We start from the raw sequence: 54,039 nt of genomic DNA on the forward strand, positions 1-54,039 counted from the left end.
CCCCGAGCGCCACCCGCTGCTCCAGGTGCTGCGCCATGTCCGGTACGGAGCTGATGCGGCGGCTGTACATGGCGTGGACGCGCACCCCGCGACCGCTGAGGACGCGGTCGCGCGCCAGCTCGGCGGCCAGGTCCTCGCGCCGTACCGATCCCGTGTGCATGGAGTGCACGGAGGTGCGGACGGCGTCGGTGAGCGCGGCCAGTTCCTGGCGTACGCGCGCGGGGTCGGCGACGACCTCGACGTCGATCTCGGAGCGGGGCGCCGCACCGGCGCGCGCCGCCCGAAGGAACGGTCCCGCCAGGGTCGCGAGGGTGGCCTGCGCCCGGCTCGTCTCGGCGAGCCGGTGTTCGAGCCGGTCGCGCTCGTGCTGGAGGAGACGGACGAGGGCGATGTCGGGCTCGACGACGGCCTGGGAGGAGGACTGCGTGGTCCCTGGAGCCGGCGGGGCGTCCGGGGCGTCCGGGGCAGACGGGGCGTCAGGGGCGTCCGGGGCGGGGTCGATCAGGCCGAGGGTGGCGAGCTCGGCGCGGCAGCGCAGCCGGTCGTCGGCGGAGAGCCCGAGGCCGTCCGCCACGTCGTCGAACGCGGTGGCGGAGGCGGGCCGGGCACGGAGTTCGAGGTAGACCGCGAGAGCCTGTTCGCTTTCCGTACGCGTCCCGGTGGCGTGTTTGGACACTGAGCAGCAGACTCCCCCCGGACCCGTACGGGTCCCGTTGAATCGCCCCGCTAGACCCTGCCACAAAATCGAACGCCACGCACGGTGTTCAACCGCCCGCGCAGTCGGGGCACAGCCCCTTGAAGACGATCTCGGCGTCGCTCGCACGCCAGCCGGGCAGGGCGCCGCGCGGTGGCTCGGGGGCGGGGGCGTCGACGTTCTCCACGCGGCCGCACCGGACACAGAGCGCGTGTTGGTGCGGAGTCCCCGACACCTCGAAGACGGCGGGAAGCCCGGGCCGGTCGAACTTGGTGACCAGGCCGGTCTCCTGGAAGTGCCGCAGCATCTCGTACACGGCCTGGCTGGTGAGCGTGCCGAGGCGCTCGCGGGCGGCGGCGGCGATCGCCTCCACGTCGAGATGGCCGGCCGAGGCGAGCACCGTGAGCACCTCCAGGCGGGGTCCCGTGACCCGCAGGCCGACGTCGCGCAGGCGCTGGATCACCGCCTCGCGGCCCGTGAGTTCTTCCACGCCTGCCATCTTCTCCGCCCGCTCGCCCGCTCCGCCCGCCACCCGTGACCTGGTCGGCCCAAACTTTTGCGGGCATCGTACCTCTTGCCGTCCCTCGCTGTCAGTGCTCAGACCCCCGGGCGGCCCGGCAGACGAGCAGCACGCTCTCGGTCCGTTCGTCGATGCGGTGCCGCCGCCGGCCCTCGATGTGGAGGCCCGCGGAGCGCAGCTCGGCCGCGAGGCGCTCGGGGTCGACGATCCACTTGTCGGTGGTGAGCACGGCCCGCTCGGTGGAGAGCTTGCCGGTCCTGGCCGTGTAGTAGGTGATCCGCTCGCTCATCGTCGGCAGGTCGAAGACCTGCCGGGCGACCACCCACTCGTCGACCCCGTCGAACCGGGGGACCTGGAACGCCCAGGTGCGCCGCGGCTCGGCCATCAGGCCGTGGCGCAGGTGGGAGGTGTAGTCGAGGGCGAGGGCGCCGCCGGTGTCCAGGTGGGTGGCGATCTCGCGCAGCAGGGCGGGGCGGGAGCCGGGCGGTACGGCGGAGACCATGGCGCCGGCCAGGAGCGCGAGCCGGTACCTGCGGTGCAGGCGGAGTTCGGTGAGGTCGGCGCGGGTGGTGACGACGAGCTCGGCGACCTGCGGGCCGATGCGGCGCGCCCAGGCGTCGAGCCGGGCCAGGGCGCCGGGGTCCCGGTCGACGGCCTCGACGGCGAAGCCGTGCCGGGCGAACGGGACGGCGAGCCGTCCGGCACCCGAGCCGAGGTCGAGGACGGGGGCGGGGGCGGACTCGCGAGCGCGGTCGGGGCCGCGCCCGTCGGCTTCCCCGTGGCGGTGGCCGTCGCGGTGGCCGTCGCGGTGGCCGTGGTCACCGGTGGCGCGGGCGAGGTCGAGGTAGCGGACGATGTCGGCGCTGTGGGCGCCGAGGAGGGCGTCGTACAGCCAGACGGCGTCCTCGCCCCAGGCGTCGACGGACTCGAGACCGGGCAGGGCGTCGGTGTGGGCGTCGTATCGGGACGGCAGGACCGGCGCGAGCGCGGCGCCGCTCGGTGTCTGCATCGCTCCTCCAGGGGCTCGCTCGGTCCATGCCGTCCGCGACCGGTCCCCCGTGCCGCCGGGCGACCGCGTCGCGCGTCCATGGTGCCGGGGGAGACCCCACCGCTTCCATGCTCCGCGACGGCGTGAACACGCGATGGCGTTCATCTGCCACAGCCCCCGCTGTCCCCTGTCAGCCCCTTGGCATCCCCTTGGCATCCCCACAACGGGGAGGCGGGCTACACCGGGCGGCCGAGGCGTGTCGTCGTCAGAGGCGTGAAGCCCCGTGCCGCGTAGAAGGGGAGGGACGGGTCCGCGTCCGCGTCCGCGGGGAGCGTCACGCGCTGCGCCGCCGCCCCGAACCCCCGCATCCGCTCCGTCGCCGCCCCGAGGAGCGCCGACCCCACGCCCCGCCGTCGCGAGGACTCCGCCACGCACAGCGCGTACAACTCGCCCTCGCCCGGCACCGGGACCCCGCCCGCCGCCGCGCCGACGATCGTGCCGTCCTCGCCGGTGGCCACGAGCCAGCCGAGCCAGCCGGGCGCGCCGCCCGGAATTTCAATTTCCGCGCGGATACGCGGAAGTGCACATTGAGTGGAGACAAGACGGCGCACCGGGATTTCCCCGAGGATTTCGTGGTAACTGCCCCGAATGACATCCGCCAGCAGCCTGGATATCGTTGCCGCGTCGGCGGCCGCCGCCGCCCGCACGTCAGCCAGCTGCATTGGTTCGTACCCTTCGACGTGCCGAGCCCCAGCGTCAACATACCCACACTAGCCGGGAATTCAGGGCCGCGTGACAGATGTTGACCGATGTGAAATCTACGAATTCACTTAGTAATGAGCTGCTGGAACGAGTCGATTATCCGGGTACGGAACAACACGCGACGATCAACGGAGCCATCGCCCCGGCCGCCGTCGAGATCGCGAGCATGCCGCGCAGCACGGGATGCCCCGCGCTGTACGGAGTGAGAATGCGCCGCATCCGCAGCGCCGCCGAAGGGCCGCCCGCCGCGAACGCCTCGCGCGGCGCCTGCCCCGCCGCCAGCGCGTACAGCGCCGTCGCGAGCGCGTCCCGCGAGCAGCGGCGCAACGCCCGGTCGTCGGCGGCCATTTCGAGCAGCAGCGGTACGGAGGTCCCGCCGTGGCGCGCGAGGGGGAGGCGGGGGAACACGGTTGCGAAGGCCTCCGCCGCCGCGACGAGCAGGTGGTGCCGGCCGGCGATGTGCGCGCGCTCGTGCGCGAGCGCCGCCGCCAACTGGGGCGCGGTGAGGGTGTCCAGGGCCCCGGAGGAGACGACGACCCGGCGGGAACGGCCGGGCAGGCAGTAGACGGCGGGCCGTGCGTGGTCGAGCACGGTCGCCCGCAGATCGGGGTCGTACCGCCCGACCAGGCGCAGGACCCCCGCGTGCCGCAGCCGGGTGCGGCGGGCGCGCAGCAACTCCCTTACGAAACCGGTGGCGGGCAGCGCGAGGACGGCGAGGGCCAGGGCGGACGCCGTGTACTGGCGGGCCGTCAGGTCGAGCAGGTCGGCGGGGGAGGGGAGGTCGAGCGTGACGACCCTGTCGGTCAGGCCGTGGCTGCTGTCCCCGTCGAGGACGAGCTGGGCGGGCAGGAGGGCGGCGGAGCCGGCGAACACGGCGCCGATGACCGCCCACACGGCGAGCCCGAGGCGCGGCACCTGCTGCGCCCAGCGCGCCCGGACGAGGAGCCAGGGGATCAGGACCCCGGAGACGAGAGCGAGCCCGAGCGGCAGCAGGACGTGGTGACTCACACGCCACCACCGGGCACGCCGTCGCGGGGTATGCCACCACTGGGCGCGCCCCCGCCAGGCACCCCCCCGGCTCCCGCCCGGTCCTCGTCCCGTCCCTCCCGTCCCTCCCGTCCCCCGCGTTCCCCGCGTGCCGTCCGCAGTGCCGCGTCCAGGGCGCGCATGTCCTCGGGGGAGATGGTCTCCACGAAGCGGAGCAGCGCGGCCGGGCGGTCGGCGCTGTCGCCGAGGGCGTCCTGCATCAGGGCCGCGGTGTACTCCTCGCGGCTGCGGACCGGTTCGTACAGCCAGGCCCGGCCGGCCTTCTCGCGGCGGAGCCAGCCCTTGCGGTGGAGTATGTCCGCCACCGTCATCACCGTCGTGTAGGCGACCCGGCGCCCCAGATTGATGTCGTCGACGATCTCGCGGACCGTGGCGGGCCGTTGCCAGGCCCACAGTCGGTCCATGATCTCCGCCTCGAGCTCTCCCAGCCTGCGCACGCGCATCCCCTCCCTCGCGGGCGGCCCATCGTACGGGCCGTCAGCCCGCCGCAGACAGCCCAGGCATACCCCCTAGGGGTACAATGACCGGATGTCGACCCTCACGAAGAACCGCCCCTGCGCGAAGGTCTGCGGCCCCGGTCCGCCCGGTTCGGTGGAGCTGGTGCTCCTCCGGGCGGTGCTCGGGCTCTGTCTCCGCCTGAGCGTCACCCTGACCTCCGACTGCCCTTCGCACAAGGGCGGTTGATCTCCGCGGATGGCCCGCGGTCACGTCCTGATCAGACGGGCGATGGCCTTGGACGCCTCGCCCACCTTCTCCTTCGCCTGGTCCCCGCCCTGGGCGATCGCCTCGGTGACACAGCAGCTGAGGTGTTCGTCCAGGAGGGCCACGGCGCAGGACTGCAGCGCCGCGTTGATGGCGGAGACCTGGGTCAGGACGTCGATGCAGTACACGTCCTCGTCCACCATCCGCTGCACCCCCCTCACCTGCCCCTCGATCCGCCTCAGTCGTCTGATGATGTCTTCCTTGTGCTGTCCGTACCCGGCCATGGAAGGCTCCTCATTGGTCGGCGGCCTGGAAGCCGCGCAGGCGGAGGCTGTTGCCGACGACGAAGACCGAGGAGAAGGCCATCGCGGCGCCCGCGATCATCGGGTTGAGCAGGCCGGCCGCGGCGAGCGGCAGAGCGGCCACGTTGTAGGCGAAGGCCCAGAACAGGTTCGAGCGGATCGTGCCGAGCGTGCGCCGCGAGAGCCGGATCGCGTCGGCCGCGGCCCGCAGGTCTCCCCGTACGAGCGTCAGGTCGCCGGCCTCGATCGCGGCGTCGGTGCCGGTGCCCATCGCCAGGCCCAGGTCGGCCTGGGCGAGCGCGGCGGCGTCGTTGACGCCGTCGCCGACCATGGCGACCGAACGCCCCTCGTCCTGCAGTCGCTTGACGACGTCGACCTTGTCCTGCGGCATCACCTCGGCGATGACCTCGTCGATGCCGACCTCGGCGGCGACGGCCTCGGCGACCGCCTTGTTGTCGCCGGTGAGCAGGATCGGGGTCAGACCCAGGCCGCGCAGCCGCCGGATCGCCTCCGCGCTGGTCTCCTTGACGGCGTCGGCGACCTCCAGGACCGCGCGGGCCTCGCCGTCCCAGGCGACCACGATCGCGGTCTTCCCGGCCGACTCGGCCGCTTCCTTGGCGGACTTCAGCGAGGCCGGCAGCTCCATCGCCCTCCCCCATAGCCCTTCGGGCATGGGAGGTGCCCCCACCGTGAGCAGCTTCTCGCGGCCGACGAGGACCGCGTGGCCCTCGACGACGCCCTGGACGCCGAGACCGGGGAGGTTGGCGAAGTCCTCGGGGGTGGGGAGCGTACCGACCTTGGCGGCGGCGCCGGTGGCGACGGCCTGCGCGATGGGGTGCTCGGAGGAGTGCTCCAGGGCGCCCGCGAGGCGCAGCACGTCGGTCTCGTCCGTACCGGCGGCGGTGTGGACCTTGATGAGGGTCATCCGGCCGGTGGTGACCGTACCGGTCTTGTCGAGGACGATCGTGTCGACCTTGCGCGTGGTCTCCAGGACCTCGGGGCCCTTGATGAGGATGCCGAGCTGCGCGCCGCGGCCGGTGCCGACCATGAGCGCGGTCGGCGTGGCCAGGCCCAGGGCGCAGGGGCAGGCGATGATCAGTACGGCGACGGCGGCGGTGAAGGCGGCCGTCAGGCCGGAGCCGGTGCCGAGCCAGAAGCCGAGGGTGCCGAGCGCGAGCGCGATGACTACGGGTACGAAGACGGCCGAGATCTTGTCGGCGAGGCGCTGGGCGGCGGCCTTGCCGTTCTGGGCGTCCTCCACCAGCTTGGCCATGCGGGCCAGTTGGGTGTCGGCGCCGACGCGGGTGGCCTCGACGACGAGCCGGCCGCCGGCGTTCAGGGTGGCGCCTGTGACGGAGTCGCCGACACCGACCTCCACCGGTACGGACTCGCCGGTGAGCATGGAGGCGTCGACTGCGGAGGAGCCCTCGACGACGGTTCCGTCGGTGGCGATCTTCTCGCCGGGCCGGACCAGGAACCGCATCCCGACCTGCAGTTCGGCGGTGGGCACGGTCACCTCGCGGCCGTCGCGGAGGACGGTGACCTCCTTGGCGCCGAGCTGCATGAGCGCCTTGAGGGCCGCGCCCGCCTTGCGCTTGGAGCGGGCCTCGAAGTACCGGCCGGCCAGGATGAAGGCGGTGACGCCTGCGGCGGCCTCCAGGTAGATGTTCCCGGCGCCGTCGGTGCGGGCGATCGTGAACTCGAAGGGGTGGGTCATGCCCGGCGTACCGGCGGTTCCGAAGAACAGCGCCCACAGGGACCACAGGAACGCGGCGATCGTGCCGACCGAGATCAGGGTGTCCATGGTCGCCGCGCCGTGCCGGGCGTTGGTCCAGGCGGCCTTGTGGAAGGGCCAGGCGGCGTAGACGACGACGGGCGCGGCGAGGGTGAGGCTGAGCCACTGCCAGTACTCGATCTGGAGCGCCGGGACCATCGCCATCGCGATGACGGGGACGGCGAGGGCGGCCGCGGTGATCAGGCGCTGCTTGAGGGGGCGGAGCTCCTCGTCGGCCTTCTCCTCGTCGGTGGGGCCCTCGGAGGCGGGGGTCTCGCTCTTCGGGGGAGCGGGCTCGGCGGCGGTGTAGCCGGTGGCCTCGACGGTGGCGATGAGGTCGTCTACGGAGATGTCGGCGTCGGCGGCGAAGGTGACCTTCGCCTTCTCGGTGGTGTAGTTGACGGTGGCCTCGACCCCGTCCATGCGGTTGAGCTTCTTCTCGATACGGGCGGCGCACGAGGCGCAGGTCATGCCGCCGATGGCGAGCTCGACCTGGGCGGCGCCTGGGGTGGTGGTGGTCATTTCCTGCTCCTCGGTACAGCGGGGTGCGGGGGCCGGGGCCCATGGGCGGACGGGCCCCGGCGGCCGGGATGTGGCGTGGGCCGGGCGGTCAGGCGCGGCCGGTGAGGTCGTAGCCGGCGTCGTCGACGGCGGCGGCGATCGCGGCGTCGTCGGGCGCTCCGCCGGTGGTCACGGTCACCAGGCCGCCCGCGATGTCGACGTCGACGGAGATGACGCCGTCGAGCGCGGAGACGGAGGTGGTGATCGCGGTCCTGCAGTGTCCGCAGGTCATGCCGGACACGGCGTAGACGGTGGCGGTGCTTTCGGCGACGGCGGTGGCGGTGGCCGTGGTGGCCGCATCGGCGTTGGTGGAGCAGCTGCCGTCAGGAGTACAGCAGGAAGACATGGGTTCCTCCTCGGTGGTGGCGATACCCTGTGGGGGTATCCGGAACTGAATCCATGTATACCCCCCAGTGGTATCCGACGCAAGGGCGGACCCGGCTTGACTTGATACCCCCTAGGGGTATGGTGAAATGCATCGAAGCACGCACTCGCAGACTCACGTACGTACGGGAGAGCAGCCATGAACACCGGAGTGAAGATCACCGCCTTCGCCGCAGCGCTCGCCGCGACCTTCGGGACGGCGTACGGCGTGGGCAAGGGCGTAGGGCCCGTGGATGAACCGGCTCAGGCGGGCCACGGGGAACACGCGCCCGCGGAACCGGGGACGGGTTCGGGGACGGATTCGGGGTCGGCGAACGCACTGGCGGCTGGGGGCCTCCAGGTCTCCGAGGGCGGCTACACGCTGGCCCTGGAGACGCCGACCCCGGCGCAGGGCCGGAGCGTCCTGAAGTTCTCGGTCAAGGACGCGGGAGGCGAGAAGGTCACGGCGTACACGACCGAGCACGGCAAGGAGCTGCACTTCATCGTGGCCTCGCGCGACCTCACGGTCTACCGCCACCTGCACCCCGTGCGGGCGGCCGACGGGACGTGGTCGACACCGGTCGACCTGCCGGCCGCCGGTGGCTACAAGGCTTTCGCGGACTTCAAGCCGGCGGGAAAGAACGCGAAGGGCATCACGCTCGGCGCGGACCTCGCGGTCCCGGGCACGTACGCACCGCAGCCGATGCCGACGCCCGCGCGGACAGCGACGGTCGACGGCTACGAGGTGAAGCTGGGCGGCGCGCTCACCCCGGGCCGGGCGGGCGAGCTGAAGCTCACGGTCGGCAAGGGCGGGAAGCCGGTCACGGACCTGGAGCCGTACCTCGGGGCGTACGGCCACCTCGTCGCCCTGCGCGGCGGCGACCTCGCCTACCTCCACGTCCACCCCAACGAGGGCGGCCCCGGCCCGGACGTCTCCTTCACGGCGACGGCGCCGAGCGCGGGAACGTACCGCCTCTTCCTGGACTTCCAGCACGGCGGGAAGGTGCGGACGGCGGCCTTCACGGTGCAGGCGGGGCAGGGCGGTGCGCCGGCGATCTCGACGCCGGATGAGGCGCCGCACGATGCGGGCGGCCACGAGCACGGCTAGGGTGGTCATTGGACTAGACCTGTAGCCGTCATTCATGGAGGAATGGGCTCGATGAGCAACCGTGCAGTCCTTGAGGTGATCGCCCTCGACGAGGAGGACGCGGTCGCCGCCCAGGCCGGTGGGGCGGACCGCCTTGAGCTGGTCACCGACATGGCGGCCGACGGGCTGACCCCGTCACGGACCGGCTTCGCCGCGATCCGCGCCGCCGTGGACATCCCGCTGCGCGTGATGCTCAGACTGACGGACGGCTTCGCGGCGGGCGACATCGAAGCGCTGGTGTCCCGCGCGTCCGAGCTGCGGGAGGCGGGCGCGGACGAGTTCGTGCTCGGCTTCCTGACGGCGGACGGCGACGCGGACCTGGTGGCGGTGGAGCGGCTGATGGCCGTCCTGGACGGCTGCCGGTGGACCTTCCACCGGGCGATCGACCGCGCCGCCGACCGCGACGCGCTCCGCAAGCAGCTCGCGGACCTGCCGGGCCTCGACACCTACCTCACGGCGGGCGCGCCGACCGGCGTCGACGACGGCCTCCCCGTCCTCAAGGCGGAGGCGGCCCGCTCGGGCGAGCCCGGCTACGAGCCCCAGATCCTGGTGGGCGGCGGCCTCCGCCTCGACCACCTCCCGCAACTCCGCGCCTCCGGCCTGGACGCCTTCCACATCGGCGGCGCAGCCCGCCCCAACGGCTGGAAGGCCCCGGTCTCCCCGGAAGCGGTCCGCACCTGGCGCAAGGCCCTGGACGCCTAGGGCGTGTTTCGAAAGTCCCGCCTGCCTGGCGACGCCTGGCACGCACGCTCGCCGCGTTGTCGGGATCACCCCGATACATCCAGTATCGGGGCGACCCTCCGCCTTGCGATCGCACGCACCAGACGCCGCCAGGCCTGCCCTTCGGGCAGACGGCGCTACTTTCGAAACACGCCCTAGCCGGACAGCCCTGGCCGCACCACCGAGAAGGGACCGCCACCTCCACGAGGGAGGGGCGGTCCCTCGGTGCCGCTAGGGTGCCGTTTCGGCGGAGAGCTCAGCCCATACGAATTTCCCGGGACCTTCCCGGTCGGACACGCCCCATCTCTCCGACAGCACGTCGACCAGCGGAAGACCCCAGCCGCCGCCCGCCTCGGCCGCAGGAAGCGCCATGAGCGGGCGCACCTCCGACGCGTCGTGCACCTCGACGCGAAGCCCTCCGGGGATCCGGAGGTAGCGCGTCTCGATCTTCCGGTCAGGTGCGGTCCGGGCGTGCCTGACCGCGTTGGTCAGCAGCTCCGAGAGGACGAGCGAGGCCGCGTCCTCGATCCGGCCCAACCCCCAGGCGCCCAGCGCCGAACGCAACTCCGCCCGCGCCCGACCGACATTCCGGGCGCTACGGCTCCACCGCAGCACGACTGTGGGTGGCTGACCCATCAGGCCACCTCCACACCGTGAATCAGCCGGGGCCCCACGTCGATGCCGTGGACCGCGAGCCACAGCGCTCGCCGACGCTGCCTCTGTGCCCGGCACGCTTCCCGCTGTTCGTGCGCGGCGAGGTAGGGGCGTACGACAGGGCTGTCCTCGCCGGGAATGACCGACCAGGAGCGGAACGGGCGGGCGGTGGGCACCGCGGGGTGCGCGCTGGGGACGGTCCACCCGGCCGCCCGGCGGCGCCGGCCGGATGGAGGCCTTCTCCGATGTGGTCTGCGTGGAGCACGTCACGGGGACCCTGCACATGGAAACTCCGCAGGAGACCCGTTCCTATACGCTCGCCTTCGACTCGCTGAGATCAACAGCGTTGAGCCCTGCCGACAGTCTCGATCTGATCCAGCAAGTCAGGCGAGAGTTGTAACCGACAGGAAGTCGAGGTACGCACCGCGATGGCCTCCGAGCTTGGCGACATCGTTTGGCGCAAGAGCAGTTACAGCGGCGGAGGGTCCGGCGGTGGCGACTGCGTAGAGGTTGCCGACCTGGTCTGCGCCGCCGCCGTACGGGACAGCAAGTGCGCGAGCGGACCCGTCCTGCGCTTCGGCGCAGGGTCCTGGCAGGCCTTCCTTGAGGAAGTGCAGGCGCCGATCAGCTTTTGATGCTGCAAGTCGGCGCAAGTTCCGTGCGGTGCCGGGTGAGTTCGGAGCAAGCTCGGCCACAGGCATCGTGTACCCCGACCGAGGAGGAGATTGTGGCCCTGCGCAGGCTTGGCAAGGACCCGGAGAGCAAGGACGGCGCTTCTCCCACGATCTATCTGGACGACGAAACCGACACCTACTTGGTCCAGGGTTACAAGGTCAACGGTGGCGAACGCCGGTCGCAGATGGACATCCCCGATCACGAGGATGTCATCGAGCTTCCCAGGCGAATGGTCCAGTTCTTCCTGGAGGTGAAGCGTGACGAAGGCCCCGACGTTTGAGGAGCTGCTCAGCTCGGCTCGTCACTCGGCTGTGCATCTGGAGATGCGCGACACGTACATGGAATCGGACCCGAGTTACGTCGCGTGGCAGGCCGGCGTCCGACACTCTGCCGAGGACAACGACCCCGAACTCAGGCCATGGCTCAAGTGGGTCCGGGGCGCCACGGACCGGGGCGTATCAGTCCGACGAGCTCGGGTTTTCTCGGTGCCGGAGTCGGACTACATCAAGTTCGAGCACCACGTCTCCGAGGCCAACATCAAGGCAGGGGAGGAGATCCGCTGGCTGCCTCGGCGGAACGCCACTGACATCGCGTTCCCGGGGAACGATTTCTGGGTGTTCGATGACGAACTCGTCCTCGTACTCCACTTCGACGGCAACGGGGAGTGCGCGCCGGGCGAGTGGATCGAGGTCACTACCGATCCCCTGATCCGCGATCTCTGCAGGGGATCGTTCGAGGCTGTGTGGAATCGCGCGATCCCTCATGCGGAGTACCGGCCGGTCTGATCGCGCGTACCGAACAGGCCACGCCAGTGCCATCCTCACCCCTTTCCGCAGTCCAGGAGGAACGCGTAGCGCTCGGGCGCCAGCTCCGGGAGATCCGCAGACCGACCGGCATGACGGCACGAGCCTTCGCGGCTCGTGCCGGCTGGAGCGAGTCCAAGGCTTCCCGTATCGAGAACGCCCGCACGTCGCCCTCGAACGACGACATCCGTCAGTACTGTGAGCTGTGCGGTGTCCCTGAGCTGTACGCAGACCTCGTAGCCAGGGCGGACAACATCGATGAGATGTACGTCGAGTGGCGCAGGATGCAGCGAGAGGGGCTTCGGCGAGGTCAACAAGCGCACGTACCCCTCTATGAGCGGACGCATCGCTTCCGTGTCTATGAGCCGGGGGTCATTCCGGGGCTCCTGCAGACGGCCGACTATGCCCGGGCGATCATGGGGCGCATCATCGACTTCCGCCAGATCCCCGATGACTCGGAAGCCGCAGTCACCGTACGTATCGAGCGACAGCACGTGCTCCGCGACTCGCACCGGCGCTTCGGCTTCCTGCTGGAGGAATCCGCGCTGCGGTCCAGGTTCGGCAGCTCCGAGGTCATGGCTGCGCAGCTGGGCCACCTTCTCACCGTCGCCTCTCTGCCGCAGGTGAGTCTGGGCGTGATCCCGATGTCCGCCGATCGGGTCATGTGGCCTCTGGAGGGCTTCTGGATCTTCGACGAGCAGCAGGTCGTCATCGAGCTGGCCACGGCGCAGGTCACCGTGAAGCAGCCGAGCGAGATCGCCACGTACGCGCAGATGTTCGCGGGACTGGCCGCGATCGCTTCCTACGGGCCGCAGGCACGGACGCTCATCTCGGATGCGATCAGCGCCCTGGGGTGAAGATCTGCAAGGGCGTGCAAGTTTGTTGAGCTCGCCGAGCCGCCCGGTCGATCCTCTACGAAACGTCACCGATGCCGTTTCGTCCTAGGGAGCGATCGCCATGAATCGCAGGTCAACGCAAGTAAGTGGCAAGGGTGTTGACGGCCTGAGGGCCACGGCGGATCTTCGCGCGGCGTTGGGCGCGATCGGCATCACCTTCCCCTCGCTCCGCTTCGACGGCCCGGTGGCCGCCGGCGGCGACTTGGTGCACCTCGGCGGATGCTCGGCCGAGATGGCGGCCAGGCTCGCCGAGTGGATCGAGGAGCACCGGTGACGAATCCCGGTCGTGGCCGGGCGCTGTGAGTGCTCCACGGCGCGGGGACCGTCTCCCCGTATTTCTGATGTGACCGAGGAGGCCTCCTCTCCATGGACGATCTCTACAACCGGCCTGTCGAAGGCGCGGAATTCACGAAGTTCTGCGGCGGCAACCTGGGCGGCGAGCACGAGTCGTGCATCGAGTTCGCGCGGATTCCGGGAACGACCGACGGCTTCGTCCTGCATGACAGCAAGCCAGCCGGTGCGGGCATGGAACTGCGCGCCACCGTGACCGAGCTGGACAACTTCGCCCTCGGGTGGGTGAGGCAGAGGCGCCTCGTCCAGCTCCGTACGGACAGCGCAGGGGCCGCCCCCATTGCAGCTGGGGGCGGCCCCTCTGAACAGTATGAGAGGTGCCCATGGCCGGGAACGTGCGGGTGCACTTCCACGGATACGGACCGTGGGTCGGCAGCCGAGACGCGTACGGCGTCGAAACCCAACGCCGACCGGGTCTCGAACCCGGTGACATGCAGACCCGGGAGTTCCTTTCATCTCGACTTCCGCCGATGCAGGTTCGGCACTGGCTGATGCGCAAGGAGCAGACCGCGCGTGAGCGCACCTGGACGCGCGCCGTGGATGCGGTGACATGGCTGCGAAGGGTCTACGAGGAGAACCCACCCTTCATCCGTGACGACTCCGGTCGGGCGTACATCTCGCTCGAAGAGAAGGTGGCCGCCGCCCTGGACGCCCTCAGCCGAGGATCGGACGCGGTGTGGGTCCACTACACGAAGGCCGCGAGCCTCGCGTCGTTCTCGGTGGTGTCCTGCCCACATCGGATCTTCAGTGAGATCGAGAAGGACTCGGTCATCCCGTGCCCGTTGCCGCCGCCTTAGAAGAAGGGACGTCATGTCACTCCGCCTCTTACTCCCTGAGGACGGCGTCACCGACCTCAGGGAGGCCTGGCCGGACGAGCCTCGCGTGTACGTGCGCGGCCGTACGGAGCTCGACCGACGGATCAGCTCGGCTGCTCTCAACGCGTATGTGGAGACAGGCTGCGTACCGGCGAACGAGATCGCTGTCGTACGCGCTCCGCACCCCTCACTGAACCAGAACGCTCACATGACCCACGGCCGTACCGACCCGGTGAAACTGCGCCGGCTCCACGACGCCGGGCACACCATCCGGCTGGGGAACCTTCAGCGAGTCATCCCGTTCCTGGCAGAGACCTCCCGAGGCATCCAGCAGGAGACCGGCTACTCGAACTACGTCCACGCCTTTCTGACGCCGCCCGGCCGACAAGGCCTTCGCCACCACTGGGACCAGCAGATGGCCGTGATCGTCCAGACGGCCGGCACCAAGAGGTGGCAGTTGTGGCGACCGCTCGTGGAAGCACCGATGCGCGAGTTCAACGAGAGCTGGCGCGTCTGGCGTGACGACTACATCCCGGCCTGGGAGGCTGCCGGGCCCGACATCGAGGTCGATCTGCATGCCGGGGAGTCACTGCTGCTCCCGAGAGGCTGGGTGCACAACCCTCACGTCGTCGACACGGACGAACCGAGCGTCCACCTCACCTTCGCGATACGCGAACGCACGCCTGTCTGGTTGGCGGAGAAGCTGATCGCAGGGGTGATCGAGGATGCGACCTACCGTCGCATCCTCAGGCCGTGTGACGTCAACGGGGCAGGCTTCGCCGACGGCCTCAGGGCCACCCGAGACGCGCTCGTCGAGTACCTGGAAGCCCTGGACCTGGAGCAGCTTGCGCCGAGCGTCCGCGCAGCCGCGATGACGGAGCTGGAGTACACGACCTGAGGGATCGCGCACCGGCGTTCTACGCCGCCTCGCCCCTCGCCGGGGGAGCGAGGGGCGGTGTCAGCGGGTGCCTGCCCAGCCAAGGGCCGCGCCTCAGCGGCCGCCCGCCACGCGCAGGATCGTGCCCGTCGTGTACGACGCGTCGGGGGACAGGAGCCAGGCCACCGCCGCCGCGATCTCGTCCGGTCGTCCCGGGCGGCCCAGGGGGGTCGTCGTCGCCGCCTTCGCCGGGCGGTCGGGGTCGCCCATCGCCGCGTGCATGTCGGTCTCGATGACGCCCGGGGCCACCGCGTTGACCCGGATGCCGTCCGGGCCGAGCTCCTTGGAGAGGCCCACGGTCAGCGCGTCGGTCGCCGCCTTCGTGGCCGCGTAGTGGACGTACTCGCCGGGGCTGCCGAGCGTCGCGGCGGCGGAGGAGACGTTGACGATCGCCCCGCCGTCCCGGGCGGCCATGTCGCGGGCCGCGCGGCGGCAACAGAGCAGGTAGCCGAGGAGGTTGACCTCCACCACGCGCCGCAGGTTCTCCGTCGTCGCGTCCGCGAGGCGCCCCAGCGGCCCGGTCACGCCCGCGTTGTTCACCAGGCCGGTCACCGGGCCGAGTTCCGCCTCGGCGGTGTCGAAGAGCCGCTCCACGTCCGCCTCGACCGACGTGTCCGCGCGGACGACCACGCACCGCGCGCCCTCCGCCCGGACCGCCGCCGCCGTCTCCTCGGCGGCGGTCGCGTCCCGTACGTACCCGAGCACCAGGTCGTGGCCCTCGGCGGCCAGTCGTACGCAGGTCGCGGCGCCGATCCCCCGGCTCCCGCCGGTGACGACGGTGACGCCCTTGACCGTGGTGCCGGTGGTGACGGTGGTCGTGTGTCGCATCGTGCTTCCCTTCTCGCGGTCGCGCCGCCCCCACCGTAAAGCGCTGGCCGGGGCCGTCGGCCGCCGACTACCGTCCCCGGCATGACCGACCTCGTGCGCAGACTGATCGCCGCCCAGTTCCCCCAGTGGGCGGAGCTGCCGGTCAGGCGCGTGCCGTCGGCCGGCACGGACAACGACATGTACCGCCTCGGCGAACGCCTCGCCGTCCGGCTGCCCAAGTCCGCCGAGACCGCCGGGTCCATCGTGAAGGAGCAGCGCTGGCTGCCGCGGCTCGCCCCGCATCTGCCGCTGCCCGTCCCCGTACCGGTGGGCCACGGAGTGCCCGGGGAGGGCTTCGACCTGCCCTGGTCGGTGTACGACTGGCTCGACGGCGCCAACGCCTACGACGAGCCGATCGTCGAACTCGCCGACGCGGCCGTCACGTTGGGGCGCTTCGGTGCCGCGATGCGCCGCGTCGACGCCACCGACGGCCCCCGGTGCTTCCGGGGCGGTCATGTCACCGAGTGGGCGGAGGGGGCCACCGAGGGCGCGATCCGGGACCTCGGCGCCGACGGCGTCCTCGACGCGGACCGCGTCACCGAGGCCTGGGAGTCGGTGCTGCGGCTGCCGCAGTGGGACGGTCCGCCCCGGTGGGTCCACGGCGACCTGCTGCCCGGCAACCTGCTGGCCCCGGACGGCCGGCTGAGCGCCGTCATCGACTTCGGCGCGGTCGGCACCGGCGACCCCGCCTGCGACACGATGGCCGCCTGGACCCTCCTCACCGCCGAGACCCGCCCGCTGTTCCGCGAGGCGGCGGAGGTCGACGACGCGACCTGGGCCCGGGGTCGCGGCTGGGCGCTGTGCTGGGGCGTGGTGACGGAACACGAGTACCGCAGTACGAATCCGGTCCTGGCGACGGTCGCGCACCGCGCGTGGTCGGAGGCGCTGGAGGAGTACGGCCCCTAGTCCCCCGGGCGGGGCGGAGGTCATCAAGTTTTCATGGTCGGAGGGCTGTTCATCGCGGCCCGCCGACCCCACCATGCTCCTCACTACTCGTGCGTAACACCTCGTAGGGGGAAGCGTGTTGAGGCTCCGTGTCCGTTTCGTGGCGCTGTTGGCCCTGATGGCGTCGATGTTCGTCACCCAAGCCGCGCCGGCCACCGCGGCCCAGGCCGTGGCCCGTACCCCCGTCGTCCTCGTCCACGGCTACAACGCCGACCCCGGTGTCTGGGGCGGTCTGCGCGAGGACCTCAAGGCCGACGGGTACACCGACGCCGAGCTCTTCTCCTTCGGCTACGACACCCACCGGTCCGTCAACGAGGCCATCGCCGGCGAGCTCGCCGCGTACGTCGAGGGCGTCAAGCGGCAGACGGGCGCGAGCCGGGTCGACCTCGTCTCCCACTCCTTCGGCAGCCTCGTCACCCGCTGGTACGTGAAGTTCGACGGCGCCGGCCAGTCCTCCGTGGCCCATTGGGTCTCCCTCGCGGGCCCCAACCACGGCACCAGCACCGCCTGGGCCTGCGCCCTGTGGGACCAGGCCTGCCGCGACATGACCCCCGGATCGTACGTCCAGAAGAAGCTCGCCGAGGGCGACGAGACCCCCGGCGCCGTCCGCTACGCCACCTGGTGGTCGAACTGCGACGAGGTCATCAACCCCGACAACAGCGTCCCCCTGACCGGCGCCACCAACAACGCGGCCGGCTGCCTCGACCACAACGCGCTGCTCGGCGACGACGGGGTCTCGCAGGGGGTGCGGGCGTTCCTCCGGTCCTAGGGGTTGTCCGCCGGGCAGCCCCTAGGGCCTATGCGACCTTGATCCGCCGGACGGGCCCCGGCCCCGGTCCCACTCCTCCCCGCTACGGGTTCAACTGCTCCGGCAGCGGCGAGGAGTGAACGACCGTCAGACCCGACACCGCACGCGTCAGCGCCACGTACAGACGCCGCAGCCCCGTCCGCTCGTCCGGTTCGCCGTCGACGACGGCCGCCGGGTCGTCCAGGACCACGTAGTCGTACTCCAGGCCCTTGGCGAGCGAGGCGGGGACGAGCGTGAGCCGCGACTCGGCCGTCGTCTCCTCGCCGGGCGAGAGGTACGCGTACCCGGCGGCGGCCAGCGCCTCGGCGAGCGGCGCGATCCGCGCGTCGGCGGCGATCAGGCCGATGGAGCCCTCGTGCTCCAGGGCCTCCGCGCAGGCCGCGACGACCGCCGCGTCCAGCTCCGCCGGTTCGCGGTGCCGGATCGACAGCGAACCCGGGTTCTCACGGACCGACTCGACGGCCGCAAGACCGGGCGACATGTGGGGCAGCAGCCGGGAGGCGTACGCGATGACCTCGCGAGGCACACGGAAACCGGCTGTCAACTCCTCCACCACCGCCTCCGGCTTGCCCAGGTGCCCGAGGGCCTGCGCCCAACTCGCCGTCGCCCACGGCGTGGTGCCCTGCGCGAGGTCGCCCAGGATCGTCGCCGAACCGGTCGTGCAGCGGCGGCCGACGGCCCGGTACTGCATCGGAGACAGGTCCTGCGCCTCGTCCAGGACCACGTGCCCGAGCGAGTGCGTGCGCTCCACCAGGTCCTTCGCCTCGTCGATCAGGACCGCGTCCGCCGCCGACCACTTCGCCGACTTCACCGACCGCGCCGGCTTCGCCCACAGCAGCAGCTTCTGCTCGTCCGCCGAGAGCAGCCCGTCGGCGTGCTCCGCCAGGAACTCGGCGTCGCCGAGCAGCCGCAGCACCAGCTTCGCCGGGTCGACCGGCGGCCAGAGCGTCTTCACGACCGCCTTCACGGCCGCGTTGCGCGCCACCGCGTCCTGCACGCGGTCGTCGGGCGCCTCGCCCGCCTGCTCCATGCGCACCAGGACCGTGTGGGCGATGCGCTGCGGGAGGGCGTCGCGGGCGGCGCCGTAACGGATGTCGCGGTCGAGCAACTCGCGGACGATCTCCTCCAGTTCGTACGCCGGGACCCGCCAGCGGCGCGAGCCGCGCACCACGACGAGCGGCTCCGTCGGCAGGGTGACGTGCGAGCGGACGGCCCGCCGGAGCACCTCCGCCATCCTCGCGTCGCCCTTGACGACCGCCGTCGCCGCCTCGTCGGCGCCGACGACCTCGACGTGCGCGACGAGGTCGTCGACGGTCGCCTGCTGCACCTCCAGCTCGCCGAGGGCCGGGAGGACCTGCTCGATGTAGTGGAGGAAGGACCGGTTCGGCCCGATGACGAGGGTGCCGGTGCGGGCGAGCCGCTCCCGGTGCGCGTAGAGCAGGTACGCGACCCGGTGCAGGCCCACGGCCGTCTTTCCGGTGCCGGGGCCGCCCTGGACGCAGACGGTGCCGCCGAGCCCGGACCGTACGATCTCGTCCTGCTCGGGCTGGATCGTGGCGACGATGTCCCGCATCGGGCCGACGCGCGGCCGCTCGATCTCGGCCTGGAGCAGCCTGCTGGTCCGCTCCAGCTCGGCCGGGTCGGAGAGGTGCTCGTCCTCGTACGCGGTGAGGTCGCCGCCCGTGTAACCGAACCGGCGCCGAAGCCCGACGTCCTGCGGGTCCTTCTTCGAGGCCCGGTAGAACGGCTGGGAGACCGGCGCGCGCCAGTCGATGACCATGGGGTCGCCGCCGGCGTCGTGGACGTGCCGACGGCCGATGTAGAAGCGCTGCCCCTCCTGCGTGGTGTGCAGGTAGTCGAGCCGCCCGAAGAAGAGCGGCGTGTGGGACAGGTCGGCGAGGGCCTTGATCCGCTCCTCGATCTGGCGACCGAGGACGGCGGCGTTGACCCAGTTCGCGGTGACGTCCTTGATGTCGAGGGCCTCGACGTCCTCGCGCATCGCGCGCAGCGCGGCACGCGAGTCGGCGAGATGGGCGCGCTCGTGCGCGAGCGGGTCGACGGACGTGGACATGCGAAAGCCTCCGGGCCGGGGGTGCGGGCATACGGACATGCGGGGCATGCGGACATGCGGGGCATGCGGGCATGCGGACACGACAGGGCGGCCGCCGGTTTCCGACCGGGCGGCGGCGCGCTCCACGGGGGAGGCGGGGGAAGTCGGAGATTGTAGCTGCGGGGGCAGGGGAGACGCGAACGATTTTCGCGGCTTCCGGCTGGGGGACGGCCCGTAGGGGACAGGGTCCGACTTGAGGGGGACAGGGATTCCACCCCCAGCCTGATGTGTTCGGAATGTCCGGATTCCATCATGGAGACATGACCACAGCGACCTTCACCCCGGACCGTACGATCCCCCGCCCCACCTCCCGCCGCCTCGGCCTCGCGCTGCGCGCGATACGCGCCTACGGCACCGCCGCCGTGGACGTCGTCGTGCTCGGCCGGTACGCCGAGGAGGCGGGGGTCAGGAACCCTCGACCCGAGTACGTCGGGGGCCCGGACTGAGTACGACCGCTCATGCCCGGCCCGTCCGCCGCTGATGTGATCGGGGCATGACGACGAACCAGGCACCCCAGGCGGCGGCTCCGACGGCCACGCCCGACCCGACGGCCCCGTCCGCCCGCGCGCTGCGGATCATCGCGCTCTGCGGCCTCCTGGCGCTCTTCGTCTCCTTCGTCCTCACCGTAATCGTCATGCTGGAGGACAGCATCGGCGACGACGGCAAAGCCGGTTCGGCGATCGACGCGGCCTTCTGGGCGCTGGGCCTCGGCACCCTGGCCGGTCTCGTCGCCGCCGTACTGCCCCGCTCGGTCCTGGCCCACCGCGCGCGCACGTTCGCGGTGGCCCTCCAGTACATGCTGGCGCTGATCGCCCCGGTGATCGCGATGATGGACTGACGAGCAGGAACCCGGCCGGCGTACGTGCGGACGCGCCGACCCGGGCCCGGACGACGTCGCCGCCCCCGCCCGGGCCCGGCCGACGTCGCCGCCGATGGCCACCGGAGCCCGGCGCCGGTCAACCCACCGGGCCCGGCCGACGTCGCCGCCGACCGGGCACCGGAGCCCGGCGCCGGTCGACCCACCGGGCCCGGCCGACGTCGCCGCCGACCGGCCACCGGAGCCCGGCGCCGGTCGACCCACCGGACCCGGACCGCGGCGCTACTGCCCCGCCTGCTCGCCGCCCTTGCCCTCGCCCGCCATCAGCTCGTCCGCGTCCACGATCCGGTACGCGTAGCCCTGCTCGGCCAGGAACCGCTGGCGGTGTGCCGCGAAGTCCTGGTCGATCGTGTCGCGCGCGACGACCGAGTAGAAGTGCGCCTGGTGACCGTCGGCCTTCGGCCGCAGCACCCGACCGAGCCGCTGAGCCTCCTCCTGCCGGGACCCGAACGTGCCCGACACCTGGATCGCGACCGTCGCCTCGGGCAGGTCGATCGAGAAGTTCGCGACCTTCGAGACGACCAGCACGCTGATCTCGCCCTCACGGAACGCGCCGAAGAGCTTCTCGCGCTGCGCGTTCGACGTCTCGCCCTTGATGACCGGCGCGTCCAGATGCTCGCCGAGCTCGTCCAGCTGGTCGATGTACTGGCCGATGACGAGGATCTGCTGCCCGGCGAACTTCCGCACGAGCGCCTCCGTGACCTTCCGCTTCGTCGCCGTCGTCGCGCAGAAGCGGTACTTCTCCTCCGTCTCCGCGGTCGCGTACGCGAGCCGCTCCGAGTCCGTGAGGTTGACCCGCACCTCGACGCAGTCGGCGGGCGCGATGTACCCCTGCGCCTCGATCTCCTTCCACGGCGCGTCGAACCGCTTCGGCCCGATCAGCGAGAAGACGTCCGACTCGCGCCCGTCCTCGCGGACGAGGGTCGCGGTCAGGCCGAGCCGCCGCCGGGCCTGGAGGTCCGCGGTGAACTTGAAGACCGGCGCGGGCAGCAGGTGCACCTCGTCGTAGACGATGAGGCCCCAGTCACGGGAGTCGAAGAGCTCCAGGTGGGGATAGATCCCCTTCCGCTTGGTCGTCAGCACCTGGTACGTGGCGATGGTGACCGGCCGGATCTCCTTCTTCGTACCGGAGTACTCGCCGATCTCGTCCTCGGTGAGCGAGGTCCGCTTCACCAGCTCGCTCTTCCACTGCCGCGCGGAGACGGTGTTGGTCACGAGGATCAGCGTGGTGGCCTTGGCCTGCGCCATCGCGCCCGCCCCGACCAGCGTCTTTCCCGCGCCGCAGGGCAGCACGACGACGCCGGAGCCGCCGTGCCAGAAGCCCTCGACGGCCTGCTTCTGGTACGGGCGCAGGGCCCAGCCGTCCTCGGCGAGCTCGATGGGGTGCGCCTCGCCGTCCACGTACCCGGCGAGGTCCTCGGCGGGCCAGCCCAGCTTCAGGAGCGTCTGCTTGATCTGCCCGCGCTCGGAGGGGTGCACGGCGACGGTGTCCTGGTCGATCCGGGCGCCGACGAGCGGCTGCACCTTCTTCGAGCGGAGGATCTCCTCAAGGACGGGCCGGTCGGTGCTGGTCAGGACGAGGCCGTGGGTGGGGTGCTTGGAGAGCGTGAGCCGCCCGTAGCGGGCCATCGTCTCGGCGACGTCCACGAGGAGCGCGTGCGGCACGGGGTAACGGGAGAACTCGACGAGCGCGTCGACGACCTGCTCGGCGTCGTGCCCGGCCGCGCGCGCGTTCCAGAGCCCGAGCGGCGTCACCCGGTACGTGTGGATGTGCTCGGGCGCCCGCTCCAGCTCGGCGAAGGGCGCGATGGCCCGCCGACAGGCCTCCGCCTGCTCGTGGTCGACCTCCAGGAGCAGCGTCTTGTCGCTCTGGACGATGAGTGGTCCGTTCACGTACGTACATCCCTTCCGCACGGCCAAACATCCAGTGTGCCTGAGGTCCGGCCGTTGTCGGTGGGGACGGGCGACGCCGAAAGGCCCTAGACCTGGTCCTCCGCCAGTTCCGCGACGCCCGTGATGCGGTGCAGGGGGTACGTGCGGACCTCGTCCGCCGTGTGGTCGTAGCCCGTCACGAAGCCGCCCTCCACACGCACGGGGGCGATCACGCGCTGGCTGGCGGCGCCCTCGGCGTTGACGTAGCCGATCCAGACGGCCGTGCCGGTCATCGCGGCGGCCTGGACCGTGGCCAGGGTCTCGGCAGGGGAGGTCCGGGGGAGCTCGCCGGGTGCCCGGGCCGGGGTCTCCGGGGTCTCGGGGCGCTCCTTGCGGACGGCCGTCGCGGCCAGGTCGCCCGCCCGGATCGCCCGGACCGCCGCGCCGAGCAGGGTCGAGTCCGGTGCGGGCGGGCCGTCGGGGACGGGCGCGGGCGCGGTGCGGGCGCCGGTGCGGTAGGCGTCGGCGCGGGTGATCAGGACGTCGCCCGCGGCGGACTCGGCGGCCGGGGCGTACCCCATCGACCGCAGCCCGTCGAGCAGCGCCGTCGGGTCCGTCTGCGCGGCGAGCACGGTCGGCGCGAGGCGGCGCAGCCGCAGCGACGCGGACCGCTTGTCGGCCAGGATCTCGCCGAGGACCGCGTCGTCGTCGCAGCGCACGTACGCGGACGCGGCGCCGATCCGGAGGTGGCCGTGCTTCCGCGCCACGTCGTCGATGAGGTACGAGAGCGGCTGCGGCACCGGCGTACGGGAGTGGGCGGTCAGGAAGTCGTGCAGGTCGGAGGCGCTGCGTCCGGCGTCGAGCGCGCGCCGCACCGAGCCGGGCGTGAAGCGGTAGACCGTCGCGCCGCCCTTCGATTCGACGTCCGCCAGGACGGAGAGCATGTCGGCCAGCGGGCGCCGCAGCGGTCCCGGCGCGACGGCGGTCAGGTCGGCCTGGAGGAGGACGTGGTCGACGGCCTCGGGGAGGAGCGGGGCGAGCAGGGTCGCGGCCCGTGAGGCGGCGACGGACAGCTCGACCCCGTGCTCGGCGACCGGCTCAGGGGCCGCCTCGGCGAGGGGCAGGTTGAGCAGCGCCCGCGCGGGCGAGGCGAGGGCACCGCGCCCGGTGATCCCGAGCATCTCGGCCTCGCCGAGGGTCCACAGGGCGATCCGCGAGCGGAGGTCGGTGGGGGAGTGGCCCGTACCGGAGCCGTACGCGGTACTGGAACCGGTGGAGCCGAAGGCGGGGGAGGCGCTCCCGGTGCCGTACGCCGTGGTCGAAGCCGTGCCTCTGCCGCTTCCCGTTCCCGCGCCCGCGCTCGCGCCCGAACCCGGCTCCCCGCCTCCGGGTGCCCTGGTCGTCGTCGACGCACCGCGCAGCGGCCGCTCCCAGCGGAGCCGGGCCAGCAGGGCTTCCGGGGCGGCGGCAGAGCCCGGCGGCAGGGTCGCCTGCAAGGTGAGGACCCGGCGCCGCACCTCCGGAGCGGCGCCCCGGTCGAGGTCAGGGCCCAAGGCCGAGAGGGTGCGGCCCTTCGCGTCCTGGCCGCCGATCAGGCCGGCGGTCCGCGTGCCCATGAGCCAGGTCGTGGCGAGGCGGGCCCAGCGCTCGGCGGGCGGCAGGTCGAGCCAGTCGTCGTACGCGGGCGTCGGCGCGTACCGCTCGTCCGCCTCGCCGTCCGAGGCGAGCAGCCCCGCCCCGTAGGTGAGCTCGAGCCAGAACGCCGCGACCGGCTCGGCCACGTCGAGGGCGACGGCGGTCCGCTTGAGGTCCCGTACGGACAGGCCGCCGGCGCGGAGCACGGCGGGGCCGCCCTGGTGCCAGCTCTTCAGCAGCTCCTCGACCGTCGAGAGCGCCGCGTACGCCTGGCCGGCCGCCGCGTTGTCCACAACCTGGGGACGGTACTCGCGCAGGACGGTCAGCTCGGGCGCGTGCGGCTCGGGCGAGCGGTGCGCCCGGCCGCCACGCAGATGGAGCGCCGCCTCCCGGGGCAGGACGACCGTGCGGGGCGAGGCGGGCAGCAGCAGGCCGCGGTCGCGCAGCCACTGGACGGGCGGGGTGGGGTTGGCGGTGACCTCGCCGTACGGCGGACCCCAGACGAGCCGGTCGAGCACGGCGAGGGCCTCCGGCGGCGCCGTGTCGAGCAGCGAGCCCATCCGGTCCCGGTCGGTGAAGAGCCCGGTGAGCGCCGTCACGGCCGAGACCGGATCGTGCGTCGCGGGCAGCCCGGCGGCGGCGATGATCTCCTGGATCCGGCCCGGCGACATGCCGGCCGTCGCCTCGGAGACGGTCGGCCCGAGGCCGGTCGGGGAGGGGTGCTGAGGGGAGGGCGCGAGCAGCTCGCGGGCGGTCCGTACGAGCCGCAGCCGGTCGTCCTCGCCCCAGACCAGGGCCTGTTCGCGCAGCACCTCCACGGCGCGCGGCAGGGCCGCCTCGACGCCCGGGTCGCCGTCGTCCCCGCTGAGGAGGGCGAGGAGGACCGCGTACGGGGCGGGGTCCGGGGCGACGGCGAGCGCCTCGGCGGTCTGGAGGGTGAACCGGTCGAGCCGTTCGAGCGCGCGGACGACGGAGCCGCGGGTGCCGGCGCGGGTGGCGAGCTGGGTCAGGTCGTTCGGTACGGGGGAGAGCAGGTCGGGGCGCGCGCGGAGCAGCGCGACGAGCCCCTCGTCGCCCCGCGCGCGCAGCGCCTCCGCGAGCGTGCGCGGCGCTGCGGCGGCGTCAGTTCCTCCGGGCACGTGCGCCTCCCGATCGAGCTCACCGATCCCCATCCGGACCACGTTAGCCCCTGCGCGGGCGCTAACGTCGGGGCGTACCGGCCGTGGAGGGGACTGTGGGGATCGAGAGCGACCAGTTGGTCTTCGACTATCTGAGCCGCGTGGGGGACCTGGCGCAGCAACGACAGCTGCCGTCGGGGGACCGGATGCGGCTCGTGTCGACGCTCAGGGGCGAGATCGACCGTCGGCGCGCCACGTTCGGCCAGGAGAGTCCGGCGGCGATACGGGGCATCCTCGACGCCCTCGGCTCGCCGGACGAGGTCGTGGACCGGGCGGCGGGCGGGGACGGCGACGGGGCCGGTCGCGCGGGCGAGGACGGGCGTGGGGGCGGTCGCGGGAGCGCGCAGGCACCGGAGTTGCCCGTCCAGCGGGGTGGTCGGCTGCTGAAGGGGAAGCGGGCCGTACCGAAGCCGCGTACGGCGCGTATCCCGCGTGCCTTGCGCAAGCCGACTGTCGAAGCGCCCGGGCCGACGCCTCCGCACCTGGCGGGGATGGACGAGATCGGCTCCGCGGACACGGATCCGGACTGGTGGCGCCTCGACGACCTCGACGTCGACGAGCCGCTGCCGGGCGACGACCTGGTGCCGGGGTTCCGGGGCGGGGTGGAGATTCCGGAGCTGCTGAAGCCGCCGCCCAGGGAGCGGGACGAGGAGAACGACCTCGCCGAGGAGGTGGAGGAGGCGGCGGCTCGGAGGCCGCTGTGGCGCCGGGTCCTGCGGGTGGGACGGCCGTCCGCGGAGTCGGAGGGTGGTGGCTTCCGGCTCGGCAGCCCGGTCCTGGTCCTCGCCGCGGTCCTCCTGCTGGGCGGCGTGGTCTTCGGCTCCCTCGTACCCCTGGCCCTGGGCTGGCTCCTCGCCTACGGCTCGCGCCGCCTCTCCCGTGCCGAGACCCAGTGGGCGGTCGTCATCATCCCGGGCCTGGCGGCCGCGGGCGGCGCGACCTGGCTCTGGGGCCGTGTGCAGGGCCGCTGGGGCGAGCCGGTCGCGCAGGGCGGCGAGGCGATGGGGGCGGCGGTCTCGGAGACCTGGCCGTGGACCCTGAAGGCCGCGGCGATCGCCACCGCCGTCTTCCTCCTCTGGCGCGCCCGCCGCGCCGCCGCCTCCTCCTAGGTCGCGGCGCGCCCGCCGCGCCGCCGCCTCCTAGGTCGTGTTCGGAAGGTCTGGCCTCGCTCGCGACGCCCGGCACGCTCCCCGGCGCCGCCGGGGACGGCTCAGGGCGTCCGCCGGACCGTCAGGTCCCCGATCAGGAAACTGACCCCGCTGTCCGGCAGGGCGGTCGACCAAGCGGGAGGACGCCGCAATCAGCCGCCAGGGTTCACGGTCACGCCCCCCGCCGACGCCGCCGCGAGCCACCCCGCGACGCCGCGAGCTACGCCCCGGCCTCGGCCCCCTGCCGAGCCCCGTCCGCATCGACTGCCCCGTCCGCCCCGTCCGCATCGACTGCCCCGTCCGCATCGCCCGCCCACGGCGCCCCCGGTACCACCAGCGGGGAGCCCGTCACCGGGTCCGGGACGACGACCGAGTCCAGGCCGAAGACGTCGCGGACCAGGTCCGCCGTCACGACCTCCGAAGGGTGGCCCTCCGCCACGACCACGCCCGACTTCATCGCGACCAGGTGGTCGGCGTACCGGGCCGCCTGGTTCAGGTCGTGGAGGACCACGACGACCGTCCGGCCCCGCGTCACGTTCAGGCGGCGCACCAGGTCCAGGACCTCCACCTGGTGGGCGATGTCCAGATACGTCGTCGGCTCGTCGAGCAGCAGCAGGTCCGTCTCCTGCGCGAGCGCCATCGCGATCCAGACCCGCTGCCGCTGACCGCCCGACAGCTCGTCCACCGACCGGTCGGCGAGCGCGGCGACGTCCGTCCGCTCCATGGCCTCCACGACGGCCCGCTCGTCCGCCTCCGACCACTGCTTCCACCACGCCTGGTGCGGCTGACGCCCCCGCGACACCAGGTCGGCGACCGTGATCGCCTCCGGCGCCACGGGCGTCTGCGGCAGCAGCCCGATCGACTGCGCGATCCGCTTCGTCGGCAGCTTCGCCAGCGACTCCCCGTCGAGCAGCACCGCCCCGCCCGCCGGCTTGAGCAGCCGCCCGAGCGCGCGCAGCGTCGTCGACTTCCCGCACGCGTTCGGGCCGACGATCACCGTCACCTTGCCGTCCGGGACGGCGAGGTCCAGTTCCTTCACGACCGTACGGTCCTCGTACGCGAGCGTCAGCCCGCGCGCGGTCAGCCGACTCACGACGTTGTTCCTCCCACGCTTCGGCTCCGGACGATGAGCCAGATCAGGTACGGGGCGCCCACCGCCGCCGTCAGGACGCCCACCGGCAGTTCGGTCGGCGAGAACAGCCGCTTGCCCAGCAGGTCCGCGAGGACCACGACGAACGCCCCCATCAGGGCCGAGCACAGCAGCGGGATCTGGGCGGTACGCGTCATCCGCCGGGCGATCTGCGGCGCGAGCAGCGCCACGAAGTCCACAGGACCGGCCACCCCCGTCGCCACCGACGCCAGCACGACGCCCACGAGGACGAGACCGAGCCGTACCCGCCCCAGCGAGACGCCCAGCGCCGTCGCCGTGTCGTCGTCGAGCGACACGGTCCGCTGCGCCCGCGCCGCCCACAGGATCGCGGGCAGCAGCAGGAGCAGCGTCCAGCGGATCGGCGCGGCCTCGTCCCAGCCGCGCCCGTTGAGCGAGCCGGTCATCCAGATCTGGGCCTGCTGGGCGACCAGGTAGTCGCCCTTCGTCATGAACAGCGTGATCAGCGACCGCAGGGCGATCGCGAACCCGATGCCGATGAGCACGAACCGCGTCGCGTGCAGCCCGCCGCGCCAGGCGAACGCGTACACGAGCGCGGCGGCGGCGATCCCGCCGACGATCGAGAGGTACGGCAGGACGGTGTACGACGTGAGGCCGAAGGTCATCGCGCCGACCGTCAGGGCGCCCGCGCCCTGGCTGATGCCGATGATGTCGGGGCTGGCGAGCGGATTGCGGGCGACGGTCTGGATGAGGGCGCCCGCGATCCCGAACGCGGCGCCGACCATCAGCCCGACCGCGAGCCGCGGCATCCGCAGCTCCTCGACGACGAACGCGGACCGCGAGTCCTGCCCGAGGACCACCTTCAGGACCTCGGCCGGTTCGACGAACTTCTCGCCGACACAGAGGTACGCGACGCAGACAGCGGCGAGGAGCACCACGAGCCCCACGGTCACGACCGCCGACCGCCGGTGCAGCAGGAACGATCCGCGGCCGACGCGCACGACCCCGTACCCGGCAGGACGTACCCGCCCGGTAGGACGTACCGACGTCGTCGTCGTCATGCCGGCACCGCCTTCCGGCGTACGAGCGTCACAAGGAACGGCACCCCGATGAGCGCCGTCATCACCCCCGCCGGGACCTCGCCCGGCGGGAAGAGGATCCGGCCGAGCACGTCCGACACCAGCAGCATCACGGGGCCCACAAGGGCCGCCATCGGCAGGACCCAGCGGTGGTCGCTGCCCACGATCGCCCGGGCGATGTGCGGGACCGCGAGGCCGACGAACGCGATCGGTCCCGCCGCCGCCACCGCCGCGCCCGTCAACACGGTCGCGCCGAGCCCGCCGACGATCCGTACCGTCGCGACCCGCTGGCCGAGCCCCTTCGCCACGTCCTCGCCGAGCGCGAGCGCGTCCAGGCCCCGGGCCACGGAGACCACGAGTACGGCGCCGAGCAGCAGGAAGGGCCAGATCTGGCCGACGATCTCGGCGTCCCGCCCGTCGAGCGAGCCGATCTGCCAGAACCGGAACTCGTCGAGCGCCGAGGCCTTCGTCGTGAGGATCCCGGTCGTCACGGAGAGCAGCAGCGCGTTGATCGCGGCGCCGCCGAGCGCGAGCTTCACCGGGGTCGCCCCGCCGCGCCCGCCGGACGCGATCGCGTACACCGCGACCGAGGCGAGCGCGGCGCCGACGAAGGCGAACCACACGTACCCGGTCAGCGTGTGCACCCCGGCGAAGGCGATCGCGAGGACCACGCCCACCGAGGCGCCCTGGCTGATGCCGAGGATGCCGGGGTCGGCGATCGGGTTGCGGGTGATGCCCTGCAGGGCCGTGCCGGCCAGCGCGAGCGCGGCGCCGACCATCAGTCCGATCACCGTCCGCGGCACCCGCATCTGCCGTACGACCTCGGCGTCGTCGCTCGTCCCGCCGTGCAGCAGCGCGTCGAGGACCGTGGAGGGGGCGATGGCGCGGGCACCCACGGCGAGGCTCAGCAGGATCGCGACGAGGAGGGCGGCGAGGGCGACGGCGGTGGCCAGAACGCGTCGGGAGCGGAGAGCGGCGGTCATCGATGCCCATCGGAAGGTGCGCGGTTGGTTCGGTAAGGCTTGGCTCAGTCTAAGCAGCGGCCCGATTCGAACATGTGGGCACAATGTCCTTCATGGCTACCCCTGGCATCCCCACCGTCGGCTTCGACCTCGACATGACCCTGATCGACTCCCGCCCCGGCATCAAGGCCACGTACCAGGCCTTCTCCGCACAGGTGGGCGTCCCGATCGACGCCGACCTCGCCGTCTCCCGGCTCGGCCCGCCGCTGGAGCACGAGCTCGCGAACTGGTTCCCGGCGGCGGAGATCGTGGAGCGGGTCGCCCAGTACCGCGCGCTCTACCCGACGTACGCGATCGAGCCCTCGCTCGCGCTGCCGGGCGCGAGGGATGCGATTCAAGCCGTTCGCGAGGCGGGCGGCCGGGCGATCGTCGTCACCGCCAAGAACGAGCCGCACGCCAAGCTGCACCTCTCCCACCTCGGCATCGACCCCGACGCCGTCATCGGCGGACTGTGGGCCGAGGGCAAGGCGGAGGCCCTGCGCGAGCACGGCGCGGGGGTGTACGTCGGCGACCACACGGGCGATGTGCGCGGCGCCGCGCACGCGGGCGCCCTGTCGGTGGCCGTGGCCACCGGACCCTGCGACGCGACGGAGCTGAAGGAGGCAGGCGCGGACGTCGTGCTGACCGACCTCACGGAGTTCCGTGCCTGGTGGGAGGCGTATCGGGGCTAGCGGCCCTGCGCCGTCGCGGCCCTGGCCTGGCGGCGCTGCGCCGCGATCGAGCGCAGCACGCCGGCGCCCGCGACGAGGAATCCGACGCCCATCAGCATGCACACGGCGTACGCGATCGGCGGGAACGGGTCGGTGCCGAGGAAGAGCGGCGCGACCGTGACCAGTGTGGCCACCGCACCGATGATGAAGACAATCGCACCGGCACGGACGAGACCGTCACCCGGAGCACCGGCGTCCGACGAGGTCGAAGACGAGGCCGAAGGGGTTTCACTACGCATTCGGCCAGGGTAGTTCCCTGGCCGAAGGAACAAACCGGCGACGTCTTGTCAGCAGCCGGTGGCCCATTAGCCTTGGTGATGGGGGTCCCCCCTGCTCGAGCCAAGTCGAGAGCTCGGGGGAGGGTCGGGACCCGCTGTATTGCTCTTCAGAGCCGGATTCCCGGCGCATTCCATCGAGTACGAGGACGAGGACAGACGTGCCTACCGGCAAGGTCAAATGGTTCAACAGCGAGAAGGGCTTCGGCTTTCTCTCCCGGGACGACGGCGGCGACGTCTTCGTCCACTCGTCGGTGCTCCCTGCCGGAGTCGACGCCCTCAAGCCGGGGCAGCGTGTGGAGTTCGGGGTGGTCGCGGGCCAGCGCGGTGACCAGGCGCTCTCCGTGACGGTCCTCGACCCGACCCCGTCCGTCGCCGCGGCGCAGCGCCGTAAGCCCGACGAACTGGCGTCCATCGTGCAGGACCTGACGACGCTCCTGGAGAACATCACGCCGATGCTGGAGCGCGGCCGTTACCCCGACAAGGCGCAGGGCGCGAAGATCGCGGGCCTGCTGCGGGCGGTCGCGGACCAGCTCGACGTATAGAGCGGGATCTACGGGAACGACAGCGCGTCCGGGCCGAGGGGCGGTACAAGCCCCTCGGCCGCCGCGCGTGTGAGCAGTCCGCGCACGGCCGCGTAGCCGGCCTCGCCGAGATCGGCCGTGAACTCGTTGACGTAGAGACCGATGTGCTGATCGGCCACCTTCGGGTCCATCTCCTGCGCGTGCTCCCGTACGTACGGCCGGGAGGCGTCCGGGTCGTCCCAGGCCATCCGTACCGACGCACGGGCCGCGTCGGCGAGGCTCCGCAGCACGTCGGGGCCGAGCGAGCGGCGGGCGATGATCGCGCCGAGCGGGATCGGGAGGCCGGTGGTGTCCTCCCAGTGGGCGCCCATGTCGGCGAGGGCGTGCAGACCGTAGTTCTGGTACGTGAACCGGGCCTCGTGGATGACGAGCCCCGCGTCGACCTTCCCGTCCCGTACGGCGGGCATGATCTCGTGGAACGGCATGACGACGACGTTCCCGACGCCTCCCGGGACGACGTCCGCCGCCCACAGCCGGAAGAGCAGGTACGCGGTCGAGCGCTCGCTCGGCACCGCGACGGTCTTCCCGGTGAGGTCCACGCCCGGCTCCCGCGTCAGCACCAGCGGGCCGCAGCCGCGTCCAAGGGCGCCGCCGCAGGGCAGCAGGGCGTACTCGTCGAGGACCCAGGGCAGGACGGCGTACGAGACCTTCAGGACGTCGTAGTCGGCCGTGCCGCGCTCGGCCCAGCCGTTGGTGAGGTCGATGTCGGCGAACGTCACGTCGAGGCGGGGCGCGTCGGGGACGCGGCCGTGGGCCCAGGCGTCGAAGACGAACGTGTCGTTCGGGCAGGGCGAGTACGCGATCTTGAGCTTGGGCCTTGGCGTCATGGGGCGGGCTCCACGAGGACGGTTTGGCTGAGCAGCTGGAACGTGGACCGCAGCGCGTCCAGTGCCTCGCCGATGCGCCAGGCGGCGCGGTCGCGGGGGCCGACGGCGTTGGAGACGGCCCGGATCTCGACCACGGGCACGCCGTGGGCCGCGGCGGCCTCGGCCACGCCGAAGCCCTCCATCGCCTCGGCGGCGGCGCCGGGGTGCCGCGCCGCCAGCTCGGCGGCGCGCTCGGCGGTGCCGGTGACGGTGGAGACGGTGAGGACGGGCGCGACGGTGTGGCGCTGCTCGCCGCGGGTGAGGGCGTCGGAGATGCGCCCGGTGAGGGACGCGGCGACCGGGTGGCTCGACCGCCCGAAGCCGAGCTCCTCGACGGTCAGATAGCCGTCGGGCGTCTGGGCGCCGAGGTCGGCGGAGACGATCGCGTCGGAGACGACGACGGAGCCGATCGGCGCGTGGGGCGTGAACCCGCCGGCGATCCCGGCGGAGACCACGAGGTCGTACGTCTCGCCGCCGGACGCCAGGGCGGCGAGCGCGGTGGCGGTGGCGGCGGCGACCGCGGCGGGCCCGACACCGCCGACGAGCACGTCGACGACGGAGCCCGTGCGGTGGTGGCGGCGCAGCGGGTAGCCGCCCGGGAGCGGGAGCTCGTCCGGGCCGTCCGGGCCGTCCGGGCCGCCCGGACCGTCGGAGGGAAGGCCGCGTGCGACGGAGTCAGCCTCCGCCGCCACGGCCGTCACGATCAGGATCCGGAGGGTCACCGGAGGATCAGGAGTCCTTCTTCAGCTCGAAGTGCCAGATGCCGGTCAGCTTCTTGCCGTCGTTCTCGACGATGGTGACCTGGGTCTGGTTGGTCGCCTCGCCGGTCTGGGAGGAGAAGAAGGCGCTGGCCGGGATGGTCCGGTACGTCTTCTTGTACGGCTCCGGCTCGGCGTTCTGGCCACCGAGGAAGATGGTCCAGCCGTTCTCGGCGATCTCGGGGTCGACGCCGAAGCGGATCTTGTCGTCCCCGGAGACCGTGATGGTCTTCTCGGCCTTCTTGTTGAGGCACTGCTGGATCTGCGACTCCTTGATGGCGTCGCCGTCGTTGTAGCAGGCGGCCTCGGAGTGCACCGAGTCGGTCCCGACCGTCAGGGTCGCGAGCGGAGTCGGCTTGTCGCAGGCGGAGAGTACGAGGAGCCCGGCGGAGACGGCCCCGAGGGCGACGGCGGCCCGGCGGCGCGAGCCGGTGAAGAACGCAACGGTCATGGCCCGAAGGCTATCGGGCGCACGGAACTCCGCCACGCGGGGGTGCGGCGCGCCGCGTTTTAGGCCCCTCAGGTCTCCGTGTCCGCCTTCCGGCGGGCCTCAGGCCCTCAGCCCCCCGCGGGGCTGCGTGGTCCAGGCGGGGGCGGGCGGCCCTCAGGTCTCCGTATTCGCCGTGTCCGCCTTCCGGCGGGTCTCCGCGCGGGCCGCGCCCACGAGGCCGCGGACCGCGAGCAGTGCGCCGAGGCCCAGGATGCAGGCGGCCACCGCCATGCCCATGGGGCCGCTCAGCGGCACCGAGATGCCGATCGCGCCGCCCACCACCCACGCCATCTGCAGCAGCGTCTCCGAACGGGCGAACGCCGAGGTCCGCACCACCTCCGGCACGTCCCGCTGGATCAGCGCGTCGAGCGACAGCTTCGACAGGGCCTGCGTCAGGCCCGCCACCGCGCCGAGCACCGCCACCATCGCCCCGCCGAAGAACACGGCGGCGAGGACCGCCGCCCCGCACACGGTCGTGATCATCGTGGCGATGATCACTTCCGGCGCGTGGCCGCGCTCCTTCAGGAGCGAGCCGACCGCCGTCCCGCACGCGTTCCCCACGCCCGCCGCCACCGCCACCATCGCCAGCGACACCGCCGCGCTCTGCCCCGACAGCGGATGCTCACGCAGCAGGAACGCCAGGAAGAAGATCAGGAACCCCGACAGCATCCGCTGCGCCGCGTTCGCCTGGAGTCCGTGCAGCACCGACGGCCCCACCGTCCGCAGGCTCGGCTTCTTCTCGCCGTGCGTCAGCAGGTGCACCCGCCGCTCGCCCTTCGCCGAGTCGACCTTGTGCGGCATCCGGAACGCCCAGTACCCGCCCAGCAGGAACAGCGCGCACGCCCCGTACAGCGGGTACGGCGGCCCGATCTGCTGCAGCCCCGCCCCGATCGGCGCCGCGATCCCGGTCGCGAGCAGACCCGCGAGGGTGACCCGGGAGTTCGCCTTGACCAGTGAGAAGCCGTGCGGCAGCAGCCGTGGCACGACGGCGCTGCGGACGACTCCGTACGCCTTCGACGCCACCAGGACGCCCAGCGCCGCCGGATACAGCTCGAGGCCGCCGGTGGCCACCGCCCCCGACATGGTGATCGCGAGGACCGCCCGGGTCCACATCGCCGCGGCCATCGCCGCCCGCCGTCCGTGCGGCAGGCGGTCCAGGAGCGGGCCGACGACGGGGGCCAGCAGGGTGAACGGGAGCATCGTGATCCCGAGGTACAGCGCCACCCGGCCGCGGGCCTCGTCCGTCGGTACGGAGAAGAAGACCGTGGAGGCGAGCGCGACGGTGATCATGACGTCGCCGGCCCCGTTCACGGCGTGCAGCTCGATCAGCTTCCCGAGGCCCGACTCGCCCGCGCCGTGCGCGTGCGTCGCCTTGCGGATGCCCCTGGCGGTGCCCGTGAACGGCAGATGCAGGGCGCGCCCCACCGACCGGCCCACTCGGCGGAGCGGCCCGGCATGATCGTGGGATCGTGCGGACGACCGTGCGGCTGCCACTCCGTCATAGTGCCCCACGCCCCTGACTTGTGAACCGTGGCACGGCGGGCTGTCGGTCCACGATCCGGGCCACTTGGGGCGGGCAGGTGGGCGGCGGGCGGCGGAGGGGGTAGCGTGCGTAGCGCGCCACCGGCGGAAGATCTCGGCCGCGCGCCTCTTCGGCATCCCGCAGAATGGATGACGATAGGTGTGCCCGAGAGACGCGAGACATGTCGGGCGCGGACGTCGATGCGGCCCTCTGGTCCGCTCCGCCCGCCGCCCGGGGCTTTCGCTCCCGCTCCTCGGCCGGCGCACCCGTGAGACGGCGTAGGAGAGAAGCGAGACCTGTGAGTGCTGCGACGACGCGAAGCCGTACCCCGCGTACCCCGCGTACCCCCGACCGCCTGTGCGCCGAGGCGGTAGACCTGGCGAGGGTGGCCGCCGAGGAGGCTGCCGCACCCGGAATCGTCGGCGCCCATGTGGATGTCGTCGCCGAGGGCGACCGGGTGGTCACGCACTTCTTCGAGTGCAAGGAGCCCGGCTACCGGGGCTGGCGGTGGGCCGTGACGGTCACCCGGGCCTCCCGGGCCAAGAACGTCACCCTCGACGAAACCGTCCTCCTGCCGGGCTCCGACGCCCTCCTGGCCCCCGAGTGGGTGCCGTGGAGCGAGCGGCTGCGGCCGGGTGACATGGGCCCCGGGGACCTGCTGCCGACCGAGCAGGACGACCTGCGGCTCGAACCGGGGTACACCGGCGAGGACGCGCCGCCGCCGAACTCGGCGGTCTCGGACGAGATGGCGGACCACCTCGACGTCGAGGACGCCGAGATCGTCACCCGTACGCCGTCCCGGGGCGCGATCGCCTCGGTCGCCGAGGACCTCGGCATGCGGCGCGCGCGGGTGCTGTCGCGGTACGGGCTGCACGTGGCGGCCGACCGCTGGGACGAGGCGTTCGGGGCGAAGACCCCGATGGCGCAGGCCGCGCCCGCCTCGTGTGAATCCTGCGCCTTCCTGGTGCCGCTCGCGGGCTCGCTGAAGCAGGCCTTCGGTGTCTGCGCGAACGAGTTCTCGCCGGCCGACGGGCGGGTCGTGTCGTTCTCGTACGGCTGCGGCGGGCACTCGGAGGCGGCGATCATGCCGAAGCCGCCGCGTCCGGCGCCGCCGGTCCTGGACTCGATGGGCGCGGACGCGTTTCCGCTGCGCCCGGCGAAGGACTCGGGCTCCACGACGGAACCGGACGACACGTCGGAGGACCTGGGCCACTCGTAACCGGCCCCCGCCCGTGTGGGCGGTCGTCCCCCCGCCGTTGTGGGCAGTCGTTCCGCTGGGGCGGAACGGGTGGGCACAACGGAACGGCGCCTTTACGGGCGCCTCCGTCCCTGTGCCCGCCCACCCCGAGGGCCTCGCACCGCGCGACGGCCTTGGGGTGCGGGTCCTGGCCCCTGAGCGGAACGCGCCCGCCAGGGCGCCTGTGCGCGGACGGGGTGGCCGTTCACCTGGGGTGATTGGCCGCGCGCGGTGCGGGAAGGCGCACGGGGCCCGGGGAAACGTTCACGTGGGCGGCCCCACATGGAGGCGCGGCGCGTCGGCCCCGTGGCGCGCGGTACCTTCGGGCCCCGGCACAATCCCGCCCCTCAGAGTGGAGTCAGACGTGAGCGTCAGCGTCAGGACGTCGACCGACGGAGCCGACCCCTTCGGCACCGCCCGGCTGCGGAGAGGCGTGCTGGATGCCTGGGGGGCCGGTCCGGCCCGGTTCCGGGAGGACGCCAACGCCGAGGAGGACCTCGCCCTCGGCGGCTACCGCGACCGCCTCGTCGTCGAGCTCGCCCAGAACGCCGCCGACGCCGCCCACCGCGCAGGCGTCACCGGTCGGCTCCGGCTCACCCTCCACGACGCGGGCCCCGACGCGCCCGCCGTCCTCGCCGCCGCCAACACCGGCGCGCCGCTGGACGCGACCGGCGTCGAGTCGCTCTCCACCCTCCGCGCCTCCGCCAAGCGCAACGAGCGCGACACCGGCGCCGTCGGCCGCTTCGGCGTCGGCTTCGCCGCCGTCCTCGCCGTCTCCGACGAACCCGCCGTCCTCGGCCGGCACGGCGGCGTCCGCTGGTCGCTCGCCGAGGCCCGCGAGCTGGCCGCCGACGCCGCCCGGCACAGCCCCGGCCTCGGGGACGAGCTGCGCCGCCGCGACGGTCACGTACCGCTGCTGCGCCTCCCGCTGCCCGCCGAGGGCACCGCCCCCGACGGCTACGACACCGTCGTCGTCCTCCCGCTCCGGGACTCCGCCGCCGTCGACCTCGCCGGGCGGCTCCTGGACTCCGTCGACGACGCCCTCCTGCTCACCCTCCCCGGCCTCGCCGAGATCGTCGTCGACACCCCCGAGGGCGTCCGGACGCTGCGCCGCTCGGAGGAGGACGGCTACGTCCACATCGCCGACTCCGCGACCGGCACCCACCGCTGGCGGACCGTCACCCACGGCGGCCCCCTCGACCTCGCACTCCTCAAGGACCGGCCCGTCGAGGAGCGGCTGCGCCCGCACTGGTCGGTGACCTGGGCCGCGCCCGTGGACGCCGAGGGCGCCCCGCTGTACCCCCGTACCGCCCCCGTCGTCCACGCCCCCACCCCCACCGACGAGCCGCTCGGCCTGCCCGCCCTGCTGATCGCCTCCTTCCCGCTGGACACCGCCCGGCGCCACCCCGCGCCCGGCCCGCTCACCGACTTCCTGGTCGAGCGCGCGGCCGACGCGTACGCCGAACTCCTCGCGGACTGGGAGCCGGTGACGGTCGCCACGATCGACCTGGTGCCGGGACCGCTCGGCAAGGGTGCCCTCGACGGGGCGCTGCGCGCGGCGATCCTGCAGCGGCTGCCGCGCGTCGCGTTCCTGGCGCCGGAGGCGCCCTCGGAGGACGTGGCCGCGCTGCGGGCGGTGGAGGCCGAGGTCGTGGAGGGCGCGGGGCACGAGACCGTCGCCGTCCTCGCGGAGGTCTTCCCGACGCTGCTGCCCGCCGGGCTCGAACGGCGGGTGGAGCTGCGCACGCTCGGCGTCGGGCGGGTGCCGTTGACGGAGGCGATCGACCGGCTCGCCGGGGTGGACCGCGCGCCGTCGTGGTGGTGGCGCTTGTACGACTCCCTCGCGGGTGTGGACCCGGACAGGCTCACGGGCCTTCCGGTGCCGCTGGCGGACGCGGGGCGCGGCGGCGAGGCCCGTGACGTCGAGGCCCTTGAGGCAGAGGGCCCTGACGCCGAGGCGCGCGACGCCCTTCCCACCCGTACCACCATCGGCCCCCGGCACGTCCTGCTGCCGCAGGACCGCACCCCCGCCGACCTCACCCGCCTCGGCCTCAAGGTCGCCCACCCGGACGCCGCCCACCCGCTCCTGGAGAAGCTGGGCGCCCTCCCCGCCACGCCCCGGGCGGTCCTGACGACGCCTCAGGTGCGGGCTGCGGTCGCCGGGTCGCTCGACGCGGGGGAGATCTGGGACGAGGACGCGGACGCCCTGGACGCCGACGAGCTGGTCGAGACGGTCCTCGCGCTCGTACGGGACGCGGAGTTGGAGCCCGGCGACGAGCCGTGGCTCGGCGCCCTCGCCCTGCCGGACGAGGACGGGGAGCTGGCGCCCGCCGGTGAACTGGTCCTGCCCGGCAGCCCCTTCGCCGCCGTCATGAACGAGGGCGAACTCGCCCTCTGCGACGCCGAGCTGGCCGAGCGCTGGGGCGAACAGCCCCTCGCCGCCTGCGGGGTGCTCGCCGACTTCGCCCTGGTCCGCGCCACCGACCTGGTCCTCGACCCGGACGAGATGGAGCCCCGCGACGGGGACTTCGCCGAGCCCGACGACGCCGGACTGCTCGACGCCGTCGACGTCTGGTGCGAGGACATCCTCGACCGGCTCCCGGACGCGCCGGTGCCGCCGGTGGCGACCGAGATCGTCGCCGTACGGGACCTTGACCTGGTGGACGACGACGCCTGGCCGCAGGCGCTCGCCCTGCTCGCCCGGCCGCCCCTGCGGGACGCCCTGACCCAGCCCGTACGGGTCCTGATGCCGGACGGTACGACCGAGACCGTGCGGTCGTACACCGCCTGGTGGCTGCGCGACCACCCCGTCCTCGACGGCCGCCGCCCCGCCGGGCTGCGGGCCGCGGGCACGGACCCGCTGCTGATCGGCCTGTACGACTCCGCGGACGCGACCGGCTTCGAGGACGAGCAGGTCCTGCGGGCCCTCGGCGTGCGGACCTCGGTCTCCGCGCTCCTCGACGAGCCGGGCGGCGCGGCCGAACTGCTGGCCCGCCTCGCCGACCCTGACCGGGAGGTGAGCGGCGCCCAGCTGCACGCCCTGTACACCGCCCTCGCCGACCTGGACCCCGAGCAGGTCACCCTCCCCGACGAACTGCGCGCGGTCGTCGACGGCGAACTCGTCGTCGTGGACGCCTCCGAGGCCCTGGTCGCCGACGCCCCCGACCTCCTCCCGCTCGCGGGCGGCCTGCCCCTGCTCCCGGTCTCCCCGGCGCGGGCGGCCGACCTCGCGGAGCTGTTCCAGGTACGGCGGCTGAGCGAGTCCGTCGAGGCCGAGGTCACGACGGTCGGCGAGGAGCACGACGTCCCGCCCTCGGTGCACGCCCTCCTCGGCCCCGCGACCCCGGACTCGTACGTCGAGCACGAGGAACTCCGCGCGGCGGACGTCGAACTGGACTGGCGCCGCACCCCCGACGGCACGATCCACGCCGCCACCCTGGAGGGCGTCGCCGCCGGCCTCGCCTGGGCGGCCGGCCAGTGGCCCCGCCGCTTCGAGGTCGCGGCCCTCCTGGAGGACCCGTCCCGCACGGCGGAACTGGCACGCGACAGGTGGTTCGACTAGGGCCTGCCCGGCCCCCAGGGGCGGCCCCGGTCAGTGGACGACGTCGAAGACCTGCTTCTGCAGGCCGTTGGCGTAGGCCTCGTGCTCGACCAGCTTCAGCTTCTGGGTGTCCTTGTCCGTAGCGCTGAAGAGCCGCTTGCCCGCGCCGAGCAGGAGCGGGAAGACGAGCAGGTGGTAGCGGTCGATCAGGCCGGCGTCCGAGAGGGCCTGGTTCAGGGTCGCGCTGCCGTGGACGATGATCGGGCCGCCCTCGGTCTGCTTCAGCGCGGCGACCTCGTCGAGCGAGCGCAGGATCGTGGTCTCGCTCCAGTTGGTGACGAGGTCGTCCTCGGCGAGGGTGGTGGAGACGACGTACTTCGGCATCACCTTGTAGTCGGCGAACTCCGCCATGTCGGGCCAGACCGCGCTGAACGCCTCGTAGCTGGTCCGACCGAGGAGGATCGCCGAGGCCTCCTTCTGCTCACGGCCCTTGAGCTCGAACGCCTCGGGGAGGAACTCGACGTCCTTGAAGGTCCACCCGGAGTTCCGATATCCGGGCTCGCCACCCGGGCCCTCCACGACGCCGTCGAGGGAGATGAAAGCGGTGCTGATCAGGGTGCGCATGGTGGATTCCTTCGCTGTCTTGTGTCCGGGTCGGTAGCAGTTCGGCCGGCGCGCGTGCCAGTCGTGATCTATGACTGCGGAACGCGGAGAGACTCATCGGTGATCGACCAGCGAGCTTCCGATGCGCGGAGTGGACCCGGCGGGACAGGGCGGGGCGGGGCCACCTGGCCCTGTGGGTGCCCGCCCGACGGGGGACGTGGGCGGGCGCGAGCGGTGCGTTCATGGAGACGGAGGTCCGTCTCGGCCTAGATTCCCGGTCCATGACGCGGCAGAAGGCCGGCCTTCTGGGCGGCGCACCTCCCGAGCAGGACCCGAACGCGGCGGGCTCCGCCCCGGTGGCCCGGGCCACGGCGGGCTCCGCCCCGGTGGCCCGGGCCGCCGTCCCGTCCCTCGGGGCATCCCGTACCGCGATCGCGGCGGTCTGGGCGCTGACCCGGATCGTCATGGTGTACCTGCTGGTCCAGGACGACATCGGCGTCAGCAACGTCTCGTCCGAGGTGGAGTTCCTCTACCCGCGCTGGGCGGAGCAACTGGCCGGCGGCTCGTACCCGGTCGGCGACGTCACCTGGCAGTACCCGCCGGGCGCGGGCCTGCTGTTCCTCTCTCCCTCGCTCCTGCCCTTCCTCGACTACTTCGCGGCGTTCCTCGTGCTCACGCTCGTCGCCGACGCCGTGGTCACGGTGGCGCTGGCCCGCCCGGAGCGCGGGCTCGCGGGGGCCTGGATGTGGACCGCCGGGCTGCCGCTGCTCCTGAACCTGCCGCACGGGCGGTTCGACATCCAGGTGACGGCCCTCGCCGTCCTCGCGCTCCTCGCCGGGCGCCGCAGTCCGCGACTCGGCGGGGCGCTCGCCGCGGTCGGCGCGCTGATCAAGGTGTGGCCGCTGCTCACCTTGGTGGGTCTGGAACGGGGCCGTACGACGAAGGACGCCTGGGTGTCGGCCGCCGCGGCCGCCGCGGCGCTCCTGACCGTCCTCGCCGTCGCCTTCCGGCACAGCTTCGACTTCCTCCAGCAGCAGGGTGCGCGGGGCGTGCAGATCGAGTCGCTGGGCGGCACGGTGCTGTCGTTGATGCGGGCGGCGGGGCTGCCGATCTGGGTCGAAACGCGTTACGGCGCACTGGAGTTCGCGGGTGAGCACGTGGCGAGCGTGGCGCAGCTGTCGCTGATGCTGACGGCGGCGGCCTTCGGCTGGCTGATGTTCTGGCGGGGCCGGGCCTCGCGTTGGACGGAGGCGACCACGTTCGACGCGGCGCTCACCGCGGTCCTGCTGTTCACGGTCACCAGCCGGGTGATCAGCCCGCAGTACATGGTCTGGCTCCTGGGCCTGGGCGCGGTCTGCCTCACCTCCCGCCACACCACGCAGCGCCCGGTGGCCTGGGTCCTGCTCGCCGCGACGGCCGTGACGGCGCTCGCCTTCCCGACGTACTACCTGGAGGTCATGCAGGGTTCGGCCCTGGGGAACACCCTGATGGTCCTGCGCAACGGCCTGCTGCTCGTGGCCACCCTGCTCTCCTGCCATCGCCTGTGGCGGGCGACGACCGGGGCGTCCGAAAATCCGGAGCCGCGTGTGGAGGTGACCCTCAGGCCGGGAACCGGCGGTCCACCCAGCGGAAGGTGAGTTCGATGAGGGCCGCGCCCGCCGCCGCGATCGCGACCGCCGTCCACGGCATCGTCACGCCCACCAGCTTCAGGGCGAAGAAGTCCTGGAGCCAGGGGACCACGAGGACCAGGAGGAAGGCACCGGCCATCGTCGCCACCAGGGCGATGCGCCACCAGGTGTAGGGGCGGGCGACGATCGCAAGGACCCACATGGAGACCAGGAAGAGCGTCAGCGTCGCCGCGCTCGTCTCGGCGTCCAGGGCGCCCGGGCCGCTGTAGTACGAGCGGGCGACGAGGTACGTCGCGAAGGTGGCCGCCGCCGCGACGATGCCGCCGGGGATCGCGTACCGCATCACCCGTTTCACGAAGTGCGGCTTCGCGCGCTCCTTGTTGGGCGCGAGCGCCAGGAAGAAGGCCGGGACGCCGATCGTCAACGTCGAAAGCAGCGTCAGGTGCCGGGGGAGGAACGGGTACTCGACCTGGCTGCACACCACCAGGACCGCGAGCAGCACCGAGTAGACCGTCTCAGGAAGAGGGTGGCGACCCGGGTGATGTTGCCGATGACCCGGCGGCCCTCGGCGACCACCGACGGCAGCGTCGCGAAGGAGTTGTTGAGGAGAACGATCTGGGCCACCGCCCTCGTCGCCTCCGAGCCCGAGCCCATCGAGACGCCGATGTCCGCGTCCTTGAGCGCCAGGACGTCGTTGACGCCGTCGCCCGTCATGGCGACCGTGTGGCCGTGGGACTGCAGCGCGCCGACCATGTCCCGCTTCTGCTGCGGGGTGACCCGGCCGAAGACGGTGTTGCGGTCGAGTTCGTCGGCCATGGCCGCCTGGTCCGTCGGCAGGTGGCGCGCGTCCACCGTGGCCTCGGCGCCCGGCAGGCCGAGCTTTCCCGCGACCGCGCCGACCGAGACCGCGTTGTCGCCGGAGATGACCTTGGCGGCGACGTTCTGGTCGGCGAAGTAGGCGAGCGTGTCCGCCGCGTCGGGGCGCAGCCGCTGTTCGAGGACGACCAGGGCCGTCGGGCGCGCGTCGGCGGAGACCTCGGGGGAGTCGAGCTCGCGCGTGGTGCGGGCCAGGAGCAGGACGCGGAGCCCCTGCTCGTTGAGGTGGTCGATCTCGGCGAGGGTCGGGTCGCCGGCCTGCAGGAGCACGTCGGGCGCGCCGAGCAGCCAGGAGGAGGTGTCGCCGTTGCCCTCGCTGAGCGCCGCGCCGCTGTACTTGCGGGCGGAGGAAAAGGGCAGCGACTCGGTGCAGCGCCAGTCCTCGGCGTCGGGGTAGGCGGCGATGATGGCCTGCAGGGAGGCGTTGGGGCGGGGGTCGGACTCGCCGAGGGCGCCGAGGACCTTCCGTACGTACGTCTCGTCGCTGCCGTTCAGCGGGCGCAGTTCGGTGACGTCCATGCCGCCCTCGGTGAGCGTGCCCGTCTTGTCGAGGCAGACGACGTCGACGCGCGCCAGGCCCTCGATGGCCGGCAGCTCCTGCACGAGGCACTGTTTGCGGCCGAGCCGGATCACCCCGATCGCGAAGGCGACCGAGGTGAGGAGGACGAGCCCCTCGGGGATCATCGGGACGATGCCGCCGACGGTCCGGGCGACGGACTCCTTGAAGTCGGTGTCCTTGACGACGAGCTGGCTGATGATGAGGCCGATCGCGGTCGGGACCATCATCCACGTCACGTACTTGAGGATCGTGGAGATGCCGGAGCGCAGCTCGGAGTGGACGAGGGTGAAGCGGGAGGCCTCCTCGGCGAGCTGGGCCGCGTACGCCTCGCGCCCGACCTTGGTGGCGGTGAACGCGCCGCCGCCCGCGACCACGAAGGAGCCCGACATCATCGTGTCGCCGGGCTTCTTCACGACCGGGTCGGCCTCGCCGGTGAGCAGCGACTCGTCGACCTCCAGGCTGTCGACCTCGGCCACCTCGCCGTCGACGACGACCTTGTCGCCCGGGCCGAGTTCGATGAGGTCCCCGAGGACGATCTCGGAGGTGGAGACCTCGGTGGCGACCCCGTCGCGGCGGACGGTCGGTTTCGCCTCGCCGATGACGGCGAGCCCGTCGAGGGTCTTCTTGGCGCGGAGTTCCTGGATGATGCCGATGCCGGTGTTGGCGATGATCACGAAGCCGAAGAGGCTGTCCTGGATCGGCGCGACGAAGAACATGATCACCCAGAGCACGCCGATGATCGCGTTGAAGCGGGTGAAGACGTTGCCGCGGACGATGTCGGCGGTGGAGCGGGAGCTGCGGACGGGTACGTCGTTGACCTCGCCGCGCGCGACGCGTTCGGCGACCTCGGCGGAGGTCAGTCCGGCGGCCCGGTGGACGACGGGTGGTGCGTCCGCGGTGTTCTCGCTGCCGTCGGTGTCGATCTTCGCCCGCTGAGTCATGTTTCCGACGGTACGACCGGAAGCGAGCGTTCACCTGCTGAGCAGGGTGAACATCAGACCGCGGGAGGACCGAAATCGTTCCGGGGTACTACGACGTGGCCGAGTCCATGCGACCTGCCTCCGTGCGCGCCGCCTCCGCGCGCTTGATCGCCGCGTCGCGCTTGCGTACGTACCAGATGCCGATCAGCCCGAGGCCGGCTCCGGCCAGGCACGTCCAGACCCACCAGGTCAGGTCGCGGTCGTCGAACCAGCCGTAGAAGGGGACCTGGACGAGGAAGAGTACGAACCAGAGGATCGTGCCGCCGGTGATGGTGGCGACGACGGGCCCCTCCAGGGGCTCGGGTGCCTCGTGCTTGGGGGTCCACTTCGCCATGCGGTCAGTCTAGGCGGCGATTCCGACGGTCTACGCGCGGAGATGGACTCCCTCTCGTTCATGTGTTCATACTGAAACGGTTTGCCTCTGGCGGGTTGCCTTCGTATGAACCGCCAATCACGACCCCGCGAGGAACCCCCATGAGCACCACGGCCGCCGCCAAGGCCATGCCCCCTTCCCCCGAGGACGGCGCCCCGCCCTCCGGAGGACTCGACCGCTTCTTCAAGATCTCCGAGCGCGGCTCCACCGTCGCCCGCGAGGTCCGCGGCGGTTTCGCCACCTTCTTCGCGATGGCCTACATCATCGTGCTGAACCCGATCATCCTCGGCAGCGCCAAGGACATGTACGGGCACCAGCTCGACAGCGGCCAGCTGGTCACCGCGACCGTGCTGACCGCCGCCTTCTCGACGCTCCTCATGGGTGTCATCGGCAACGTCCCGATCGCCCTCGCGGCCGGTCTCGGCGTCAACACGGTCGTCGCGCTCCAGCTCGCGCCCCGGATGTCCTGGCCGGACGCCATGGGCATGGTCGTCCTCGCGGGCATCGTCGTGATGCTGCTCGTCGCGACCGGTCTGCGCGAGCGCGTGATGAACGCGGTCCCGGTCGGCCTGCGCAAGGGCATCGCGATCGGCATCGGCCTCTTCATCATGCTCATCGGCCTCGTCGACTCGGGCTTCGTCTCCCGTATCCCCGACGCCGCGCACACCACCGTCCCGCTGCAGCTCGGCGCCGACGGTCACCTCACCGGCTGGCCGGTCCTTGTCTTCGTCCTCGGCACGCTGCTCACCCTCGCGCTGATCATCCGCAAGGTGCCGGGCGCCATCCTCATCTCCATCGTCGTCATGACGATCGTGGCGATGGTGATCAACGCGGTCGCGACCGTCCCGTCCTGGGGTCTGACCACCCCGACCTGGCCCGGCAACCCGGTGGCCTCGCCCGACTTCGGCCTCGTCGGTCAGGTGAGCCTGTTCGGAGGGTTCGACAAGGTCGGGATGCTGACCGGTGTCCTCTTCGTCTTCACCGTGCTGCTGTCCTGCTTCTTCGACGCGATGGGCACCATCCTCGGCGTCGGCGACGAGGCGAAGCTGATGGACAAGGACGGCAACTTCCCCGGCATCAACAAGGTCCTGCTCGTGGACGGCCTGGCCGTCGCCTCCGGCGGCGCGACCTCGTCCTCCGCCACCACCTGCTTCGTGGAGTCCACGGCGGGCGTCGGCGAGGGCGCCCGTACCGGCCTCGCCTCGGTGGTCACCGGCGCGCTGTTCTCGGTGGCGCTGTTCCTCACGCCGCTCGCCACGATGGTCCCGTCCCAGGCGGCGACGCCCGCGCTGCTCGCGGTCGGCTTCCTGATCCTGGCCGGTTCGGTCAAGGAGATCGACTGGAGCGACTTCACCATCGCGGTGCCGGCGTTCCTGGCGATGGTGATGATGCCGTTCACGTACTCGATCACGAACGGCATCGGCATCGGCTTCATCGCGTTCAGCGTGCTGCGTCTCGCGGCCGGCCGGGGCCGTGAGGTCCCGGTGGCCATGTACGTCGTGTCGGCGGTCTTCGTCTTCTACTACGCGATGCCGGCCCTCGGCCTCACGTAGTGGCCGTGCTCGGGGGCTGCGTCAGCCCGTAGAACTTCTCCGTCTCGTCGACGGCCGACTTGAACCGTTCGTCGAAGTCATCGCGGATGAGCGTCCGGACCACATAGTCCTGGACGCTCATTCCGCGTTTGGCGGCGTGTCCCTTGAGACGGTCGAGCAGCTCACCGTCGATGCGCAGGCTGAGCACTGTCGATCCCATGCCAGTCAGGGTCGCGGCACGGACGGGCCCGGTGCGTCACTTTCCGGATCCATCTCACTCGTTTGGGTGACAGATTCGGTCACCGGCATTCCGGGTGGTATTTAGCCCGTCTAATGAGTTACGCTAAGGAACATGCCTGACCTGTCCCACGGCACCGCCGACGACGCCGCCGCCGTGAACGCGCTCCGCTCCGCCGTCATGCGCCTCAGTCGACGACTCAAGCACCAGCGTGTCGACGAGTCGCTGAGCCCGACCGAGATGTCGGTGCTCGGCACCCTGGCCCTGTGCGGCTCCGCCACCCCCGGTGAGCTGGCCCGCAAGGAGCACGTCCAGCCGCCGTCGATGACCCGCATCGTCGCGCTGCTCGAAGCCAAGGGACTGGTCCGGCTCGAGCCTCACCCCGACGACCGCAGGCAGAAGGTCGTCAGCCAGACCGAGCGGGCCGAAGCCATGCTCGAAGAGTCCCGCCGCAAGCGGAACGCCTGGCTGGCCACCCTCGCCGAAGGCCTGGACGAGGACGACTGGGCCAAGCTCCGCGCGGCCGCCCCCGTCCTGGAGAAGCTCGCCCACCTCTAGGGTCTTTCGTTTGGGTCAGGCCGGATGAGGGAGCGGGGTCTGGTGCCGTGCATCGCAAGGCGGAGGAGGGCGTCATGGCGGAGCCATGGCAACCGACGACAACGCGGCGAGGCGCGGTGCCAGGGCCCGCGAGCCCGGCATGATCCAAACGAGAGGCCCTAGATCCCTACGCCGAGGAGGCGACGCACTTTGAGTACGGGACCCGGAGCAGACTCCGCACCCGTCCACAAACCCGAGACCCACACCCGTGGACGGGGGGAAACCTTCTCCTCGCTCCGCATACGCAACTACCGGCTGTTCTTCACCGGTGCCATCGTCTCCAACACCGGCACCTGGATGGCCCGCATCACCCAGGACTGGCTGGTCCTGAGCCTCACCGGATCCGCCGCCGCGGTCGGCATCACCACGGCGCTGCAGTTCCTCCCGATGCTGCTCTTCGGTCTGTACGGCGGTGTCATCGCCGACCGCTACCCGAAGCGGCGCATCCTCCTCATCAGCCAGGCCGCCCTAGGCCTCTGCGGGCTCGCGCTCGCCGCCCTGACGCTCTCCGGCCACATCCAGGTCTGGCACGTCTACCTGGTCGCGTTCCTGCTCGGCATGGTCACCGTCGTCGACAACCCGACCCGGCAGTCCTTCGTCTCCGAGATGGTCGGCCCCGACCAGCTGCGCAACGCCGTCTCGCTGAACTCCGCGAACTTCCAGTCCGCCCGGCTCGTCGGCCCCGCCGTCGCCGGTCTGCTGATCGCCACGATCGGCAGCGGCTGGTCCTTCCTGCTCAACGGACTGTTCTTCCTCGCCCCGCTCACCGGCCTGCTGCTCATGCGCCCCGCCGAGTTCCACAAGGTGGAGCGCGCACCGCGCGGCAAGGGTCAGCTGAGAGAGGGGCTGCGGTACGTCGCCGGGCGGCCGGAGCTGATCTGGCCGATCGTCCTCGTCGGCTTCATCGGCACCTTCGGCTTCAACTTTCCGATCTGGCTCACCGCGTTCTCCGAGGAGATCTTCCACGTGGGCGCGGGGACGTACGGCTTCCTGAACACGCTCATGGCGGCCGGCTCGCTCGCGGGCGCGCTCCTCGCGGCGCGGCGCGGCTCCACGCGGCTGCGGACGCTGGTCGTCGCGGCGGTCGTGTTCGGCGTGCTGGAGATCGCGGCGGCGCTGTCGCCCGGCTTCTGGCTGTTCGCGCTGCTGCTCGTGCCGATCGGCATGTTCGGCCTCACGGTCAACATCACCGCCAACTCGGCCGTCCAGCTGGCGACGGACCCGGCGATGCGGGGCCGGGTCATGAGCCTCTACATGATGGTCTTCGCGGGCGGCACGCCGATCGGTGCGCCGCTGCTCGGCTGGATCACGGACACGTACGGCCCGAGGGTCGGCTTCGCGACGGGCGGACTGGTCTCGCTCGTGGCGGCCGGCGCGATCGGCCTGATCCTGGCCCGGGTCGGCGGCCTGAAGATGGACCTGGGCTGGCACCACGGCCACCCGCGGGTCCGCTTCGTGCCGCGGGAGAGACTGGCGACGGCCGCGTAGAGCACGTGGTGGGTGGCGGGACGAGCCCGCCACCCATGACGCGGGTCAGACCCGCTGCTCCAGCACCTGACCCGGCCAGTCGCCCACCGTGAAGGACTCCGTCCTCCTGAAGCCCTGGCGTTCGTAGTACTCCACGAGCCGGCCCTCGCTGCCCGCGAAGCAGTCGACGCGCAGCAGCGACAGGCCCTGGCGGCGGGTCTCCTCCACCGCGTGCGCGAGCAGCGCGGCGCCCACGCCACGGCCGTGGAAGCGCCCGTCGGTCGCCAGGATGTGGACGTACACCTCGGGCTCGTCCGCCGGTGCGACGTACGACGCCGGGTGCGGGGTCAGGGTCAGCGTGCCCGCCGGTACGCCGTCGATCTCGGCGATCCACGGGGTGCCCTCGCCCACGATCCTCTCGACGAGCTCCACCGCCTTCGGGCGGGCGGACCACGGTTCGGTGCCCCACTGGGCGGTGATGCCCTTGCCGTTCAGCCAGACGACGGCGCTGTCGAGCAGCGCGACTATCGCGGGGACGTCCTCCGCCCCGCCCTTCCTGATCGCGATCTCCATCCGGCCGAGCGTAGCCGCTGCCAGACTCGACCCATGAGGCTTTTCGCGGCCGTGCTGCCGCCCCGGGAGCAGCTGACCGAACTCGCCAGGGTCGTCGACCGCCTGGCCCACCTGCCCGGCGCCGATGGGCTGCGCTGGACCTCCCGGCCAGGCTGGCACTTCACGCTCGCGTTCATGGGCGAGGTCGACGACGAGCTGCTCCCCGACCTCCGCGCGCGGCTCGCCCGCGCCGCCCACCGCACGCGGCCGTTCGGCCTGCGTCTGCACGGCGGCGGCCACTTCGGCCGGGCGGTGCTGTGGACGGGGGCCGCGGGGGACCTCGACGAGATGCGCCTGCTCGCCGAGCGCGCCGACGCCGCCGCCCGCCGCGCGGGCGTCCCGATGGACGAGCACCGCCGCTACCAGGCCCACCTGACCGTCGGCCGCTCGCGCGACGGAGTCGACCTGCGGCCGTTCGTCGACGCGCTGACCCCGTTCGAGGGCACCCGCTGGCAGGTCTCCGAGCTGGCACTCGTCCGCAGCAACCTCCCGACCGGCGGTGTGCCGGGGGAGCAGCCGCGTTACGAGACGGTCGGCGCGTGGCCCCTGGGCGGGGCGGTGGAGCCTCCGGGTTAACCTCTTCGGGTGGACCCGAAGACCCGTAACCGGATCATGGCCGGTGTGCTCGTGCTGATGTTCGCGATCGTCGCGCTGTCGTCGGTGCTCGGGCAGTAGCAGTAGCAGTAGCGGTAGCAGGACCAGTACCGCCGAGCGCCCGACGACAGCTTCGTCGACGGATCCGACAGGTGATCCGTCGACGGTTCGATCGACAGCTCGATCGGCTGACTACCAGGCGAAGGCCTCCGGAGACGGACCCGGGCCCGGGAAGACCTCGTCGAGTGAGGTCAGCAGCTCGTCCGACAGCTCCAGCTCGACCGCCCGCAGGGCGCCCTCCAGCTGCTCCGCCGTGCGCGGGCCGACGATGGGGCCGGTGACCTGGGGGCGGGTGAGCAGCCAGGCGAGGCCCACCTCGCCCGGTTCGAGGCCGTGCTTCTCCAGCAGGTCCTCGTACGCCTGGATCTTCGCGCGCGCGGACGCGTCGGCGAGGACCTCCGCCGCTCGGCCGCTCGCGCGCCGGCCGCCCTCCTCCTGCTTCTTGATGACGCCGCCGAGGAGACCGCCGTGCAGCGGGGACCAGGGGATGACCCCGAGGCCGTACTCCTGCGCGGCCGGGAGCACCTCCATCTCGGCGCGCCGCTCGTACAGGTTGTAGAGGCACTGCTCGCTGACCAGGCCGACCATGCCGCGCCGGGCGGCGGCCTCGTTGGCCTGGGCGATCTTGTAGCCGGGGAAGTTGGAGGACGCGGCGTACAGGATCTTGCCCTGCTGGATCAGGACGTCGATCGCCTGCCAGATCTCCTCGAAGGGGGTCAGGCGGTCGATGTGGTGGAACTGGTAGACGTCGATGTAGTCGGTGCCGAGCCGCTTGAGGGAGGCGTCGACGGCGCGGCGGATGTTCAGGGCGGAGAGCTTGTCCTCGTTGGGCCAGGTGTCGTCCTCGCGGGACATGGAGCCGTAGACCTTGGTGGCGAGGACGGTCTTCTCCCGGCGGCCGCCGCCCTGGGCGAACCAGCTGCCGATGATCTCCTCGGTGCGGCCCTTGTTCTCGCCCCAGCCGTAGACGTTGGCGGTGTCGAAGAAGTTGACGCCGGCGGCGAGCGCGGCGTCCATGATCGCGTGGCTGTCGGCCTCGTCCGTCTGCGGGCCGAAGTTCATCGTGCCGAGGACGAGTCGGCTGACCTTGAGTCCGGTGCGTCCGAGCTGCGTGTACTTCATGGTCCCCAAGCCAAGCCCTTGGAGCGCGCTTCAGGCAAGAGGGTTCTGCGGAACGCTTGTTGGGTTCACGCGCCCGTTGCACGCGCCTGTCGTGCGTGCCTCTCGCGTACGCGCGTCCGTCGCGCTCACGCGCCGCCGAGTGCCGTGCTCACGCGCCGCCGAGCCAGCTCGTGGCGTCGAGGCGGTAGGTGGTCTCGGGCGGGACGACCTGGCGGAGGGCGGTCTCCATGTCCCGTACGCGGTCGGCGCCCAGGGTCTTCGTCCATTCCGCGCGCAGGTCGTCGAAGATCGCGGCCGAGCGGGCGAGGGCGTCGAGGCCGTGCGGGGTGAGGCGGACGAGCTTGCGGCGGGCGTCGGCGGGGTCGTCGGCGCGTTCGGCGTAGCCGACGGCGAGGATGCGGTCGACGGTCTTGCCCGCGGCCTGCTTGGAGACGCCGAGGTGGCGGCCGATGTCGCTGGCGGTCGCGCCCCGGGGGCCGCCGGCGGCGACGGCCTGGAGGGCGAAGCCGTGCGCGGGGCGGAGGTCGGGGTGGCCCTGGCGGGCGAGTTCGGCGTGGAGCCGGTCGATGAGGGTGCGGAAGCCGGCGAAGAGGAGGAGCGGGAGCTCGAACCCCGGCACGGATTCCCCCTTGCGGTTATCGACAACCTGGTTTACGTTTCTCGCCTCAGCATGGTCAACCATGTTGTCGATTCTACTCCGCTCTCGACTTCCCTTCCTCTTCCAGGAGCTGCCTTGTTCGTCGATCACACCGTAGAGACCGCCCCCGCCGGGTCCCGCCGCTCCATGGAGCGCGTGGCCGGTGCCTGGGGTCACCTGCCGCAGGCCGTGGCCCGCATGGCGGAGTCCCCGCACGCGCTGGACGGCTTCCTGAAGCTGAGCGCGATGTTCGAGGACACGACGCTCGACCCGCACTCGCGCGAGACGGTGATCCTGACGGTCGCCGTACGGAACCAGTGCCACATCTGCATCCAGCTGCACGAGGCGAAGCTGGCCAAGCTCGGCCCGGTCGCCGACCCCGAACGGCTGGAGGCGATACGGCAGTTCACGCACCAGGTCCTCGCCGCTTCCGGAGCTGTGAGCGACGAGGATCTGGAGACGTTCTTCGGTTTCGGCTACACCCGCCAGAACGCCCTGGAGGTCGTCCTCGGCATCGGCGCCTACACGCTGTCGACCCTGGCGAACCGGCTGACCCGTTCGGCGTGAGCGTCACCGCGGACCCGGTCAGACGAGGGTGACCGCGGCGAGGGCCAGGGCCGAGCCCCCGAAGATGATCGCGTGGCGGATGTTCTGCTGGATCCGGACCCAGCCGGGGAAGGCGTTCTCGGCGGCCCTGAGGAAGGCGGGGACGTCGATGCGGGTCAGCTCGGGGTCGCCCTTGCGCTCGAAGGCCGTACGGACGGAGGAGACGGCGGTGAGGTTGCTGAGGAGGATCAGGCCGTTCATGACGATGACGAGCGACTGGAAGATCCAGGTCAGCGTCTGACCCCAGCCGCTGCCGGCGAAGTTGAGGGCGGCGATCGTGATCATGACCGCGGCGACGGAGGCCGGGGCCCACGTCTCGTGGCCGCTCGCGTCGAACTTGATGTCGTTCTCGGCGAGGACGCCGGGCCGGATGCCCTGGCGGTCCAGCTCGCGGTCGGCGGCGATCGTGGCGGCGGGGCCGAAGCGGGCGCGGACGATCGGGATGCTGACGAAGGCGAGGGCGATGAGGATCTGCATGACGGCGGCGAGGTCGGCGTTCATCGGGATCTTCTCCTGGGGTTCGGTGTCGTCGTCCCCTGACGAGAAGGACGATGCCGAACCGCGCTGACACCCGACCCACCTGCGGCTGACAGCCTCGCACGGGGTCTGTCAGCGCGCCCGACGCACTGTCAGCGGGCCTCCGTACGCGCTCCGTACGGGGCGCCGAGCCCCCACGCCTGGTGCATCGCCGAGGCGAAGGCGGCCGCCAGTTTGTGCTCGCCGGAGGGGCCGGGGTGCGTGCCGTCGTAGGTGTCCGTGTCGAGGTCGTACGTGACCGGTGTCGTCGCGAGGAGCAGCGGCGATGCGGCCGTGTCCAGGTCGGCCACGGCCTTCGCGAGCAGCTCGTTGAAGCGCTCGCACTCGGCGGCGAAGGGCGCGTCGTACGTGGCCCGGACGTTCGGGATGACCGGCATGACGACGAACCGGACGCGCGGGTTCGCGGCGCGGGCGGCCTCGACGAAGGCGCGGACGTTGTCGGCGGTCTGGGAGCTGTTGGTGTAGAAGCCGAGGTCTATCAGGCCGAGCGAGACCAGGAGCACGTCCGCCCCGGTCGCCGTCACGGTCTCGCCGATGAGCGGCGCCATGTGCAGCCACCCCTCGCCCCAGCCGGCCAGATGCCGGCGGGCGGGTGCGGGGAAGTCCGGGTCGGCGTAAGCGTGCGAGAGGGGCGCGTCGGCGCCGGAGTCGTACAGCTCGGTGCGCGGGCCGACGATCTCGTACCGCCCTGGCAGCGCGGCTTCGAGGTGCTGCCACATCCGGAAGCGCCAGGTGTGGTCGCCGGCCTGTCCGATGGTGCAGCTGTCGCCGACGAACATGAAACGCATGGTCACATCATCGCGGAGCCCGCCCGACACCTGCGACGTGATCCCGGCCACCCCCGTACGGACCACTTCGTGCTCGGCCGCCCCGCCGGTCCATGTGCTCCCCGGCCACCCCCGTACGGCCACCCCCGTACGGCCACCTCGCACCGTCCACCGCGCGCGCGAAGCGGGCATGGCAGGCTGGAGGGCATGCGATCTTTCCTGGGTGTTGTCGGTGGCGCGGCGCTGGTCCTGGCCCTGGCGGCCGCCCCCGCCGGGGCCGCCGAGGGGGCGGATCAGGACTTCACGATCCAGGACTCCCGGATCAAGGAGTCCAGCGGCATCGCCGCCAGCCACGCGCACCCGGGCATCTACTGGACGCACAACGACCAGGACGCCCCGCTGATCTATGGCGTCGACTCCCGCACCGGCGATACCGTCGCGACGCTCACCATGAAGGGCGTCGGCACGCCCCGCGACATGGAGGCCATCTCCGTCGGTCCGGACGGTGACATCTACGTCGGCGACATCGGCGACAACAAGGACGGCACCTGGGACCACGTCTGGATCTACCGCTTCCCCGAGCCGAAGCAGCTCAGGAACCAGACGGTCACGGCGAAGCAGTACGACGTGAAGTACGCCGACGGGCCGCGCAACGCCGAGGCCCTGATGGTCCATCCGAAGACCGGCCGGGTCTACATCGCCAGCAAGAACGAGAACACCGGCGGGCTGTACGCGGGCCCGGAGCGGCTCTCGACCTCCGGTACGAACGTCTTCCGGCGCATCGGCGACGTGCCGTGGGTGACCGACGGGGCGTTCTCGCCGGACGGCGAACGGCTCCTGCTGCGCGGCTACTTCAGCGCCAAGGAGTACGCGTGGAAGGACGGCCGCCTCGACGGTGACGGCAGGAG

57 protein-coding genes and 2 pseudogenes (2 of these 59 only partly in view) are annotated in these 54,039 nt (G+C 72.2%); 28 read left to right on the forward strand and 31 right to left on the reverse strand.

Features of this window, described 5'->3' with window-relative positions; translation table 11 throughout:
* From ACGFYP_RS16040 to ACGFYP_RS16065, 6 genes and pseudogenes are all read right to left on the reverse strand, one after another.
* On the reverse strand, positions 1–676 hold the 5' portion of the coding sequence (locus tag ACGFYP_RS16040) for a LuxR C-terminal-related transcriptional regulator (RefSeq protein ID WP_393492930.1). It extends 419 nt beyond the left edge of the window; only the first 676 of its 1,095 coding nucleotides appear in the window; it begins with the start codon at positions 674–676; the stop codon falls past the left edge of the window.
* An 88-nt stretch (positions 677–764) separates the two neighbouring features.
* Positions 765–1,184: a transcriptional repressor gene (locus ACGFYP_RS16045; RefSeq protein WP_361960603.1), complete on the reverse strand. Its 420-nt coding sequence runs from the start codon at positions 1,182–1,184 to the stop codon at positions 765–767.
* A gap of 100 nt (positions 1,185–1,284) precedes the next feature.
* A complete protein-coding gene (locus tag ACGFYP_RS16050) occupies positions 1,285–2,223 on the reverse strand; it encodes a class I SAM-dependent methyltransferase (RefSeq protein WP_393492935.1) in 939 nt (312 codons plus the stop codon).
* Between the two features lie 215 nt (positions 2,224–2,438).
* Complete coding sequence (locus ACGFYP_RS16055) at positions 2,439–2,924, reverse strand: GNAT family N-acetyltransferase (protein ID WP_393492938.1); 486 nt, start codon at positions 2,922–2,924, stop codon at positions 2,439–2,441.
* A 136-nt stretch (positions 2,925–3,060) separates the two neighbouring features.
* Positions 3,061–3,972: a M56 family metallopeptidase gene (locus ACGFYP_RS16060; RefSeq protein WP_393492941.1), complete on the reverse strand. Its 912-nt coding sequence runs from the start codon at positions 3,970–3,972 to the stop codon at positions 3,061–3,063.
* A 122-nt stretch (positions 3,973–4,094) separates the two neighbouring features.
* Positions 4,095–4,448, reverse strand: a pseudogene (locus ACGFYP_RS16065) (BlaI/MecI/CopY family transcriptional regulator); the annotation flags it as partial.
* 91 nt (positions 4,449–4,539) lie between these two features.
* On the opposite strand from ACGFYP_RS16065, the gene ACGFYP_RS16070 reads away from it, so the two are divergent.
* Positions 4,540–4,695: a hypothetical protein gene (locus tag ACGFYP_RS16070; protein ID WP_393492944.1), complete on the forward strand. Its 156-nt coding sequence runs from the start codon at positions 4,540–4,542 to the stop codon at positions 4,693–4,695.
* A 20-nt stretch (positions 4,696–4,715) separates the two neighbouring features.
* Here the strand turns inward: ACGFYP_RS16070 and ACGFYP_RS16075 are convergent, their stop codons facing one another.
* From ACGFYP_RS16075 to ACGFYP_RS16085, 3 genes are all read right to left on the reverse strand, one after another.
* Positions 4,716–4,997 carry a metal-sensitive transcriptional regulator gene (locus ACGFYP_RS16075; RefSeq protein ID WP_189834861.1) on the reverse strand — a complete coding sequence of 94 codons (282 nt, stop codon included), beginning with the start codon at positions 4,995–4,997 and terminating at the stop codon, positions 4,716–4,718.
* 10 nt (positions 4,998–5,007) lie between these two features.
* Entirely contained in the window at positions 5,008–7,311 is a 2,304-nt protein-coding gene (locus ACGFYP_RS16080; protein WP_393492948.1) for a heavy metal translocating P-type ATPase, read from the reverse strand.
* An 88-nt stretch (positions 7,312–7,399) separates the two neighbouring features.
* Complete coding sequence (locus ACGFYP_RS16085) at positions 7,400–7,696, reverse strand: heavy-metal-associated domain-containing protein (RefSeq protein ID WP_393492951.1); 297 nt, start codon at positions 7,694–7,696, stop codon at positions 7,400–7,402.
* Between the two features lie 177 nt (positions 7,697–7,873).
* On the opposite strand from ACGFYP_RS16085, the gene ACGFYP_RS16090 reads away from it, so the two are divergent.
* The gene (locus ACGFYP_RS16090) at positions 7,874–8,821 is read left to right on the forward strand and encodes a hypothetical protein (protein ID WP_393492954.1); all 948 of its coding nucleotides are present in this window, start codon (positions 7,874–7,876) and stop codon (positions 8,819–8,821) included.
* A 51-nt stretch (positions 8,822–8,872) separates the two neighbouring features.
* Positions 8,873–9,562, forward strand: a complete 690-nt coding sequence (locus ACGFYP_RS16095) for a copper homeostasis protein CutC (RefSeq protein ID WP_393492956.1) — start codon at positions 8,873–8,875, stop codon at positions 9,560–9,562.
* Positions 9,563–9,811: 249 nt separating this feature from the next.
* Here ACGFYP_RS16095 and ACGFYP_RS16100 read toward each other — a convergent pair whose 3' ends face one another.
* Entirely contained in the window at positions 9,812–10,216 is a 405-nt protein-coding gene (locus ACGFYP_RS16100; RefSeq protein ID WP_393492959.1) for an ATP-binding protein, read from the reverse strand.
* Positions 10,217–10,517: 301 nt separating this feature from the next.
* Here ACGFYP_RS16100 and ACGFYP_RS16105 point away from each other — a divergent pair, with 301 nt between their 5' ends.
* The 9 genes from ACGFYP_RS16105 (at position 10,518) to ACGFYP_RS16145 (ending at position 14,672) form a co-directional block, all read left to right on the forward strand.
* Positions 10,518–10,634 (forward strand): hypothetical protein, encoded by a 117-nt coding sequence (locus tag ACGFYP_RS16105; protein ID WP_393493476.1) that lies wholly within the window; start codon positions 10,518–10,520, stop codon positions 10,632–10,634.
* A 28-nt stretch (positions 10,635–10,662) separates the two neighbouring features.
* Positions 10,663–10,869, forward strand: coding sequence for a DUF397 domain-containing protein (locus ACGFYP_RS16110; protein WP_393492962.1), 207 nt, complete (start codon positions 10,663–10,665; stop codon positions 10,867–10,869).
* A 92-nt stretch (positions 10,870–10,961) separates the two neighbouring features.
* Positions 10,962–11,189 carry a hypothetical protein gene (locus ACGFYP_RS16115; protein ID WP_393492965.1) on the forward strand — a complete coding sequence of 76 codons (228 nt, stop codon included), beginning with the start codon at positions 10,962–10,964 and terminating at the stop codon, positions 11,187–11,189.
* Positions 11,167–11,694 carry a DUF6879 family protein gene (locus ACGFYP_RS16120; protein WP_393492968.1) on the forward strand — a complete coding sequence of 176 codons (528 nt, stop codon included), beginning with the start codon at positions 11,167–11,169 and terminating at the stop codon, positions 11,692–11,694. Before ACGFYP_RS16115 ends, ACGFYP_RS16120 begins: the two co-directional genes overlap by 23 nt.
* A gap of 26 nt (positions 11,695–11,720) precedes the next feature.
* On the forward strand, positions 11,721–12,569 hold the full coding sequence (locus ACGFYP_RS16125) for a helix-turn-helix domain-containing protein (protein ID WP_393492971.1): 849 nt from the start codon (positions 11,721–11,723) through the stop codon (positions 12,567–12,569).
* A gap of 100 nt (positions 12,570–12,669) precedes the next feature.
* Positions 12,670–12,882: a hypothetical protein gene (locus ACGFYP_RS16130; protein ID WP_393492974.1), complete on the forward strand. Its 213-nt coding sequence runs from the start codon at positions 12,670–12,672 to the stop codon at positions 12,880–12,882.
* A gap of 92 nt (positions 12,883–12,974) precedes the next feature.
* Positions 12,975–13,451, forward strand: coding sequence for a hypothetical protein (locus ACGFYP_RS16135; RefSeq protein ID WP_393492977.1), 477 nt, complete (start codon positions 12,975–12,977; stop codon positions 13,449–13,451).
* Positions 13,430–13,756 (forward strand): hypothetical protein, encoded by a 327-nt coding sequence (locus ACGFYP_RS16140; RefSeq protein ID WP_393492980.1) that lies wholly within the window; start codon positions 13,430–13,432, stop codon positions 13,754–13,756. The genes ACGFYP_RS16135 and ACGFYP_RS16140 overlap by 22 nt, the downstream gene beginning before the upstream one ends.
* A gap of 13 nt (positions 13,757–13,769) precedes the next feature.
* Complete coding sequence (locus ACGFYP_RS16145) at positions 13,770–14,672, forward strand: JmjC domain-containing protein (protein ID WP_393492983.1); 903 nt, start codon at positions 13,770–13,772, stop codon at positions 14,670–14,672.
* A gap of 93 nt (positions 14,673–14,765) precedes the next feature.
* Here ACGFYP_RS16145 and ACGFYP_RS16150 read toward each other — a convergent pair whose 3' ends face one another.
* Entirely contained in the window at positions 14,766–15,539 is a 774-nt protein-coding gene (locus ACGFYP_RS16150) for an SDR family oxidoreductase (RefSeq protein WP_393492987.1), read from the reverse strand.
* A gap of 81 nt (positions 15,540–15,620) precedes the next feature.
* Here ACGFYP_RS16150 and ACGFYP_RS16155 point away from each other — a divergent pair, with 81 nt between their 5' ends.
* Together ACGFYP_RS16155 and ACGFYP_RS16160 are read left to right on the forward strand one after the other, a co-directional pair.
* Complete coding sequence (locus ACGFYP_RS16155) at positions 15,621–16,484, forward strand: aminoglycoside phosphotransferase family protein (protein ID WP_393492990.1); 864 nt, start codon at positions 15,621–15,623, stop codon at positions 16,482–16,484.
* 115 nt (positions 16,485–16,599) lie between these two features.
* On the forward strand, positions 16,600–17,292 hold the full coding sequence (locus ACGFYP_RS16160) for a triacylglycerol lipase (RefSeq protein WP_361960625.1): 693 nt from the start codon (positions 16,600–16,602) through the stop codon (positions 17,290–17,292).
* Positions 17,293–17,374: 82 nt separating this feature from the next.
* Here ACGFYP_RS16160 and ACGFYP_RS16165 read toward each other — a convergent pair whose 3' ends face one another.
* On the reverse strand, positions 17,375–19,402 hold the full coding sequence (locus tag ACGFYP_RS16165) for a HelD family protein (RefSeq protein WP_393492994.1): 2,028 nt from the start codon (positions 19,400–19,402) through the stop codon (positions 17,375–17,377).
* Between the two features lie 299 nt (positions 19,403–19,701).
* Between ACGFYP_RS16165 and ACGFYP_RS16170 the strand changes: the two genes are divergently transcribed.
* Both ACGFYP_RS16170 and ACGFYP_RS16175 read left to right on the forward strand, forming a co-directional pair.
* The gene (locus ACGFYP_RS16170; RefSeq protein WP_393492997.1) at positions 19,702–19,887 is read left to right on the forward strand and encodes a hypothetical protein; all 186 of its coding nucleotides are present in this window, start codon (positions 19,702–19,704) and stop codon (positions 19,885–19,887) included.
* Positions 19,888–19,934: 47 nt separating this feature from the next.
* Positions 19,935–20,279, forward strand: coding sequence for a hypothetical protein (locus ACGFYP_RS16175; protein ID WP_393493000.1), 345 nt, complete (start codon positions 19,935–19,937; stop codon positions 20,277–20,279).
* Between the two features lie 261 nt (positions 20,280–20,540).
* On the opposite strand, the gene ACGFYP_RS16180 is transcribed toward ACGFYP_RS16175, so the two are convergent.
* Both ACGFYP_RS16180 and ACGFYP_RS16185 read right to left on the reverse strand, forming a co-directional pair.
* On the reverse strand, positions 20,541–22,211 hold the full coding sequence (locus tag ACGFYP_RS16180) for a DNA repair helicase XPB (protein WP_393493003.1): 1,671 nt from the start codon (positions 22,209–22,211) through the stop codon (positions 20,541–20,543).
* 86 nt (positions 22,212–22,297) lie between these two features.
* The gene (locus tag ACGFYP_RS16185; protein WP_393493007.1) at positions 22,298–24,997 is read right to left on the reverse strand and encodes a helicase-associated domain-containing protein; all 2,700 of its coding nucleotides are present in this window, start codon (positions 24,995–24,997) and stop codon (positions 22,298–22,300) included.
* Between the two features lie 62 nt (positions 24,998–25,059).
* Here ACGFYP_RS16185 and ACGFYP_RS16190 point away from each other — a divergent pair, with 62 nt between their 5' ends.
* Positions 25,060–26,112: a hypothetical protein gene (locus tag ACGFYP_RS16190; RefSeq protein ID WP_393493010.1), complete on the forward strand. Its 1,053-nt coding sequence runs from the start codon at positions 25,060–25,062 to the stop codon at positions 26,110–26,112.
* A 259-nt stretch (positions 26,113–26,371) separates the two neighbouring features.
* On the opposite strand, the gene ACGFYP_RS16195 is transcribed toward ACGFYP_RS16190, so the two are convergent.
* Genes ACGFYP_RS16195 through ACGFYP_RS16205 form a run of 3 tightly spaced genes read right to left on the reverse strand, consistent with a single transcriptional unit; the run spans position 26,372 to position 29,321 of the window.
* Complete coding sequence (locus ACGFYP_RS16195; RefSeq protein WP_393493013.1) at positions 26,372–27,244, reverse strand: ABC transporter ATP-binding protein; 873 nt, start codon at positions 27,242–27,244, stop codon at positions 26,372–26,374.
* Positions 27,241–28,320, reverse strand: coding sequence for a FecCD family ABC transporter permease (locus tag ACGFYP_RS16200; RefSeq protein ID WP_393493016.1), 1,080 nt, complete (start codon positions 28,318–28,320; stop codon positions 27,241–27,243). Before ACGFYP_RS16200 ends, ACGFYP_RS16195 begins: the two co-directional genes overlap by 4 nt.
* On the reverse strand, positions 28,317–29,321 hold the full coding sequence (locus tag ACGFYP_RS16205) for a FecCD family ABC transporter permease (protein ID WP_393493019.1): 1,005 nt from the start codon (positions 29,319–29,321) through the stop codon (positions 28,317–28,319). The genes ACGFYP_RS16200 and ACGFYP_RS16205 overlap by 4 nt, the downstream gene beginning before the upstream one ends.
* A gap of 83 nt (positions 29,322–29,404) precedes the next feature.
* On the opposite strand from ACGFYP_RS16205, the gene ACGFYP_RS16210 reads away from it, so the two are divergent.
* The gene (locus ACGFYP_RS16210; protein ID WP_393493023.1) at positions 29,405–30,031 is read left to right on the forward strand and encodes an HAD family hydrolase; all 627 of its coding nucleotides are present in this window, start codon (positions 29,405–29,407) and stop codon (positions 30,029–30,031) included.
* Here ACGFYP_RS16210 and ACGFYP_RS16215 read toward each other — a convergent pair.
* Positions 30,028–30,309 (reverse strand): hypothetical protein, encoded by a 282-nt coding sequence (locus ACGFYP_RS16215; protein ID WP_361960678.1) that lies wholly within the window; start codon positions 30,307–30,309, stop codon positions 30,028–30,030. The genes ACGFYP_RS16210 and ACGFYP_RS16215 overlap by 4 nt on opposite strands.
* Positions 30,310–30,506: 197 nt before the next feature.
* Between ACGFYP_RS16215 and ACGFYP_RS16220 the strand changes: the two genes are divergently transcribed.
* The gene (locus ACGFYP_RS16220) at positions 30,507–30,890 is read left to right on the forward strand and encodes a cold-shock protein (protein ID WP_308354918.1); all 384 of its coding nucleotides are present in this window, start codon (positions 30,507–30,509) and stop codon (positions 30,888–30,890) included.
* A gap of 8 nt (positions 30,891–30,898) precedes the next feature.
* Here the strand turns inward: ACGFYP_RS16220 and ACGFYP_RS16225 are convergent, their stop codons facing one another.
* The 4 genes from ACGFYP_RS16225 to ACGFYP_RS16240 all read right to left on the reverse strand — a co-directional run bounded on the left by ACGFYP_RS16225 (position 30,899) and on the right by ACGFYP_RS16240 (position 34,555).
* The gene (locus ACGFYP_RS16225) at positions 30,899–31,756 is read right to left on the reverse strand and encodes a 1,4-dihydroxy-6-naphthoate synthase (RefSeq protein WP_393493029.1); all 858 of its coding nucleotides are present in this window, start codon (positions 31,754–31,756) and stop codon (positions 30,899–30,901) included.
* On the reverse strand, positions 31,753–32,517 hold the full coding sequence (locus ACGFYP_RS16230; protein WP_393493032.1) for a futalosine hydrolase: 765 nt from the start codon (positions 32,515–32,517) through the stop codon (positions 31,753–31,755). Before ACGFYP_RS16230 ends, ACGFYP_RS16225 begins: the two co-directional genes overlap by 4 nt.
* A 7-nt stretch (positions 32,518–32,524) precedes the next feature.
* A complete protein-coding gene (locus ACGFYP_RS16235) occupies positions 32,525–33,004 on the reverse strand; it encodes a DUF2771 domain-containing protein (protein ID WP_361960684.1) in 480 nt (159 codons plus the stop codon).
* A 153-nt stretch (positions 33,005–33,157) separates the two neighbouring features.
* Entirely contained in the window at positions 33,158–34,555 is a 1,398-nt protein-coding gene (locus ACGFYP_RS16240; RefSeq protein ID WP_393493036.1) for an MFS transporter, read from the reverse strand.
* 308 nt (positions 34,556–34,863) lie between these two features.
* Between ACGFYP_RS16240 and ACGFYP_RS16245 the strand changes: the two genes are divergently transcribed.
* Positions 34,864–35,784, forward strand: a complete 921-nt coding sequence (locus ACGFYP_RS16245; protein WP_361960688.1) for a DUF3027 domain-containing protein — start codon at positions 34,864–34,866, stop codon at positions 35,782–35,784.
* Positions 35,785–36,154: 370 nt separating this feature from the next.
* A complete protein-coding gene (locus ACGFYP_RS16250; RefSeq protein WP_393493040.1) occupies positions 36,155–39,364 on the forward strand; it encodes a sacsin N-terminal ATP-binding-like domain-containing protein in 3,210 nt (1,069 codons plus the stop codon).
* Between the two features lie 30 nt (positions 39,365–39,394).
* Here the strand turns inward: ACGFYP_RS16250 and ACGFYP_RS16255 are convergent, their stop codons facing one another.
* The gene (locus ACGFYP_RS16255; RefSeq protein ID WP_393493043.1) at positions 39,395–39,967 is read right to left on the reverse strand and encodes a dihydrofolate reductase family protein; all 573 of its coding nucleotides are present in this window, start codon (positions 39,965–39,967) and stop codon (positions 39,395–39,397) included.
* 260 nt (positions 39,968–40,227) lie between these two features.
* Between ACGFYP_RS16255 and ACGFYP_RS16260 the strand changes: the two genes are divergently transcribed.
* Entirely contained in the window at positions 40,228–41,583 is a 1,356-nt protein-coding gene (locus ACGFYP_RS16260; protein ID WP_393493046.1) for a glycosyltransferase 87 family protein, read from the forward strand.
* On the opposite strand, the pseudogene ACGFYP_RS16265 reads toward ACGFYP_RS16260, so the two are convergent.
* Positions 41,546–43,950: pseudogene (locus ACGFYP_RS16265) on the reverse strand (HAD-IC family P-type ATPase). The gene ACGFYP_RS16260 and the pseudogene ACGFYP_RS16265 sit on opposite strands and share 38 nt — an antisense overlap.
* Before the next feature lie 88 nt (positions 43,951–44,038).
* On the reverse strand, positions 44,039–44,323 hold the full coding sequence (locus tag ACGFYP_RS16270; RefSeq protein WP_393493049.1) for a DUF2530 domain-containing protein: 285 nt from the start codon (positions 44,321–44,323) through the stop codon (positions 44,039–44,041).
* A gap of 140 nt (positions 44,324–44,463) precedes the next feature.
* On the opposite strand from ACGFYP_RS16270, the gene ACGFYP_RS16275 reads away from it, so the two are divergent.
* Positions 44,464–45,915, forward strand: a complete 1,452-nt coding sequence (locus ACGFYP_RS16275; protein WP_393493052.1) for an NCS2 family permease — start codon at positions 44,464–44,466, stop codon at positions 45,913–45,915.
* Here ACGFYP_RS16275 and ACGFYP_RS16280 read toward each other — a convergent pair.
* Positions 45,908–46,114, reverse strand: a complete 207-nt coding sequence (locus tag ACGFYP_RS16280; RefSeq protein WP_361960702.1) for a ribbon-helix-helix protein, CopG family — start codon at positions 46,112–46,114, stop codon at positions 45,908–45,910. The genes ACGFYP_RS16275 and ACGFYP_RS16280 overlap by 8 nt on opposite strands.
* A gap of 132 nt (positions 46,115–46,246) precedes the next feature.
* Here ACGFYP_RS16280 and ACGFYP_RS16285 point away from each other — a divergent pair, with 132 nt between their 5' ends.
* Positions 46,247–46,690: a MarR family transcriptional regulator gene (locus ACGFYP_RS16285; RefSeq protein ID WP_361960704.1), complete on the forward strand. Its 444-nt coding sequence runs from the start codon at positions 46,247–46,249 to the stop codon at positions 46,688–46,690.
* Between the two features lie 189 nt (positions 46,691–46,879).
* A complete protein-coding gene (locus tag ACGFYP_RS16290; protein WP_393493057.1) occupies positions 46,880–48,217 on the forward strand; it encodes an MFS transporter in 1,338 nt (445 codons plus the stop codon).
* A gap of 45 nt (positions 48,218–48,262) precedes the next feature.
* Here ACGFYP_RS16290 and ACGFYP_RS16295 read toward each other — a convergent pair whose 3' ends face one another.
* Positions 48,263–48,769, reverse strand: coding sequence for a GNAT family N-acetyltransferase (locus ACGFYP_RS16295; RefSeq protein ID WP_393493060.1), 507 nt, complete (start codon positions 48,767–48,769; stop codon positions 48,263–48,265).
* A 33-nt stretch (positions 48,770–48,802) separates the two neighbouring features.
* On the opposite strand from ACGFYP_RS16295, the gene thpR reads away from it, so the two are divergent.
* Entirely contained in the window at positions 48,803–49,384 is a 582-nt protein-coding gene (gene thpR / locus ACGFYP_RS16300; protein ID WP_393493064.1) for an RNA 2',3'-cyclic phosphodiesterase, read from the forward strand.
* A gap of 210 nt (positions 49,385–49,594) precedes the next feature.
* Here the strand turns inward: thpR and ACGFYP_RS16305 are convergent, their stop codons facing one another.
* Together ACGFYP_RS16305 and ACGFYP_RS16310 are read right to left on the reverse strand one after the other, a co-directional pair.
* Positions 49,595–50,584 (reverse strand): aldo/keto reductase, encoded by a 990-nt coding sequence (locus tag ACGFYP_RS16305; RefSeq protein WP_361960712.1) that lies wholly within the window; start codon positions 50,582–50,584, stop codon positions 49,595–49,597.
* Between the two features lie 148 nt (positions 50,585–50,732).
* On the reverse strand, positions 50,733–51,266 hold the full coding sequence (locus tag ACGFYP_RS16310) for a MarR family winged helix-turn-helix transcriptional regulator (protein ID WP_393493069.1): 534 nt from the start codon (positions 51,264–51,266) through the stop codon (positions 50,733–50,735).
* A 51-nt stretch (positions 51,267–51,317) separates the two neighbouring features.
* Here ACGFYP_RS16310 and ACGFYP_RS16315 point away from each other — a divergent pair, with 51 nt between their 5' ends.
* Positions 51,318–51,788 carry a carboxymuconolactone decarboxylase family protein gene (locus ACGFYP_RS16315; RefSeq protein ID WP_393493072.1) on the forward strand — a complete coding sequence of 157 codons (471 nt, stop codon included), beginning with the start codon at positions 51,318–51,320 and terminating at the stop codon, positions 51,786–51,788.
* An 18-nt stretch (positions 51,789–51,806) separates the two neighbouring features.
* Here ACGFYP_RS16315 and ACGFYP_RS16320 read toward each other — a convergent pair whose 3' ends face one another.
* Together ACGFYP_RS16320 and ACGFYP_RS16325 are read right to left on the reverse strand one after the other, a co-directional pair.
* A complete protein-coding gene (locus ACGFYP_RS16320) occupies positions 51,807–52,328 on the reverse strand; it encodes a hypothetical protein (protein WP_393493075.1) in 522 nt (173 codons plus the stop codon).
* Between the two features lie 128 nt (positions 52,329–52,456).
* The gene (locus ACGFYP_RS16325; RefSeq protein ID WP_393493078.1) at positions 52,457–53,152 is read right to left on the reverse strand and encodes a GDSL-type esterase/lipase family protein; all 696 of its coding nucleotides are present in this window, start codon (positions 53,150–53,152) and stop codon (positions 52,457–52,459) included.
* 186 nt (positions 53,153–53,338) lie between these two features.
* Here ACGFYP_RS16325 and ACGFYP_RS16330 point away from each other — a divergent pair, with 186 nt between their 5' ends.
* Positions 53,339–54,039, forward strand: partial view of a WD40 repeat domain-containing protein gene (locus tag ACGFYP_RS16330; protein ID WP_393493081.1) — the 5' portion only. 286 nt of this gene lie beyond the right edge of the window; 701 of the gene's 987 nt are visible here — the first part of the coding sequence; it begins with the start codon at positions 53,339–53,341; its stop codon lies off the right edge, out of view.

Origin of the sequence: Streptomyces sp. NPDC048370, assembly GCF_043200825.1 — a bacterium.
Lineage (GTDB): Bacteria > Actinomycetota > Actinomycetes > Streptomycetales > Streptomycetaceae > Streptomyces.

Excerpts from the sequence above, each read along its gene's own strand:
- ACGFYP_RS16255 (WP_393493043.1), bottom strand. The coding sequence starts at position 39,967 with ATGCGCACCCTGATCAGCACCGCTTTCATCTCCCTCGACGGCGTCGTG.
- ACGFYP_RS16105 (WP_393493476.1), top strand. The coding sequence starts at position 10,518 with ATGGAAACTCCGCAGGAGACCCGTTCCTATACGCTCGCCTTCGACTCG.
- ACGFYP_RS16075 (WP_189834861.1), bottom strand. The coding sequence starts at position 4,997 with ATGGCCGGGTACGGACAGCACAAGGAAGACATCATCAGACGACTGAGG.
- ACGFYP_RS16185 (WP_393493007.1), bottom strand. The coding sequence starts at position 24,997 with ATGGGGATCGGTGAGCTCGATCGGGAGGCGCACGTGCCCGGAGGAACT.
- ACGFYP_RS16295 (WP_393493060.1), bottom strand. The coding sequence starts at position 48,769 with ATGGAGATCGCGATCAGGAAGGGCGGGGCGGAGGACGTCCCCGCGATA.
- ACGFYP_RS16085 (WP_393492951.1), bottom strand. The coding sequence starts at position 7,696 with ATGTCTTCCTGCTGTACTCCTGACGGCAGCTGCTCCACCAACGCCGAT.
- ACGFYP_RS16285 (WP_361960704.1), top strand. The coding sequence starts at position 46,247 with ATGCCTGACCTGTCCCACGGCACCGCCGACGACGCCGCCGCCGTGAAC.
- ACGFYP_RS16095 (WP_393492956.1), top strand. The coding sequence starts at position 8,873 with ATGAGCAACCGTGCAGTCCTTGAGGTGATCGCCCTCGACGAGGAGGAC.
- ACGFYP_RS16260 (WP_393493046.1), top strand. The coding sequence starts at position 40,228 with ATGACGCGGCAGAAGGCCGGCCTTCTGGGCGGCGCACCTCCCGAGCAG.
- ACGFYP_RS16325 (WP_393493078.1), bottom strand. The coding sequence starts at position 53,152 with ATGCGTTTCATGTTCGTCGGCGACAGCTGCACCATCGGACAGGCCGGC.
- ACGFYP_RS16270 (WP_393493049.1), bottom strand. The coding sequence starts at position 44,323 with ATGGCGAAGTGGACCCCCAAGCACGAGGCACCCGAGCCCCTGGAGGGG.
- ACGFYP_RS16225 (WP_393493029.1), bottom strand. The coding sequence starts at position 31,756 with ATGACGCCAAGGCCCAAGCTCAAGATCGCGTACTCGCCCTGCCCGAAC.
- ACGFYP_RS16135 (WP_393492977.1), top strand. The coding sequence starts at position 12,975 with ATGGACGATCTCTACAACCGGCCTGTCGAAGGCGCGGAATTCACGAAG.
- ACGFYP_RS16050 (WP_393492935.1), bottom strand. The coding sequence starts at position 2,223 with ATGCAGACACCGAGCGGCGCCGCGCTCGCGCCGGTCCTGCCGTCCCGA.
- ACGFYP_RS16205 (WP_393493019.1), bottom strand. The coding sequence starts at position 29,321 with ATGACCGCCGCTCTCCGCTCCCGACGCGTTCTGGCCACCGCCGTCGCC.
- ACGFYP_RS16305 (WP_361960712.1), bottom strand. The coding sequence starts at position 50,584 with ATGAAGTACACGCAGCTCGGACGCACCGGACTCAAGGTCAGCCGACTC.
- ACGFYP_RS16070 (WP_393492944.1), top strand. The coding sequence starts at position 4,540 with ATGTCGACCCTCACGAAGAACCGCCCCTGCGCGAAGGTCTGCGGCCCC.
- ACGFYP_RS16280 (WP_361960702.1), bottom strand. The coding sequence starts at position 46,114 with ATGGGATCGACAGTGCTCAGCCTGCGCATCGACGGTGAGCTGCTCGAC.
- ACGFYP_RS16100 (WP_393492959.1), bottom strand. The coding sequence starts at position 10,216 with ATGGGTCAGCCACCCACAGTCGTGCTGCGGTGGAGCCGTAGCGCCCGG.
- ACGFYP_RS16200 (WP_393493016.1), bottom strand. The coding sequence starts at position 28,320 with ATGACGACGACGACGTCGGTACGTCCTACCGGGCGGGTACGTCCTGCC.
- ACGFYP_RS16165 (WP_393492994.1), bottom strand. The coding sequence starts at position 19,402 with ATGTCCACGTCCGTCGACCCGCTCGCGCACGAGCGCGCCCATCTCGCC.
- thpR (WP_393493064.1), top strand. The coding sequence starts at position 48,803 with ATGAGGCTTTTCGCGGCCGTGCTGCCGCCCCGGGAGCAGCTGACCGAA.
- ACGFYP_RS16170 (WP_393492997.1), top strand. The coding sequence starts at position 19,702 with ATGACCACAGCGACCTTCACCCCGGACCGTACGATCCCCCGCCCCACC.
- ACGFYP_RS16155 (WP_393492990.1), top strand. The coding sequence starts at position 15,621 with ATGACCGACCTCGTGCGCAGACTGATCGCCGCCCAGTTCCCCCAGTGG.
- ACGFYP_RS16310 (WP_393493069.1), bottom strand. The coding sequence starts at position 51,266 with ATGGTTGACCATGCTGAGGCGAGAAACGTAAACCAGGTTGTCGATAAC.
- ACGFYP_RS16210 (WP_393493023.1), top strand. The coding sequence starts at position 29,405 with ATGTCCTTCATGGCTACCCCTGGCATCCCCACCGTCGGCTTCGACCTC.
- ACGFYP_RS16275 (WP_393493052.1), top strand. The coding sequence starts at position 44,464 with ATGAGCACCACGGCCGCCGCCAAGGCCATGCCCCCTTCCCCCGAGGAC.
- ACGFYP_RS16130 (WP_393492974.1), top strand. The coding sequence starts at position 12,670 with ATGAATCGCAGGTCAACGCAAGTAAGTGGCAAGGGTGTTGACGGCCTG.
- ACGFYP_RS16140 (WP_393492980.1), top strand. The coding sequence starts at position 13,430 with ATGCAGGTTCGGCACTGGCTGATGCGCAAGGAGCAGACCGCGCGTGAG.
- ACGFYP_RS16055 (WP_393492938.1), bottom strand. The coding sequence starts at position 2,924 with ATGCAGCTGGCTGACGTGCGGGCGGCGGCGGCCGCCGACGCGGCAACG.
- ACGFYP_RS16090 (WP_393492954.1), top strand. The coding sequence starts at position 7,874 with ATGAACACCGGAGTGAAGATCACCGCCTTCGCCGCAGCGCTCGCCGCG.
- ACGFYP_RS16150 (WP_393492987.1), bottom strand. The coding sequence starts at position 15,539 with ATGCGACACACGACCACCGTCACCACCGGCACCACGGTCAAGGGCGTC.
- ACGFYP_RS16235 (WP_361960684.1), bottom strand. The coding sequence starts at position 33,004 with ATGACCGTTGCGTTCTTCACCGGCTCGCGCCGCCGGGCCGCCGTCGCC.
- ACGFYP_RS16215 (WP_361960678.1), bottom strand. The coding sequence starts at position 30,309 with ATGCGTAGTGAAACCCCTTCGGCCTCGTCTTCGACCTCGTCGGACGCC.
- ACGFYP_RS16320 (WP_393493075.1), bottom strand. The coding sequence starts at position 52,328 with ATGAACGCCGACCTCGCCGCCGTCATGCAGATCCTCATCGCCCTCGCC.
- ACGFYP_RS16110 (WP_393492962.1), top strand. The coding sequence starts at position 10,663 with ATGGCCTCCGAGCTTGGCGACATCGTTTGGCGCAAGAGCAGTTACAGC.
- ACGFYP_RS16080 (WP_393492948.1), bottom strand. The coding sequence starts at position 7,311 with ATGACCACCACCACCCCAGGCGCCGCCCAGGTCGAGCTCGCCATCGGC.
- ACGFYP_RS16145 (WP_393492983.1), top strand. The coding sequence starts at position 13,770 with ATGTCACTCCGCCTCTTACTCCCTGAGGACGGCGTCACCGACCTCAGG.
- ACGFYP_RS16175 (WP_393493000.1), top strand. The coding sequence starts at position 19,935 with ATGACGACGAACCAGGCACCCCAGGCGGCGGCTCCGACGGCCACGCCC.